Origin of the sequence: Rhizobium sp. Root708, from assembly GCF_001429725.1 — a bacterium.
In the GTDB taxonomy this organism is placed as follows: Bacteria; Pseudomonadota; Alphaproteobacteria; order Rhizobiales; family Rhizobiaceae; genus Rhizobium.
In genome coordinates this window covers 284,735-335,095 of the sequence record NZ_LMHV01000044.1, presented here as the reverse complement: position 1 = coordinate 335,095, position 50,361 = coordinate 284,735, and the positions used below count along the sequence as shown (strand labels likewise).

The 50,361-nt window shown below is 57.8% G+C and carries 48 protein-coding genes and 3 pseudogenes; 22 read left to right on the top strand and 29 right to left on the bottom strand.

The features are described 5' to 3' along the window. Positions 1-127, bottom strand: a 127-nt coding sequence (locus ASE04_RS30545; RefSeq protein ID WP_082597227.1) for a transposase, incomplete at its 3' end; no start/stop codon positions are given. 604 nt (positions 128-731) lie between these two features. On the opposite strand from ASE04_RS30545, the gene ASE04_RS29770 reads away from it, so the two are divergent. Further along, positions 732-1,046, top strand: a complete 315-nt coding sequence (locus tag ASE04_RS29770) for a DUF736 domain-containing protein (protein ID WP_056826428.1) — start codon at positions 732-734, stop codon at positions 1,044-1,046. Positions 1,047-1,163: 117 nt separating this feature from the next. Here the strand turns inward: ASE04_RS29770 and ASE04_RS31345 are convergent, their stop codons facing one another. The 6 genes from ASE04_RS31345 to traC all read right to left on the bottom strand — a co-directional run bounded on the left by ASE04_RS31345 (position 1,164) and on the right by traC (position 5,366). Beyond that, positions 1,164-1,634, bottom strand: coding sequence for a hypothetical protein (locus tag ASE04_RS31345; protein ID WP_210172106.1), 471 nt, complete (start codon positions 1,632-1,634; stop codon positions 1,164-1,166). 568 nt (positions 1,635-2,202) lie between these two features. Continuing rightward, positions 2,203-2,511: a WGR domain-containing protein gene (locus ASE04_RS29760; protein ID WP_056826479.1), complete on the bottom strand. Its 309-nt coding sequence runs from the start codon at positions 2,509-2,511 to the stop codon at positions 2,203-2,205. A gap of 207 nt (positions 2,512-2,718) precedes the next feature. Beyond that, the gene (locus ASE04_RS29755; protein WP_056826424.1) at positions 2,719-2,916 is read right to left on the bottom strand and encodes a hypothetical protein; all 198 of its coding nucleotides are present in this window, start codon (positions 2,914-2,916) and stop codon (positions 2,719-2,721) included. An 18-nt stretch (positions 2,917-2,934) separates the two neighbouring features. Beyond that, positions 2,935-4,887 carry a Ti-type conjugative transfer system protein TraG gene (gene traG / locus ASE04_RS29750; RefSeq protein WP_056826422.1) on the bottom strand — a complete coding sequence of 651 codons (1,953 nt, stop codon included), beginning with the start codon at positions 4,885-4,887 and terminating at the stop codon, positions 2,935-2,937. Then, positions 4,877-5,089 (bottom strand): conjugal transfer protein TraD, encoded by a 213-nt coding sequence (gene traD, locus ASE04_RS29745; RefSeq protein ID WP_056826420.1) that lies wholly within the window; start codon positions 5,087-5,089, stop codon positions 4,877-4,879. Before traD ends, traG begins: the two co-directional genes overlap by 11 nt. A gap of 4 nt (positions 5,090-5,093) precedes the next feature. Next, positions 5,094-5,366 carry a conjugal transfer protein TraC gene (gene traC / locus ASE04_RS29740; protein WP_056826418.1) on the bottom strand — a complete coding sequence of 91 codons (273 nt, stop codon included), beginning with the start codon at positions 5,364-5,366 and terminating at the stop codon, positions 5,094-5,096. A 266-nt stretch (positions 5,367-5,632) separates the two neighbouring features. On the opposite strand from traC, the gene traA reads away from it, so the two are divergent. From traA to ASE04_RS29715, 5 genes are all read left to right on the top strand, one after another. Next, positions 5,633-9,214: a Ti-type conjugative transfer relaxase TraA gene (gene traA / locus ASE04_RS29735; protein ID WP_056826416.1), complete on the top strand. Its 3,582-nt coding sequence runs from the start codon at positions 5,633-5,635 to the stop codon at positions 9,212-9,214. Further along, positions 9,211-9,777 (top strand): conjugative transfer signal peptidase TraF, encoded by a 567-nt coding sequence (gene traF, locus ASE04_RS29730; protein ID WP_056826414.1) that lies wholly within the window; start codon positions 9,211-9,213, stop codon positions 9,775-9,777. Before traA ends, traF begins: the two co-directional genes overlap by 4 nt. Then, positions 9,767-10,933: a conjugal transfer protein TraB gene (locus ASE04_RS29725; RefSeq protein ID WP_056826412.1), complete on the top strand. Its 1,167-nt coding sequence runs from the start codon at positions 9,767-9,769 to the stop codon at positions 10,931-10,933. Before traF ends, ASE04_RS29725 begins: the two co-directional genes overlap by 11 nt. 14 nt (positions 10,934-10,947) lie before the next feature. After that, positions 10,948-11,592 carry a TraH family protein gene (locus ASE04_RS29720; RefSeq protein ID WP_056826409.1) on the top strand — a complete coding sequence of 215 codons (645 nt, stop codon included), beginning with the start codon at positions 10,948-10,950 and terminating at the stop codon, positions 11,590-11,592. Positions 11,593-11,765: 173 nt separating this feature from the next. Next, positions 11,766-12,470, top strand: a complete 705-nt coding sequence (locus tag ASE04_RS29715) for an autoinducer binding domain-containing protein (protein WP_056826407.1) — start codon at positions 11,766-11,768, stop codon at positions 12,468-12,470. On the opposite strand, the gene ASE04_RS29710 is transcribed toward ASE04_RS29715, so the two are convergent. After that, positions 12,471-12,770: a transcriptional repressor TraM gene (locus ASE04_RS29710; protein WP_056826477.1), complete on the bottom strand. Its 300-nt coding sequence runs from the start codon at positions 12,768-12,770 to the stop codon at positions 12,471-12,473. It abuts the gene before it with no gap. Positions 12,771-12,980: 210 nt separating this feature from the next. Between ASE04_RS29710 and tnpA the strand changes: the two genes are divergently transcribed. The 3 genes and pseudogenes from tnpA (at position 12,981) to tnpC (ending at position 15,392) form a co-directional block, all read left to right on the top strand. Next, positions 12,981-13,376, top strand: coding sequence for an IS66-like element accessory protein TnpA (tnpA, locus tag ASE04_RS29705; protein WP_056826404.1), 396 nt, complete (start codon positions 12,981-12,983; stop codon positions 13,374-13,376). Then, positions 13,373-13,726 (top strand): IS66 family insertion sequence element accessory protein TnpB, encoded by a 354-nt coding sequence (tnpB, locus tag ASE04_RS29700; protein ID WP_056826402.1) that lies wholly within the window; start codon positions 13,373-13,375, stop codon positions 13,724-13,726. Before tnpA ends, tnpB begins: the two co-directional genes overlap by 4 nt. A 68-nt stretch (positions 13,727-13,794) precedes the next feature. Continuing rightward, positions 13,795-15,392: pseudogene (gene tnpC / locus ASE04_RS29695) on the top strand (IS66 family transposase). Here tnpC and ASE04_RS29690 read toward each other — a convergent pair. From ASE04_RS29690 to ASE04_RS29675, 4 genes are all read right to left on the bottom strand, one after another. Next, positions 15,382-15,948: a hypothetical protein gene (locus tag ASE04_RS29690; protein ID WP_156408926.1), complete on the bottom strand. Its 567-nt coding sequence runs from the start codon at positions 15,946-15,948 to the stop codon at positions 15,382-15,384. The pseudogene tnpC and the gene ASE04_RS29690 sit on opposite strands and share 11 nt — an antisense overlap. 510 nt (positions 15,949-16,458) lie before the next feature. After that, positions 16,459-17,499, bottom strand: a complete 1,041-nt coding sequence (locus ASE04_RS29685; protein WP_056826398.1) for a glycosyltransferase family 2 protein — start codon at positions 17,497-17,499, stop codon at positions 16,459-16,461. A 132-nt stretch (positions 17,500-17,631) separates the two neighbouring features. After that, positions 17,632-18,711, bottom strand: coding sequence for a glycosyltransferase family 4 protein (locus ASE04_RS29680; RefSeq protein ID WP_056826397.1), 1,080 nt, complete (start codon positions 18,709-18,711; stop codon positions 17,632-17,634). 54 nt (positions 18,712-18,765) lie between these two features. Next, entirely contained in the window at positions 18,766-20,094 is a 1,329-nt protein-coding gene (locus ASE04_RS29675) for an NAD(P)-binding protein (RefSeq protein ID WP_056826395.1), read from the bottom strand. A gap of 712 nt (positions 20,095-20,806) precedes the next feature. Here ASE04_RS29675 and ASE04_RS29670 point away from each other — a divergent pair. Then, positions 20,807-22,246 carry a lipopolysaccharide biosynthesis protein gene (locus ASE04_RS29670; protein ID WP_056826393.1) on the top strand — a complete coding sequence of 480 codons (1,440 nt, stop codon included), beginning with the start codon at positions 20,807-20,809 and terminating at the stop codon, positions 22,244-22,246. Between the two features lie 8 nt (positions 22,247-22,254). Here ASE04_RS29670 and ASE04_RS29665 read toward each other — a convergent pair whose 3' ends face one another. Together ASE04_RS29665 and ASE04_RS29660 are read right to left on the bottom strand one after the other, a co-directional pair. After that, complete coding sequence (locus ASE04_RS29665; protein WP_056826391.1) at positions 22,255-23,262, bottom strand: NAD-dependent epimerase/dehydratase family protein; 1,008 nt, start codon at positions 23,260-23,262, stop codon at positions 22,255-22,257. Next, positions 23,255-24,889: a GMC oxidoreductase gene (locus tag ASE04_RS29660; RefSeq protein ID WP_056826388.1), complete on the bottom strand. Its 1,635-nt coding sequence runs from the start codon at positions 24,887-24,889 to the stop codon at positions 23,255-23,257. Before ASE04_RS29660 ends, ASE04_RS29665 begins: the two co-directional genes overlap by 8 nt. 182 nt (positions 24,890-25,071) lie before the next feature. Here ASE04_RS29660 and ASE04_RS29655 point away from each other — a divergent pair, with 182 nt between their 5' ends. Next, entirely contained in the window at positions 25,072-26,205 is a 1,134-nt protein-coding gene (locus tag ASE04_RS29655; protein ID WP_056826474.1) for a glycosyltransferase, read from the top strand. A 1,654-nt stretch (positions 26,206-27,859) separates the two neighbouring features. Here the strand turns inward: ASE04_RS29655 and ASE04_RS29645 are convergent. From ASE04_RS29645 to ASE04_RS30925, 5 genes are all read right to left on the bottom strand, one after another. Continuing rightward, positions 27,860-31,351: an AAA family ATPase gene (locus ASE04_RS29645; RefSeq protein WP_056826384.1), complete on the bottom strand. Its 3,492-nt coding sequence runs from the start codon at positions 31,349-31,351 to the stop codon at positions 27,860-27,862. Between the two features lie 3 nt (positions 31,352-31,354). Next, complete coding sequence (locus tag ASE04_RS29640) at positions 31,355-32,620, bottom strand: metallophosphoesterase family protein (protein WP_056826382.1); 1,266 nt, start codon at positions 32,618-32,620, stop codon at positions 31,355-31,357. A 348-nt stretch (positions 32,621-32,968) separates the two neighbouring features. Beyond that, positions 32,969-33,559 (bottom strand): phospholipid N-methyltransferase PmtA, encoded by a 591-nt coding sequence (gene pmtA, locus ASE04_RS29635; RefSeq protein ID WP_056826379.1) that lies wholly within the window; start codon positions 33,557-33,559, stop codon positions 32,969-32,971. Between the two features lie 133 nt (positions 33,560-33,692). Continuing rightward, the gene (locus ASE04_RS31385; protein ID WP_210172105.1) at positions 33,693-34,034 is read right to left on the bottom strand and encodes a hypothetical protein; all 342 of its coding nucleotides are present in this window, start codon (positions 34,032-34,034) and stop codon (positions 33,693-33,695) included. Positions 34,035-34,060: 26 nt separating this feature from the next. After that, entirely contained in the window at positions 34,061-34,198 is a 138-nt protein-coding gene (locus ASE04_RS30925; RefSeq protein WP_156408925.1) for a hypothetical protein, read from the bottom strand. A gap of 235 nt (positions 34,199-34,433) precedes the next feature. On the opposite strand from ASE04_RS30925, the gene ASE04_RS29625 reads away from it, so the two are divergent. The 3 genes from ASE04_RS29625 (at position 34,434) to ASE04_RS29615 (ending at position 36,358) form a co-directional block, all read left to right on the top strand. Continuing rightward, a complete protein-coding gene (locus ASE04_RS29625; RefSeq protein ID WP_056826472.1) occupies positions 34,434-34,643 on the top strand; it encodes a cold-shock protein in 210 nt (69 codons plus the stop codon). Positions 34,644-35,416: 773 nt separating this feature from the next. After that, the gene (locus ASE04_RS29620; RefSeq protein WP_056826470.1) at positions 35,417-35,638 is read left to right on the top strand and encodes a hypothetical protein; all 222 of its coding nucleotides are present in this window, start codon (positions 35,417-35,419) and stop codon (positions 35,636-35,638) included. A gap of 486 nt (positions 35,639-36,124) precedes the next feature. Continuing rightward, on the top strand, positions 36,125-36,358 hold the full coding sequence (locus tag ASE04_RS29615; protein WP_056826376.1) for a DUF6894 family protein: 234 nt from the start codon (positions 36,125-36,127) through the stop codon (positions 36,356-36,358). 153 nt (positions 36,359-36,511) lie between these two features. On the opposite strand, the gene ASE04_RS29610 is transcribed toward ASE04_RS29615, so the two are convergent. Continuing rightward, positions 36,512-36,808, bottom strand: coding sequence for a PRC-barrel domain-containing protein (locus tag ASE04_RS29610; protein ID WP_056826373.1), 297 nt, complete (start codon positions 36,806-36,808; stop codon positions 36,512-36,514). A 184-nt stretch (positions 36,809-36,992) separates the two neighbouring features. Here ASE04_RS29610 and ASE04_RS29605 point away from each other — a divergent pair, with 184 nt between their 5' ends. After that, on the top strand, positions 36,993-37,457 hold the full coding sequence (locus ASE04_RS29605; RefSeq protein ID WP_056826371.1) for a cupin: 465 nt from the start codon (positions 36,993-36,995) through the stop codon (positions 37,455-37,457). A 161-nt stretch (positions 37,458-37,618) separates the two neighbouring features. On the opposite strand, the gene ASE04_RS29600 is transcribed toward ASE04_RS29605, so the two are convergent. After that, positions 37,619-37,861, bottom strand: coding sequence for a hypothetical protein (locus ASE04_RS29600; protein ID WP_056826369.1), 243 nt, complete (start codon positions 37,859-37,861; stop codon positions 37,619-37,621). A 398-nt stretch (positions 37,862-38,259) separates the two neighbouring features. On the opposite strand from ASE04_RS29600, the gene ASE04_RS29595 reads away from it, so the two are divergent. Continuing rightward, positions 38,260-39,237 (top strand): L,D-transpeptidase family protein, encoded by a 978-nt coding sequence (locus ASE04_RS29595; protein ID WP_056826367.1) that lies wholly within the window; start codon positions 38,260-38,262, stop codon positions 39,235-39,237. Between the two features lie 213 nt (positions 39,238-39,450). Here the strand turns inward: ASE04_RS29595 and ASE04_RS29590 are convergent, their stop codons facing one another. The 3 genes and pseudogenes from ASE04_RS29590 to ASE04_RS29580 all read right to left on the bottom strand — a co-directional run bounded on the left by ASE04_RS29590 (position 39,451) and on the right by ASE04_RS29580 (position 42,605). Next, the gene (locus tag ASE04_RS29590; protein ID WP_056826469.1) at positions 39,451-39,852 is read right to left on the bottom strand and encodes a low affinity iron permease family protein; all 402 of its coding nucleotides are present in this window, start codon (positions 39,850-39,852) and stop codon (positions 39,451-39,453) included. A gap of 99 nt (positions 39,853-39,951) precedes the next feature. After that, a pseudogene (locus tag ASE04_RS29585) lies at positions 39,952-40,562 on the bottom strand (cysteine hydrolase family protein). 111 nt (positions 40,563-40,673) lie between these two features. After that, positions 40,674-42,605, bottom strand: a complete 1,932-nt coding sequence (locus ASE04_RS29580) for a hybrid sensor histidine kinase/response regulator (RefSeq protein WP_056826365.1) — start codon at positions 42,603-42,605, stop codon at positions 40,674-40,676. 150 nt (positions 42,606-42,755) lie between these two features. On the opposite strand from ASE04_RS29580, the gene ASE04_RS29575 reads away from it, so the two are divergent. Beyond that, positions 42,756-43,859, top strand: coding sequence for a flavodoxin family protein (locus ASE04_RS29575; protein WP_056826363.1), 1,104 nt, complete (start codon positions 42,756-42,758; stop codon positions 43,857-43,859). A gap of 377 nt (positions 43,860-44,236) precedes the next feature. Here the strand turns inward: ASE04_RS29575 and ASE04_RS31880 are convergent, their stop codons facing one another. Together ASE04_RS31880 and ASE04_RS31875 are read right to left on the bottom strand one after the other, a co-directional pair. Continuing rightward, positions 44,237-44,443 carry a hypothetical protein gene (locus ASE04_RS31880; RefSeq protein ID WP_082597566.1) on the bottom strand — a complete coding sequence of 69 codons (207 nt, stop codon included), beginning with the start codon at positions 44,441-44,443 and terminating at the stop codon, positions 44,237-44,239. Position 44,444: 1 nt separating this feature from the next. Next, positions 44,445-44,646 (bottom strand): annotated as a pseudogene (locus tag ASE04_RS31875) (hypothetical protein). Positions 44,647-45,652: 1,006 nt separating this feature from the next. Here ASE04_RS31875 and ASE04_RS29565 point away from each other — a divergent pair. From ASE04_RS29565 to ASE04_RS29555, 5 genes are all read left to right on the top strand, one after another. Continuing rightward, on the top strand, positions 45,653-45,931 hold the full coding sequence (locus tag ASE04_RS29565) for a hypothetical protein (RefSeq protein ID WP_056826359.1): 279 nt from the start codon (positions 45,653-45,655) through the stop codon (positions 45,929-45,931). An 87-nt stretch (positions 45,932-46,018) separates the two neighbouring features. Further along, entirely contained in the window at positions 46,019-46,258 is a 240-nt protein-coding gene (locus ASE04_RS32135) for a hypothetical protein (protein WP_338012510.1), read from the top strand. A gap of 8 nt (positions 46,259-46,266) precedes the next feature. Beyond that, positions 46,267-46,536: a hypothetical protein gene (locus ASE04_RS32130; protein WP_338012509.1), complete on the top strand. Its 270-nt coding sequence runs from the start codon at positions 46,267-46,269 to the stop codon at positions 46,534-46,536. A 44-nt stretch (positions 46,537-46,580) separates the two neighbouring features. Further along, positions 46,581-47,336: a cation:proton antiporter domain-containing protein gene (locus ASE04_RS32125; protein WP_338012508.1), complete on the top strand. Its 756-nt coding sequence runs from the start codon at positions 46,581-46,583 to the stop codon at positions 47,334-47,336. 140 nt (positions 47,337-47,476) lie between these two features. Next, complete coding sequence (locus ASE04_RS29555; protein ID WP_056826357.1) at positions 47,477-47,971, top strand: sigma-70 family RNA polymerase sigma factor; 495 nt, start codon at positions 47,477-47,479, stop codon at positions 47,969-47,971. 230 nt (positions 47,972-48,201) lie between these two features. Here the strand turns inward: ASE04_RS29555 and ASE04_RS29550 are convergent, their stop codons facing one another. The 3 genes from ASE04_RS29550 to ASE04_RS29540 form a co-directional block, all read right to left on the bottom strand. After that, positions 48,202-48,612 carry a DUF4174 domain-containing protein gene (locus ASE04_RS29550; RefSeq protein WP_056826355.1) on the bottom strand — a complete coding sequence of 137 codons (411 nt, stop codon included), beginning with the start codon at positions 48,610-48,612 and terminating at the stop codon, positions 48,202-48,204. A 199-nt stretch (positions 48,613-48,811) separates the two neighbouring features. Next, positions 48,812-48,982 (bottom strand): hypothetical protein, encoded by a 171-nt coding sequence (locus ASE04_RS29545; protein WP_156408924.1) that lies wholly within the window; start codon positions 48,980-48,982, stop codon positions 48,812-48,814. 181 nt (positions 48,983-49,163) lie between these two features. Continuing rightward, on the bottom strand, positions 49,164-50,297 hold the full coding sequence (locus ASE04_RS29540; RefSeq protein WP_056826352.1) for a helix-turn-helix domain-containing protein: 1,134 nt from the start codon (positions 50,295-50,297) through the stop codon (positions 49,164-49,166). Positions 50,298-50,361 lie beyond the last annotated feature (64 nt).

The following is a 50,361-nucleotide window of genomic DNA, read 5'->3' as shown; positions in this document are numbered from 1 at the left end:
TCCACTCGTAGAGCGAATGCGGGCTGACCCCCAGCCGCTGCGAGACCTCCGCTACCGGATAGCCCCGCTCAGTGATCTGACGCACCGCGTCACGTTTGAACTCTTCTGTGAAATTGCCTTTGCCCATATAGGCCTCCTGCCTCAAGTTTAGGGGAGAAGGCGTCTACAAATCTAGGGGCTATTCATCTAGGGGCTATTCACTTTGCCATATAATCCTCAAGGCAACGGCTCACGGGGCAACTCTCTCGCGGCGAGTTTCTCTCGCAAGCGGACCTTGGTCGGATGTTCTGCGAGGCAAGGTGCATGTCTTTGCCGTAGCCATTTCATATTGCTGACCAGCTGTGGCCGTTCACTATGTTTCCCGGTTCGGACCGCCATTGCCATATCCATTTCCCTTGCCGACAGGGCTCCATCCGCGGGCTCGATGAGGCATGTCTGGCCGGAGAGCGGCTACGCCTCGCTCGTATTCCCGCAACGGCGCTTCAAAACTTTCATCCCCTGCCGGAACCCACCCCACTCGGTAAGTCGAGCGGGGACCCCAGGTCGCCGTCATTCCTCGCGAAACAAGAAAGCCTCTCCGCGCCGCCCTTCACGATGTTCCGGCCCTAAGGCCCACCCCATTGCGCAGGCGCAATGGGGACCCCGGGGGGTGCGGTCCGATCGTCCCCGGCCTTTGCGACTGCCATCGAGGCCGCAATGGAGCGGCCCGAAACAGCGAAAGGAATACGACAATGGCTACCATCGGCACCTTCACCTCCACCGAGAACGGCTTCACCGGCACCGTCAAGACACTCAATCTTAACGCCAAGGCTCGCATCGTCCGCGTCGAAAACCCCTCCGAAAAGGGCCCACACTTCCGGATCTACGCAGCGGGAGCCGTTGAGGTCGGCGCCGCCTGGCAGAAGCACTCGGAGCAGACGGGCCGCGATTATCTCTCGGTCAAGCTCGATGACCCGAGCTTCCCGGCTTCCATCTACGCAACGCTGACGGAAGTCGAAGGCGAAACGGAACTCCAGCTGATCTGGTCGCGCCCGAACCGGGACTGAGGAGCCAAGCCCCGCCCGAAAGGGCGGGGCCATAAGCTCTCCGAAGATTTAAAGCCGGATCAGGCTTCGAGCCTGGTCCGGCTTTCTTGGTGGCACACGAGAGGGAGGAATAGCTGCTCAGAAACCGGGAGTTTGCCGCTCGCGCATGCCGGCCTCAAGGATGAGCGGTTCCCCCAATTTTCTCCAGCCACCTGCGGCGCCCTCCGAAAATCGGCTCCCCCACTCCCCGGCCCTGCCGGTCGCTTGCGCGATCCCTGACCCCGCCATCCCCTCCCGGCCGCTGACATCGTCTTTCACACTCAAGGAGATCAGACGATGACCTACGACATTGAAGTCCAAATCGAGGAACTGCGAGCCGAGCTTCGTAACGCGTGCGACGTCGGCGAGCGCCGCCAGATCCGGACAGAGCTGGATGTCGTACAGGCGGAGCTTGCGGCGGCCGTCGCCCTGCAGAACGAGACTTTCGATCGGAAACCTCCTTACTGAGAGGCAACCGATAGCGATGCGCCATGGCCGACTCTCGCGGTTCTCCTGTGACCCCATTTCGCCGGCCACCGTCTGCGCACTATCGGCAAGGTCATCGGTCAATTCTTCCGGAAGGAAAGCTCGGTCTGAAGACGCTATCAAGATCCCTTTCTTCATAGACATCGAGGTTAACTTCGGAACCAGCGCCACTGAGGCGCCCCAAAAAGAGGATCTTGCCCGCTTCGGCGGGCCGGTTCGTCAGCACCAGGGTTCTCGCCGACCCCACCAGGTCCGCGCCAAGCCCTCCTCAACCAGCCTATCGCCGAGGCTTCGTCCGTCTCGGGCGAGAACCCGGAGCTTGCGGCCGTAACCATCCGTATTACTGCCTGGCCAAGCCCGGAGTTGGAATGGCCCCTCATTGACGAGTTCGATCAACCGTTCTGTTGCCTTAGTGCCAAGTGCCAGTTCCGACGCGCTTCCGGCGTGCTAATTTCCGGGGTGTCGATTTCGCAACCCGCACCTTCTGGCCGTTTATCCATAGCGTATCACCGTCGGCAACACAGTTGTAACACACACCGGATGCACATTTGGGGTATCTCACGGTTTGAGCGGATTGCACGACTTCAACGTAGGAAACAGGCGAGATAGCCCCTAGCAGAACAGCGGCGATACGCGCTTTTCAGAATTGATTTTATCGGATTGTCCCAAGCTCGATGACGGTCGATGGAGCGCATCTACCAGATTCCCGGGTTATGGCCGACCTCGTTCGATAGTCTCGCGCGCGCTTTTGCCGGGTCAGTTCCAGGAAGAGGCAAACCGCATCCTGCTCCCGCTCGAAATGGTGGATCAAGGTCTGGCCCTTGCTGCCGATCCTTCCCCATCGACGGGTCAGGCTAGGTTCACCGAACAGGTTGGCGTCGATCGACATCGAATAGTAGCGAGCCATGTTCTTGGCGTGGTCCGTGCGTTCAACATAGAGTTGGTAGGGCTGAGAGATCATGACCGAGAATCGCGCGTGCGGAGTCCTCGGTCCAACGACAAATATGAATCGGTTCTGCGTAATCGATGCAATCTGGTGAAGCGTTCGAAACGTCAGGTCGTGGGCGATCCGCCTTCGGCGTACTGCTCTATTCGCCACGGCGAACGAAGCCCGTAAACGGTCTCCGCCCATTCGGGTCACGATCTTCTCGCGGCGCGGAGGCATTGATCAGTATCCGAGATAGCCGAGGATATCCGCGCCATAATATTCCCTCTCCCCGTCTGCATGCGCGATGACCTCGCCGGTGGCATCATCGACCAATGCCTTGTCATCTTCTCGGACGGTGGCTCTCACTTTGTGGATGCGGCATTCCTCGATCGCGTCTTCAGCCGGCACCTGTGCCTCACACGCTTCCCAATATCGCATCGATGGATCCTCCCACGTTTAGTTCGGTTCGCGCGACGCGGGTACTTCGGCAGGCTCAACCCGCCGTTGAAACCTGTTCTCACCGACGCACGACGTCATGTCCGGTCGGCGGAACCAGATCGCGCGTCCGCATCGCAAAGGCGCATTGCCGGCGGTGAAGACGATCTGCTCGTCAGCACGCATGCGCAGGACCTCGTGCGGCTGGATCAGCTGCCTGGAGGCGAGCTGCTTCGAGCGCGTCCGCGATGATCCGCGCGATTGGAAACTGCGGCTGACCTGGTCAATCTCGACCGTTGTCGTGCCACATCGGCGCGATATGTAGTCGGCGGTTTCAGGATCGTTGATGGCCGCAAATGAAATCCAACTGGCGCTTTCGAACCACTTGCTGGACGCGTCGCGACCGCCGTATGTTTCCCGCAGCTGGCCGATCGACTGATAGATCATCGTCAGCGTGATGCCGTATTTCCGGCCGGCGTCGCGTGCCGTCTCCAGCACCCGCATGTAGCCGAGTCTTGCGACCTCATCGAGGAGAAACAGTGCCCCGCCCTTGATCGCCCCGTCGCGATTATAAATCGCGTTAAGGAAGGCACCGATGATGACCCGCGCCAGACCAGCGTGGGTTTCCAAAGTCTTGAGGTCGATGTTGATGAAGATGTCGGTTTCACCATCGCCTAGCGCCTCGGTGGAGAAGCTGGAACCAGAGACCAAGGCGCCGTAGTTCGCGTAGCTTAGCCAATGCGTTTCCTTGACCACGTTGGCGTAGACGCCAGAAAACGTCTCTGGCGTCATGTTGACGAAGGCCGCGACATTTTCCTTCACGAACTCGGAAGCGGAGTTGTCGTAGATTTCTCGCAGGCGTGCGCGGAGTTTTGGCTCCGGCTCTGAAAGATTGGAGCGAACCTGACGCAATGTCTGGTGCTTCGCGTCCGTATGTCCCGACAGGCATACGTCTGCAATCATCGCGATCAGAAGCTGCAGACCGGACACGCGAAAAAAGTCATCTCGGACACCGGCCGCACGACCGCTATCGCTCATGATCCATGACGCGACGGCCGCGATATCTTCTTCCTTGGTGCCGCCGTGGCGACCGATCCAGTCGAGCGCGTTGAAGCCAGAATTCGCGTCTTTCGGATCGAGGGCGATGACACGCCGGCCTGCCGTTTGCCGATGCTCCATCACCATCGGCGCGACCTCATTGGATGGATCGAGCACGATCAGAGAGCCGCCCCATTTGAGAGCAGTCGGGACCGTCACGGAGGTCGTCTTGAAACCACCTGAGCCAGCGAACACGATCCCGTGCGACGAGCCGAACGAGCCGTCGAAACACAAGAGTGGCGCGGTGCCACCCTTGCCCCAAGTCGTCGGCTCGCCCGGGCGAAACGACGTCGCCGCTGGATCGTCCCGGTCGACACGATAACACTCGCCGATGACGATGCCGCCTGTTTCCGGAAAGAGCTTTGTGGCATCTTGCATCGTCATCCAGTCGGCCTCCCCGTGCAGGGCGCGTTTTCCCCTGATGCGTCTCGGCTCTCTTCGCGAGAACGCCGCATTGCCTATCCTCGCAACGCGCAGCGCGACGAGCGTCACGAGCAGCGCGGTTCCCGCTCCTGCGAGGGTCGAAGGATCGGCATAGGACACAAGGGTCCTTCCCGCGGGGACCTGGCCGGAAAACGCCAGCAGGCGCGATCCCTCCCTGGTCGCTGCGACGACGATCACGCCGAGGCCACCTACGGCGACGCTCCAACCAGACGCCTTGACGTTGATCGATCCCCTCGTTCCAAACAGAAACATCAGCCCGCAGGCCCCGGCGAGCGCAAAGGGCAATGCCAGCCCTGTCCGCCCGAGCATCGGCTTTGCCTGATCGGTCGTCCCGAACGCCGAGAGCCACCGTTCGATGCCGGGGAGCATCAAACAAACGGTGATCATGGCAACGGCCGGAATGCTCGCGACCAGAATCTTCTCAGGCGTCATCGGAAAACGCCTTCGCACCGAGTTCACTCAGGCGGGTTCGCTCCGCCTCGTCAGCCTTAATCCGCTGGGAGGCATCGATCAGCAGCCCCAGCAGCAGCGCACGTTTCTCGAAACGCAGGCCCGCCTTGACGATCAGGCCGCCAAGCTCGATCTTCTCCCGCGCGTCTTTTTTTCGGGCCTCGGTTGCCGTCATCTTCTGCATCCGTTCAAGCCTCAGCAGATTGGCCCGCAGCCTCGCCAGCGCCGTTCGGCGGCATGGCCGCAGGCTTGCGTCCCTGGGTCGGTTTCGTCCCTCCGCGAAACCGGCCGGCGACCTCTTCGAACGCCGACAGAAGATCAGCCTCTTCGATCTCGATCTCCCCGATCCCCGCACGTAACGCAATGCGCCCGATGCGCTCGGCATCACGGGTTTCGGCCTGCTTGAGTTGCTCCTGCAAGCGAGCAATCTCTTCCCGGATTTTGGCGGTTGGCTTCTTCATGGGCGTCGCTTCCTCGTTACATTCAGTCCGATGAAACCAAACCTTGCCCCGAATTTTCTCCCTATGGAAAGGTGCAACGTTGCACCTCGCCAAAGCGCCAGCTTTCGGCGAATGATCCCGCCGTTCCGAAGGAGCGGATCCGAAGGGCGCAATTATACGTCGCTGACGCGACGCTTTGCTTCTAGGCCCTGCCAATGGGGTGGGATGAGCCCTCTGCTCCCGACGAACAGTTTGATTTCGTTCGATCTTAGGAGCTCGTTCTCGTCTTGGCCGTCCCGCATTTCTCAGTCAGCATCGTTGCTCGCGGCTCCGGCCGCAGCGCCGTGCTGTCGGCGGCCTACCGGCATTGCGCCAAGATGGAGTTCGAGCGGGAAGCCCGCACGATCGACTACTCCAGTAAGCAGGGGCTGCTGCGTGAGGAGTTCGTCATTCCAGAGGGCGCACCGGAATGGTTGCAGGAAATGATCGCCGATCGTTCGGTCTCCGGCGCCTCGGAAGCCTTCTGGAACAAGGTTGAGACATTCGAAAAGCGCAGCGATGCGCAGCTTGCCAAGGATGTGACAATTGCCCTTCCGATCGAGCTCACCGCAGATCAAAACATCGCCCTCGTCCGCGACTTCGTCGAGCGGCACATCACCGCCAAGGGCATGGTGGCCGACTGGGTCTTTCACGATTCCCCTGGCAATCCGCACATCCATCTGATGACCACTTTGCGGCCACTGACCGGGGACGGCTTTGGCGCCAAGAAGGTCGCGGTCTTAGGAGCTGACGGCAATCCTGTTCGTAATGATGCCGGCAGAAAAGTCTACGAACTATGGGCCGGCGGAGCCGAGGACTTCAACGCGTTCCGCGACGGATGGTTTGCGATCCAGAACCAGCATCTGGCGCTGGCGGGTCTCGATATTCGTATCGATGGACGGTCATTTGAGAAGCAAGGGATCGAGTTGACGCCGACCCTCCATCTCGGCGTCGGGACGAAGGCGATCGAACGGAAAGGCGACGCCGGGGAAGAGAAGGTCTCGCTTGAGCGGCTGGAGCTGCAGGAGGAACGCCGCACGGAGAATGCCCGGCGGATCCAGCGCGATCCGGAGATCGTGCTCGACCTCATCACCCGCGAGAAAAGCGTCTTCGAGGAACGCGATGTCGCCAAAATCCTCTATCGCTACATCGACGATGCGAGCCTCTTCCAGAACCTGATGGCGCGGATCCTGCAGAGCCCACAAACGCTGCGGCTCGACCTTGAGCGCATGGATCTCGCCACCGGCGTCAGGGCAGCGGCGAAGTACACGACACGGGAGCTGATCCGCGTTGAATCTCAGATGGCCAATCAGGCGATCTGGTTGTCGCAGCGATCCTCTCACGCCATCAAGCCAGCGGTCCTGAACCGCGTATTCTCTCGCGATGACCGCCTGTCGGATGAGCAGAAAACCGCGATCGAACTTGTCACTGGTTCGGAGCGGATCGCTGCCGTGATCGGCCGCGCGGGCGCTGGCAAGACGACGATGATGAAGGCGGCGCGCGAAGCCTGGGAAGCGGCCGGACATCGCGTCGTCGGCGGCGCGCTCGCGGGCAAGGCGGCCGAGGGGCTGGAGAAGGAAGCGGGCATTGCCTCCCGCACGCTCTCCGCCTGGGAGCTGCGATGGGATCAGCAGCGAGACCGGCTCGATGACAAGACCGTCTTCGTTCTCGACGAGGCGGGCATGGTCTCGTCCCGGCAGATGGCACGCTTCGTCGAAGCGGTCACGACATCAGGTGCGAAGCTCGTACTGGTCGGCGATCCCGAGCAGCTTCAGCCGATAGGGGCCGGTGCTGCCTTCCGCGCGATTGCCGAGCGGATCGGCTATGCGGAACTGGGGACGATCTACCGCCAGCGCGAGCAATGGATGCGCGATGCCTCGCTCGATCTGGCGCGAGGAAACGTCTCGGCTGCGCTCGACGCTTATGCGTATCACGATATGGTGCGGACCGCCTGGACTAAGGACGAGGCGATTACCTCCCTGATCGCCGATTGGCACCGCGAACACGATCCGGCCAAGGCAACCCTGATCCTCGCCCATCGCCGTGTCGATGTGCGGGTGTTGAACGAGATGGCGCGCGGCAAACTGGTCGAGCGAGGCGTGATCGAGGTCGGCCATGCGTTCAAGACGGAAGATGGGACGAGGCAGTTTGCGGCTGGCGATCAGATTGTCTTCCTGAAGAATGAGGGATCGCTCGGCGTCAAGAATGGCATGTTGGCGCGTGTGGTCGAGGCGCAGCCAGGACAGATCGTGGCCGAGATCGGCAATGGTGAAGAGCGGCGTCACGTCGTGGTAGAACAACGCTTCTACGCCAATGTCGATCATGGCTACGCCACCACGGTCCACAAGAGCCAGGGCGCCACCGTCGATCGCGTCAAGGTGTTGGCATCGAGCACGCTGGACCGACACCTCTCCTATGTCGCCATGACCCGCCATCGCGAGACAGCCGAGCTCTATGTCGGCCTGGAAGAGTTCGCGCAACGGCGTGGCGGCGTGCTTCTCGCCCATGGCGAAGCACCCTACGGACACAAGCCGGGCAACCGGGACAGCTATTACGTGACGCTCGGTTATTCCGATGGCCAGGAGGGCACCGTCTGGGGTGTCGACCTCTCCCGGGCGATGAATGAATCGAAAGCCGAGATCGGTGATCGGATTGGCTTGAAACACGTCGGATCGCAGCGCGTCAGACTTCCCGATGGCAAGGAGGTCGACCGGAATTCCTGGAAGGTCGTGCCGATCGAGGAGCTGGCGATGGCCCGCCTTCATGAGCGCCTTTCACGCTCTGGAGCGAAGGAAACGACGCTGGATTACCAGGACGCTTCGCATTATCGCGCGGCGCTTCAATTTGCCCAGGCACGTGGCTTCCATCTCATGAATGTCGCCCGCACCGTCGCCGTCGACCGGCTCCAATGGACCGTCCGTCAATCGTCGAAACTCGCCGAGATTGGTGCGCGCCTTGCCGCCATTGCGACAAAGCTCGGCCTTGTCGGAGCGAAGTCGACCGCATCGACAACATCTGCAATCAAGGAGGTAAAACCCATGGTCTCAGGTACGACGACCTTCCCCAGATCGATCGCTCAGGCGGTCGAAGACAGGCTCTCGGCCGACCCCGGCCTGAAGGGCAGCTGGTCGGAGGTCTCTGCTCGCTTCCATTATGTCTTTGCGGATCCGCAGGCCGCCTTCAAGGCGGTCAATGTCGACGCTATGCTGACGGATGGGACGGTTGCCGCAACTACGCTTATGCGGATTGCCGAGCGGCCGGAAAGCTTTGGCGCGCTGAAGGGGAAGACTGGCCTGTTTGCGGGCAGCGCCGAGAGGCAGGCGCGCGGTACAGCAATCCTCAACGTGCCGGCCCTTGCCCGCGATCTGCAGGGTTTCATCGCGCAACGCGTTGAGGCGGCGAGCCGATATGAGGACGAGCAACGCGCGGTCCGCACCAAGCTCTCGCTCGATATCCCTGCCCTTTCCGCATCCGCAAAGCAGGTGCTCGAGCGCGTGCGCGATGCGATCGATCGAAACGATATCCCCGCTGGTCTCGAGTTCGCTCTGTCGGACAAGATCGTGAAGGCCGAGCTCGAAGGTTTTGCCAAGGCTGTGTCGGAGCGCTTCGGGGAAAGAACCTTCCTTCCGCTCGCGGCAAAGACAGCGGACGGCAGGTCGTTCGACGCAGCATCCGCGGATATGCAGCCGGCGCAGAAACAAGAGCTGCGGTCGGCCTGGGACACGATCCGGACTGTTCAGCAAGTGGCTGCGCATGAGCGAACGGCTGTGGCGCTTAAACAGGCGGAAACCATGCGCCAAACCCAGACGAAAGGGTTGTCGCTGAAATGACGTCTCACGAAAAAACCACCCCTGCCATAGCGCGCCAAAGGCGCCCTGCCCTCGCCCTGATCGCTGCCTCATTCGGCGTTGCCCTTGCACTGATTGCTGGCGGCGCCGTCGGTGGCCTGCGGATCAACACAACGCCCAGCGAGCCGCTTGGTCTATGGCGTATCGCACGCCTCGATCGCCCGGTTCACGTCGGCGACATGCTGTTCGTTTGCCCGCCTGAGACCGAAGCTGTCTTTGAGGGATTTGCGAGAGGCTACCTTCGCGCGGGCCTATGCCCGGGCGGGTTTGGTCCGCTCATTAAGACCGTGGCGGCGATTGCCGGTCAGCGGATTGATGTTGCCGGCGACGTCACGATCGATGGGCGGCCGATCGAAAGCTCCAACCTCGTGGCTCGGGACGGAACCGGGCGGCCCTTGCGCCCGTATGCGGGAGGGACGGTTCCAGCCGATTTCCTGTTCCTTCTCTCGCCGTTTCCCGGGTCCTGGGACTCGCGATACTTCGGGCCGGTCCCCGCGTCCGGTGTCCTTGGTTTTGCAAAACAGGTGCTGACCTGTGCGCCCTGACTGGATCAAGCCACTTGCCCTCACGCTGGCTTCTGCCACGGTTGGCTACATAGCCTGGAGCGGACACGCATTGGCGCTTCCGGTAGCAATCGCGTTTCCAGCGTTCTGGTCACTGGCACGCAACCGTCGGACTGCAAGTGCGGTTTCCGCTGCCTATTTTCTGGCGGCGTCGCGTGGTCTTCCGCAGGGCGTGGCTGCCTTCTATCAATCGGACATCTGGCCGGGACTGATACTGTGGCTTGTCGCCTCAAGCGGCTTCGTGTTCGTTCATGTCGCCCTGTGGTCGCGTCGATCCGGCGCCGGGAAAGCCCTGCGATATACGATCGCGATGGTCCTCATGGCCCTTCCGCCATTCGGCATTGTCGGCTGGGCCCATCCGGTCACTGCGGCAGGCGTTCTTTTTCCAGGGTGGGGATGGTCAGGGCTTGCGGCAGTGACAGCCGGTCTCGCGATCATGACGACGCGATATAGACCGGCTGCAGCCATCACCCTCGTAGGTTTCTGGCTCTGGTCCGCCGCATTCTGGACCACTCCCGACATAGGGCGTGGGTGGCAGGGCGTCGACCTGCAGCTCGGTAATAGTCTGGGTCGCGATACAAGTCTTGCTCGCCATAGTGACCTTGTTACAACGCTGCGCCTACAGCGCCGGCCCGACGTCACCACCATGCTCTTGCCTGAAAGTGCTCTTGGGTTTTGGACGCCGTCTGTGGAGCGCTTGTGGCGGCAGCAGCTCGCCGGTGGCGATCTGAGCGTCATCGCCGGCGCAGCTGTGGTCGATGCGCAGGGATACGATAATGTCCTGGTCCGAATCTCGGCCACCGAAAGTGAGATCCTCTATCGGGAACGCATGCCGGTGCCTGGTTCGATGTGGCGGCCGTGGCTGCCACTGATTGGAAAGAGCGGCGGCGCCCGTGCTGATGTCTTCGCAAATCCGATTGTCTCAGTTGGCGGCCAGCGCGTGGCTCCGCTCATTTGCTACGAGCAACTGATCATCTGGCCCGTCCTGCAGTCGATGCTCCATGATCCAGATCTGATGATCGCGGTCGGAAATGACTGGTGGACCAAAGGGACATCCATCGGCGCCATTCAGAACGCCAGCACAGAGGCTTGGGCTCGGCTGTTCGGCAAACCTCTCGTGATGTCCTTCAACACCTGATCTGGAGAAAGACCATGGACGCCGCCCTTATCGCTAAATGCGCCGACCCAAGCCTTGCCCCCGCTATCGTCGAACAGTTCGTTGCGGCCGTCGGTTCTGACGATCCACTGGCCGTAACCGTGAAGGCTGATGGTCGGCTTGTTCTCATTCCCAAGCCTCGCTTGCCCGACGAGGCGATGGGTGTCGTCATGGAGTATGTCGGTCATGCCATCGTTCGCGTCGGCATCACACAGTTTCCGGCGGGCGTTGGCCTTGGCGAGCCGTCACAGCTTCAGCCAGACATGTTCGACGCTTGCGCGAACTTGCGAACGGGGACAGGCATATTCGCAAAGGTCGCCCGCATCGTCACCAAATGGTATGGCCGTCCCACGAACAGTGAGCTCCTTCCGCAGTTGGTCGATGATGCGATCTACGCTTGGAAGACAGGAACCTTCGAAGGCGACAACGTGTTCCGAGCCAACGATCCCGGTGGCCCGACTTTCTTTGAGACACGCTCGGAAAAGGCTGCCGAAAGTACGGATCCGGTGGTCCCTCCTAAGGAGAGACAAGTTGCCTCGCAAGCAGCCGAGCCGGATAAGGCTACGGAGGCAGGAATGAGGATCGATCTTTCGAGGATCGGCGGACATAATTACGAGGCGCTGCAGCTGGGTCACCGCTAGGGCGAAACCCGAGAGGTTGCACTCGCTTTTAATCAACCTACGGCTGAGTTATTGTATGTGCGTGACGCTCGACTACGCTGTCTGAAGAGCTCAGAGAAGCAGGGTCGCGGTCCGCTTTTGTCGTCATGAATCGCTCCGGGACAGAGAAGCAGCACTGGATGGAGGGGATTTGAATGAACCACCTTGTCGCCGGGCTTTTAGAAATCAGCGCTATCGCGCATGACGACGTAACGCTGAAAGCCGCCCTGGCGGATTTGGCTGAACAGTTCGATTTTACAGGCTACGACTATGCCAAGCTATTGCCGGGGGTCGTTCACGTGATCTCGAACCTGCAGCCCGATTGGCTAGAATGTAGCCGAAGGTTGGACCTGGATCGGCGAAATCCAATCATGAAGCGAGCCCAACAAAACCGCCGCGCCTTTGTATGGTCAGGGACGCAAGACAAGGAGACTCTGTCGGAGGAAGACCAGACTTTTTTTGAAACGGCATCACACTTCGGCATCCGTTCAGGCGTCACCATTCCGATTGCGATTTCCAATGGTGCGATTTCGGTACTCAGCTTCGTCTCACCGAAAGTCGTTTTGAGTGCGCGGGACGAAATCGATCCGATCGCCGCTTCCTCTGCCGTTGGGCAATTGCATGCCCGCATCGAACAACTGAACGTAATTCCCTCGATTCACGAACCGTTTTATCTCTCTCCAAAGGAGGCGACCTACACTCGATGGCTTTCACTCGGCAAAACGGTGGAAGACGCGGCCGAAATTGAGCAGGTTAAATATAACACCGTCCGTATCGCACTCGCCGAGGCCCGGAGGCGCTATGACCTTTGCAACAACACGCAGCTCGTGGCTCTGGCGATACGGCGGGGCGTGATTTGATCAAACCTTCGGTGTTCGGCCCAGGATGTTGAGAAGCGCTGTGAGAACCGACATCTGCGCGTGCATTTCGATCGTAGCATCGAGATAGGCTAAGTAAGCCTCACTTGGCTCTTTAGCGTCGTCCCGGCCACCCGCTCGTGTGTTTTGGAACAGTCGCTCTGCGCGGTCGACAAGTGTACGGTGCTTCTTTATCGCGCCTACCGTCAGGATCTCGATAACTTGCTCGGATTCGTTTGAGAGTAGTCCAACAATCGGTCTTAGGTCGATGTCCGCTATAATCCCATCTCTCTCGTGACCCATAACTTCTCCAAACGTCCGCTTATCAACTGCGTTGTACGCCAACAGTTGGCTCGTGTGAGGATCGAGCAACACAGTTTGCACTGTCGTTAGAGTTCTAGCGATTGGCTGGTGATATTTCCACTTGTTACGTAACCGGTGTTGTGCCTCCACGTTGCCCTCCGGCACCTGATCTGTGATCGACATTCCATGGACGAGCGAAGGAGTTTCTCCATGGACACTACACTGGAGGTTCTCACGACACGTCGTGGGCGGCGTGAGACGCATCGCCAATGGTCGGACGAGGTCAAGGCGCGGATCGTTTCGGAGAGCTTGCGACCCGGCGTGACGGTGAACGAAGTCGCGGAACGCCACGGTCTGAAGGCCAACCACCTGTCGTCCTGGCGCACGCTGGCGCGGCAGGGCAAGCTGGTTTTGCCCGAGCCGGAGGACGCAGTCGAATTCGCGGCCATGGTTGTCAAGATGCCAGCGCCGGAGCCAGAGCCGCCGACTGCCAAAGCAGTCTCCCGCGCCGAGATTGTCGTCGGTCCGGTCACGATCCGTCTTGAGGAAGGTGCGTCCGCTGCCCGAATCGCCGCCATCGCGCGTGCCTTGGCGGCGGGGACATGATCTTTCCATCGAACCGCGTGCGGATCATGGTGGCGACCAAACCAGTCGACTTCCGCAAGGGGCATGATGGATTGGCGGCGCTGGTGAAGAACGAGCTGCACAAGGACCCGTTTACCGGAACAGTCTTCGTGCTCCGGTCGCGCAAGGCGGACCGGTTGAAGCTGATCTACTGGGATGGCAGCGGGATTGTGCTGGCCTACAAGCGGTTGGAAGAGCACACCTTCACCTGGCCCGGCATCAAGGATGGCTTGATGACGCTGACCCACGCCCAGTTCGAAGCCCTGTTTGCGGGCCTCGATTGGCGGCGGGTTCATGCCGTCAAAGCGAGAGCGCCGGAGACCATCGGATAGCTGCGGCACGATGACTCAGGACGACTAATTCCGAAGGCAAATCGGCGCGGGATTTGGTAGGTTTGGCCATGCTTGATACCGCCGACCTTCCTGATGATGTTGCCGCCCTGAAGGCGATGCTGATCGCGGCCCAGGCGCGCGAGGCAGGCAAAGATGCCCAGATTGCTCGCAAGGATGAGCGGATCGAACGGCTTGAGAAGCTGGTTGCGGCCTTCAAGCAGGCAGCCTTCGGGAGAAAGTCCGAGAAGGCCGATCCCGACCAATTCGATCTGGCACTGGAAGACCTCGAAATGGCGATGGCTGCCATCCATGCCGAGGATGAGGCGGACGGTCCTCCTGGAAACAGGATCAGCAAGCCCCGCGCGACCAATCGTGGCTCCCTTCCAAGGCATCTTCCCCGTGTGGAAGAGGTCATCGAACCAGCAAGCCTGATCTGCGCCTGTGGCGGTTGCCTGCATTGCATCGGCGAGGATGTCTCCGAACGGCTGGATGTAGTCCCGGCGCAGTTCCGCGTCATTGTCACCCGCCGCCCCAAATATGCGTGCCGTGCCTGCACCGACTGCGTCGTCCAGGCCCCGGCTCCATCGCGGCTGATCCAGGCAGGACTGCCGACGGAAGCGACCGTCGCTCATGTGCTGGTCTCTAAATATGCCGATCACCTGCCGCTGTACCGCCAGGCGCAAATTTACAAGCGTCAGGGCATAGACCTCGACCGTTCGACGCTGGCCGATTGGGTCGGACGCGCAGCCTATGAACTGCGTCCCGTGTTCGATGCGCTGATTGCCGACCTGAAGCGCTCGACCAAACTGTTCATGGACGAGACCCGTGCCCCAGTTCTCGATCCCGGTTCTCGCAAGACCAAGACCGCATAGTTCTGGGCACTTGCGCGGGATGACCGTCCTTGGAACGGAGGCGCTCCGCCGGGCGTCGCCTTCACCTATGCTCCCGGTCGAGGGGGCATTCATGCCGAACGCATATTGCAGGGCTTCTCCGGCATCCTTCAGGTCGATGGCTATGCCGGATACGGCTGATCGCACCAGAGCGCGTTGGCCCGGACATTCGGCTTGCCTATTGTTGGGCACACGCCCGTCGCAAGTTGGTCGAGATCACCCGCAACGGAATAGCACCGATGGCCGAGGACGGCGTCAAACGGATCGGAGAGCTTTATCGGATCGAGGCCGAACTGCGAGGCCTTCATCCGGAGGCTCGCCTCGCCGGGAGACAGGAACGATCAGCGCCGCTGATCGCCGACATGCAGACCTGGCTTGCCCATCACCGTGCCCGTGTCGCGACCAAGTCCCCACTCGGCGAGGCCTTGGCCTACATCGCCAAATACTGGGATGGCCTGAAGCTCTTCCTTACCGACGGCCGTATCGAGATCGACAACAACAGCGTCGAGCGAACCATCCGGCCGATAGCTCTCAATCGCAAGAACGCCCTCTTTGCTGGACATGACGCGGGAGCGGAGAACTGGGCGACCATCGCCTCGCTCATCGAGACGTGCAAACTCAATGCGGTCGATCCGTTGGCCTATCTGACCACCATTCTGACCGCCATCGCGAATGGTCATAAGCAGAGCCGGGTCGAAGAGCTACTGCCTTGGAATTGGCGGTGGGACACATCTGCCCGAACCGATAGAAACGCTGTAACAAATTCTACTCGGTGACACACGAGGCGTTAAATTCGGCGATTGCTGGCCCCGCAACTGCTCCTACCATGAAGACGCCCGTTTCGGCATAGCCGACGATGGACACCTTCAAGGGTGGCGTATCACCGAACCAAGAGCCGATTGTCTTAATTTCATCGGCTTTTATTCGTGTTATGACCAACGTATCCGGCTCACCTTCACCGTCCCGCGATACGGCGGATTCCAGCCATGTGAGGTCTTGCCCCTTCTCGACCAAATCCATGACCACTTTCAATTGCTGCTCAATGCCACCGACAAAAAGCGAGACATTGTCGTCGCGGCCTTTTTCTATCGCCCATCGCGGGCCTGGCAATCTCGTCGATAAAATCAGATGCAATTCTTTGTTCTGCGAGCAAACAACGTACAAAGAAGACGGTGCCTTTCCCCGAGCCTGTCGCGCAATTTCTAAGCCATCTTGCACAATAAACGGCATGGCTTTGACCTGTTGCCAAGGCAGCATTTTTGCATGGGCTTGCCAGGTGGAAAGCAGGACGCAGAGGGGGGCCATACAAGCTCTGAAGATCGAACTATGCATCCAAACGCACCTACTCTGCTGGCTATCAAAATGCCACGTTACGCTGCGCTGCCGGTGACCGCAATTGGCGGCCATTCCTGCCATCCCGTATCGCGGCCTCTCAAAACCACAGACGTCATAAAATCAAGGTGCCAGCGCAACAGCGCTTACCTTGTTACTGGGTGGCCTGATCTTAATTCTGGCGCCCAGGGCACTTGCTTTCGCGGCCCCGGCAGCCGGAACCTTACCACGTCGATCGCATGGCGAATGCTTTCCGTGACATCGCTCTTAATGGAACGGCTGAGCGGGCAGTCCCCGTCCATACGACGAAGCCGGACGAGGCGGTTGGATCAGTGCTTGACAACACCTCCAACACCAATCTTGACCATCGGGTAAAAGGAAGATCCGCGGTCTGCACAGCACGGATCTTCCCTTGTGACACCTGTCCCAGGAGACAAGGCAAGCGTAGGTTACAGCAATTACTAGAATTCTCTAATCACATTGTGCACACAACGTATTGGGCATGACAGGCTAGTAGCTCGCTTGTCGACCAGCAGATAGCATACGCTTTAAACCTCGCCGAACATGTCCGGTTCGCGAAGGATCCACTCTAAAACGGACGAGGTTGCGGCGCCCAGCATCGGGCAAAACCATCAATCCCGCCGCTAGAGCGAGGTATGATGCACGGCGGATGGAATCCGAATTTTCCCGCCATACGGCCCTCAAATATCGCAGTACAAGCGCCGGAGTGGGTCTTTGACCAGAAGTTACTGCTCCAAACAAATTCATCTCAAGCACGTATGCGTACTCACTTCGGATCTCGATTGATTGCTGAACGCCTCTTGCCTCGATCAACTCCTGCAAATGGCGCAGTCGTTCCGTGAAGCGCTTGGCGTCGCCGGTCATGCGCTCAGTGGTCAGCGCTGAGAAACCTGATAAGTTCGTATTATGCATTCGATATTGACCCAAGGCCTTCTCGATCGACACGACGTTTCCCAAAAATGGAGCAAGTAAATATGAGACGCCGTCAATTCCTTTCTCGTAGCTCAAGTCGCCGAGATCATCATAGACGTCGCGACGGTAAATATTTCCGGAGGTTGGTGGTGTGCTATAGTAGCCGCGCTCAGTGATCGATTGAATCAGTGGAAGCGAGTGTTCAGAGGCGAGCAACCTAGGAAATGGCTCCCCTACGACTGTGCCCGCGCGATCGATTGGCGACAGCATGAACTGAATCTTTGACACCTCCGGGCGGAAGTAGGGGGCGAGCTCGTTCAGGGCATTAGGCAATAAAACGTCGTCAGCATCAAGGAAATACACGAAGTCGCCGCGTGCCAGCGATAGGCCCGCGAAGCAGCACCCTATCGATCCCTGGTGATGCGTTCGCTTCGATATGACAAGATCACCGTACTCCAAAATTCGGTCCCAGGATTGGTCTCCCGAACCATCGTCGACAACGATTACTTCCTTCGCCGAATAGGTTTGCGCCAGCGCACTTTCGATGCATTGATTGATGTAGTCTGCGTAATTGAAGCAGGTGATTATAATGCTTACCAGTGGCGTGCTCGAGTACATCGTCTCCGCTCCGCTGTTCTTATATCACGCCGCACACCATAGGGCGCGCTGGGACTTCCGTCTACATATCGGAAATCACCAAATCACGATCGACGCTCAGTGTGCGTTACCTCGTCGGCTCCAAATTGGTCATTAGACGGCCGCTCGCGTGCGCTGCTTCATAGCCATCGCGGATCGGTAGACGTCCAAAGTCTCATGGGCAACGCGATCAATTCTTAAGTTTTCGATCCGGTACTGGCTTTTGGCTTTCCAGTGACGCATGTTTTCCGGGAAGGCCAACAGCTCGTCCAGCGCTGCGGCAAGAGAGGCGGGGTTGTTCGGCGGGACCAAAATACCGGCCGCACCTTCCTCCAGTAATTGCGGGATACCGTCGACATTAGTGCCGATGATGGCACATCCCGCCTCGCGCGCTTCGGAAAGCACAAGCGGCGCCGGGTCGGCGTGGGATGGCAGGACGAAAACGTCCGCGGCCAACATGTACTGATACGGGTCCATCGATGGGCCGATAAATGTGATGCACGAGGCGCTGGATAACGATGCCGCCATCGTCTTATATTCTTCTCTCAGTGGGCCGTCGCCTACAACGTACAGCCGCGCATCGGCCCACCTTTGAGAAATCCTGTCAAAAGCATGCAGCAAATCAGGCAGCCCTTTTCGGGGGTGCAACCCGCCAACGAAAAGTATGCTTGGCGACTGTAGCCGTGCCGGCACCTCGATCCGGCCTTCCAGTCGGGCCGAGCCGATCGTGCCATTCAGCACGGTGTCGATCCGTGATGAGGAGATTCCTCGCCTTTGCATAGATGCATTGACCGCTTCGCTGACCGCTATTACGCGCGTCCCAAGCCCCATCAAGGTCGCACTCTTTTCAAATTCGTTGTGCACGGTGGTGATTAACGGAATTCCGAGAAGTTGACAGATCGGAAACGCCAGGACGGCACTTGTCATCATATGGGCGTGGACGATCGCCGGTCTGAACTCCCGCAAGAGTCGCCGAAGGGCGACTGCGCTTCGAAGTAGCGTCGAGACCGACCTTTCATGATCGACCGTGGCGGTGCGTATCCCCCTTTCCCGCAGAAGTTCGTCGAAGTCGCCTCCTCCACTTGCCACGCAAATCTCATGCCCCATCGCCGCTTCAGCGCAGGCGAGATCAACCATGGCATGAACGTGCCCGTTGAGGTGCCGAGTATGATTGAGAATGTGCACAATGCGCATTTGCAAGCCCTCAATTGCATTCACGATATGAGCTTTGATTAGCTCGCCCGACTGTCAACCGCGCCTGCCCAAAGCGGCCTCGACTTCGATCGTGGAGACCCTCGCAGTCGGTTGATAGGAAAATTTGCCTTGGCGCCCGATCGTCTCGATACCATACGCTTCGAGGCGCCGCACCGCTTCCGCAGCACGTTCTGTCGCGCCCCGGCTGTAGATCGGATAGGCATTCTCTAGGATTTGACTACCCTCTAATTTGAGATCACCCTTGAAAATTCCGCTCTCAGACACGTGACCGCGAAACTCCAATTCAGCCTCGGCCGAGGAATACGCCCCTCCTCCGACAACCTCCACTGCAAAATACTCCCTGCCCGCCACGCTGCCATAGAAATCAGAATAGACGGTAAGACGCTTCCAAGAACCGGTAAGAGAGAAGTTGTAGATGATGGAAGGTGAGAAACCGCGTTCTCCGTCGAAACTGAAATATAGAGTGATGAGCGTAATTGTTCGAAGGTCCGTCTGCGTAGTCATTCCGCTTAGTCCTTCGATAACGGAAATCGGGATAGTGGAAACGACGCGTGCCGCCGTTGCGCGCGTGCTGGAGAATTCAAGTTCGAATCCTGCGGCCGTCTTTCGAATCTGTCTTGTTCCCGCCGCTGTAAGGAATGCCACGCCCGCGCCTTTCAGCTTCTGCGCTGCAGCATTATAAAGAATAGAGAACCCCGATTTTGGTCGCGCCATTTGTCGATTGGAAGGCCGTCCAGTTTGCTTTCCTCGCAGGGCTCGGCGGATAAGATTAGTCACGGAAGCATGTTCACTGATCCAGAGCATCCTCTTGCGGGCAAGTTCGAGGTCGATTTCCTCCGCCGGCAGCCCGTAGAAGCGTCCCATGTAAGCCTCGAGCCCGGACTGGCGGAGCAATTCCGCGCCGATCCAGAACCTCGCGAAGTCGCGTGCATTTTTCAGTTCCCGCCTAAATAGTCGTGCAAACGCCAACGATATCAATATCTTGGTCATGCCAATGAAGCCAGCGCCTAAAACGTCGTCGCGGATGGAAATCGGACAGGTCGTCACTTTCCCCTGAGGACTCAGCCTTCCCCACGACGGTGAGATCGGGACATAATATGCCAAAAGCTCGGGGAAATGACGGAGGAGGGGGGAGTCGTCCTGGAATATCAAGCTCCCGACGTCGAATGTATAACCCTCGGTCGACGTCCAATCCATGTGGTTTCCGCCCACTTGCTTGTAGTCGTCCGCGACGAGTACTCGATTGCCTTGTGACGAAAGGATGGAAGCAGCAACAAGCCCTGAAATACCTGCCCCGAGGACCACGACATCATAATAGTCGTCGGAGGGCGAATTTGTGACCTCAGTAGACGCTTCATCCATCTAACACCAACGAGAGACCGGGAACCCAGCGTACCACCATGATATTGTTAGCACGCCTCCAAGTCTATGCCTGACCTAATACTTACTTTAGCCCGTCTGCAGCAACGCCATTTTAACTCCTCCCAAACGATTGAGCTTTTGACTTGATGACGTCAACAAACTCCTGCTAGATAGCTTTAATCTTTGTTTGCGGAACGCCTTTCTTGCGTTCGCAACGGAGCTGCGTGAACGGCAAAACAGACCTGACGGGCGCGGAGGATAGGGCAGTGCGCCGGCGAGAACTGGATGTTCTTCTCAAACCACTTGATGGGGCATCGACCTCATTTCGACCGACATTTTCGAAACTCTTGTGATGCGATGCACTTTGATCGCAGCACCGGCGGATGCTGAATTTGGAGTTCCAACTTAACCGGGTCCCAGCGCCTGAGAGACGAAGAAATGTTTGTCGGAGATCCGGCCCTAGCCCGGCCGATAAAGTCGCAGGATCGGCGGAAGTGTGCGGTACCTCGTGAGCTCACCCAGGTGAATTCTGTCGTATTTTCAACGCTCGAAGTCGCCCATATTCCGTTGCGTTATTTTTGATCGGCGGGCGTCGTTCCCCGCTTCGTTCGCTTTCTCCACCGGTCGCAGCAATGGGGGAGATATTAAGAAAGAATTGTCGAGTCCCTGACGTCAGTCGTAGTTGCTTAGGCGACGAAATCGGGAGTAAATCGTGCTTGCGCTCAAAGCTTTCCAAGGCGCCGGATGGCTCGTCTTTTCCCGTTTCATTGGGCGGGCCATCGACTTCTTTACACTGCTTATTCTGGCCCGGATGTTGTCTCCCTCGGACTTCGGTATCGCGGCACTCGCAACCTCTCTTGTCGTAATCGTCGACACGGTGCTGGAGGTCCCTGTAACGCAGGCATTGGTGCGTCTTCCCGCGATCGACAAACGTCATCTGGACACGGGCTTCACGCTCAATGTCGTTCGTTGCGGCGTAATGGCTGTGCTCATCTTATGCGCCGCGCTCCCCTTTTCACTACTCAACCACGAACCGCTATTGCCTCCTCTCGTTTGCGTGCTCGCGCTCGGTCCTATTTCGCGGGCTTTTGCCAGCCCTGCCATGGTTGTTTACGCGCGAGAGATGAACTTCAAGCAAACTTTTATTCTCGAGGTGGTCGGTAAGCTTGTCGCCAGTGTTGTTGCGACGGTCATCGTTTTAAAGGGCGGCTCCTATTGGGCCATAGTGGCCAATTATGTAATAGTGTCGGTCGGCTCAAGCATCGTTTCTTATGTATTGGCTCCCTATCGGCCAGCGATTTCTCTTGTCCGGTTTTCCGACTTCGCCGGCTTCATGGGCTGGTTCAGTTCGGCTCAGTTGATCTCTGCGTTGAACTGGCAATTTGACCGCTTCATGATCGGCGTCTTCTCCGATCGCGCGGGTCTTGGCCGCTACGCCGTTGCGAACGATATCTCCGTTATCCCGACCCAAAGTATAATCGGTCCGGCACTTCAGCCGGTCATGGCAGCATTTTCGCAGATCAATTCGGATCCTATTCGGGTCAGAGGGGCTTTTCTTAAGGCCGCGAGGTTTGCGATGATCATCTCGATCCCGGTGTGCGTTGGTATCAGCGTGACGGCCGATCTTGCAACAAGCATTCTTTTAGGGTCGAAGTGGCAGGAGGCTGCTCCTATTCTCAGCATCCTGGCCGTTGCCGTCGTGCCGACCCCGTACTTCCAGACGCTATACTCGGTCAGCGTCGCGATTGACCGACCGATCGTGGTCTTTCGCTTGAACGCGATCGACTTCTGCTTTCGGCTCGTGCTATTGCCGATTGGTTTCTATGCTAATTCGATCTTGGGCGTAAGTTATGCGAGACTCGTCCTATCGTTCATCATGTTCGGTTTCTATCTCAAAACTGCGGAGGCACTGCTAGGCCTCCCAGTCGGAGACCAATTGCGAAATCTCTGGAAGATCGCTTTGGCTGGGATGGTCATGTGGTCTTGGGTCTGGATTCTTCGCCACGAATTGGCGGATTTAAGCCTCAGTAATACAGTTGAGCTTATATCAGTAGCCAGTTCTGGAGCCGCCGCCTATGGTGTAGCGCTTGCCTTACTTGGAATTCGATTGAAAGCTGGCGCAGGTCGTCTGGAGCTAGTTGACAGGCGGTGAACACTTCCTCACAGCGGGTGTCTCGAGCCACCTCGGTTTTCTTGCGACTCTTTGCGCAGTTGCGCGATCGCTTGGTCAACGGCTTTTTCCATTCCGTACCGGAAGCGATAACCCGATGCTTTTAATCGATCATTGGCGAACCGCATCCGCCACAGCGGATTTCGAAGCGGAAGTGTATGAAAGCGGAGAAAGTCGTGCATCCAGTCGGCAAACCAGTGCACCTCCAATGGTCGATATCGTGAGTCTCTGCTCACCGGATACGCCCGGCGCATAAAGTCGATGTGGCGACGCGTCGCACAATCGTCTTCGGCGAGATTGTAGACGGCGACCTCACCCGGTTTATAGGCCCCATCCAGAGCCCGCTGCATGAACCAGATCAACGCGTCGGAGACATCCCCAACGTAGATGTGATGTGCATGCCGGTGCGCGGCCAGGAGACGCTTGACAGGGCTCCAGTCGCGTATACCTATAATTTCGGCGACGCTGACAACGACCGTGGGGCGCAGTATGATGTAGCGGGTTTGCCAAGCAGCATCGCGAAGCCCCATTTCGCCACAAAGCTTCGTCCGTCCGTACTCGCGTACATAGGGCAGTGCCCAGTATTCCGACCGATCGTCGCGATCGTGAGTCAAGACTGCAGAACCCTCGTCGATTTCAACGGTGCGACCACTACCGTAGACCGATACGGAACTGGCATAGCAAAAAGCGCCTATCCCAGCTTTCTCCGCGGCCTTTGCCAAAAGCCGGGTTGCTCCGACATTGACCTGCAACATCCTATATTTGTCTCCTAGTTCCGCTGCTAGGTGAATTATCGCATCGCATCCTTCAACCAAGAGGGGATAGTCGCACAGGCTCGCGAAATTGACCACTCGCCACTCAATTCCTTCCCGGCAGTCTTCAGCGGCTGCTTGTCTAGTAGTAGCCCGGACGCGATATCCACGGTCCAAAAGATCGGCGACGACAACCTTACCAATCCGGCCGGTTGCGCCGGTGACGAGAACCAATGCATCAGGCATGAGCAACTGCCGTCGGTTTGGCTTGCGCATGCGCAAGGGCCTTGATGTGATCGGCAAGACGGATCGCCATCGCGACGATCATTTGCGTCGGATTGCAATGTCCAGCAGTGGGGAACACGGAACTTCCCGCGATAAATACGCCGGTGGTCCCATTCACTTCGCAATTCTCATCAACAACGCCTCGAGTTGGAGAGGCCGACATCCTGGTGGTACCGGTGGGATGAGCGACATCGACGAAATTCGCAGGGATTGGCGCCCGATCGCGAACCCATTCGGCCAGTTTCGGCGTCCGAATGCCTATTCTGGCAAATTCTTCAGTCACGAATTCGGCCATACGCCACATGGTTCGGTCTTCATCGGAATGGCTGCGCCAGTCCACCTTTGGCAAGGGAACTCCCAAATGGTCGCAACGCGCTGACAAAGTAATTCGGCTGTTCGGATCGGGCATCTGCTCGCACATGCACTCAAGCGTCAGCGCCTGCAGCTTGCGGGGAAAGCCATTTCGAGCGCCGAAATAGTCGCTCACGCCGCGAAGGAGAAGATTGGTGTTTCTTACCAAGGTAACGGCATCTCTTGGAAGATTGGGATGCCGGCCTGCAAAACGTCGCAAGGCGTCCCATGGATCGTCGGGCGCGAGCACCTCTCCGAGCCAAACAGCCGAATTAAGAAGGCGCTCACGTCTTTGGAGCTCTGGACTCAATCGCAATCCGGCGCGGAACAAGTGCCCCTTGACGTTGTAGCGACCAAAACGCCGCTGGAGTGACTGCGAACCCGGCACATCGAAGGAGCCTACAGGGCCACGGATATGATCCATTAGATACCGCCCGACCTGGTCGTGATCGTTGCCGAGCCCCTTGCTGCCGTCGGATGTTGAATTCAATAAGAGGCGAGCGTTCTCGATCCCGCCCGCACAAAGGATAATCGTCCGCGCACTCAGGACGTGCCGACGCCCATCCGACGTCGCGATTTCGACAGCGTGCGCCCACCGGTTTTCGTTGACAAGCACCCTCGTCGCGGTCGCACTGGTCAATAGCGTGACATTCTCGCCGAGATTTCGAGTCAAGTGCCGACCGAAGCGCATATATTCGAAGGGGTACGACTCCTCTCGATCCCGACTGAACTGCCAGAAGAAGGGAAGTAGCAAGGATGGGTCGACCTCGCTGGTCGGGGCATTTTTTCCCGCAAACTTCCAGAAACTCTCGCCGCTAAAACCGCTGCCGACGGCTAGCCCAAGATGATCAACGCTCCTATCGAAGTAAGGAGCCAACTCATCCGCCTTGATCGGCCAGCCTGAATGGGAAACCCATGAACGGCGTTCGAAATCAATATCGTCGAAAGTGCCGCACCGCCCCCCCCACGTATGGGAACTCCCTCCGACAATACGATTGCGGACGGACCACTGATCGACCGCCCGGACACGTCCTATGTTTTCGATCTCGTTCAGTGCGTCAGCAATCTCGGTGCGTTCGAAGCCCCCGCTCTCGAGAATGACCACGCGTTGTCTGGTTCCCGAAAGCTCCTTGGCAATGGTGCTTCCTGCAGGTCCGGATCCCACGATGCAGATGTCAAAATTGGGAAAAGGTACGGCATCCTCGTGATTGATCGACTGTAGATCTATAGACTCCATCGTGCAGCGCGCCCTGGTTGTTTAAACTTTTGACGTAAGGGCTAGGCAATCTAACTTGAAATTATTCGAGAAACCCTTTGCGAATATTAGAACGGCTTCTCTTGAGACATTTTCTCAGCATTCGCGATGTGCTTTTATTGTACTATACTACGCTGATCGACCAGATCAAGGGGACGGCTCGTATGGACACCTACCAGGTGAACGCGGGAACCACGCGGCTTTCGCCGGGACGGCGTCGGGTCCTTTACATCCAGCCTGGAACAGCCGTCTTTGCGGGGATCGAGCGCGTCGTGGACACTGTTTGTGCCGGTCTAGCTGAGCGATTCAGCGGCGAGTTTGAGATTGATGTGCTGTACACGACCGGACACGATTATCGACCACCTTGCCCCAAATACAATGTCATCGAAGTTCGGCCACGCGGACGACTTCAATTGATGTTGATGTTTCGCAAAGTAATTAAAAGCAAGGATTACGATCTCGTTGTGGTGCCTCAGATCGAACCTGCGGTCATCGCGATGGCCTCCTGCCTCGGTCTACCGCGCAAATTTGCGATCCACCTTCATGGTAACCCTCGTCGGGAAAAGAGCCATTTGAAAGCGCGGATTCTATTCCTCCTCATGAGGCGTTACTTTCTGCATCGTGCGTCATACGTATTTGGGACTTCGTCCAAGCAACTAGCCTCGTTCCAGGAAATGTTTCCGAGCAAAATACCGCAGAAATGGCTTCCAAATCCCGTGCGACGCTTTGAGGGCGCCGATAACGGGAACCGCGACCCCGAACATGTGACGTTTGTGAATGTAGGGAGGTTCTCCTTCCAAAAGGGGCAAGACATTCTGCTAGAGGCATTCGCCGAGTTGGTGAAACAGCGCCCTCAGGCGCGATTAAAGATGGTGGGACACGGTATTGGCGACCGCGACCTGCGCAAGCAGATCCAGCGTTTGAGCATTGAGGCCGTTGTGCAAGTAGAGCGGCATCCGATCGATCCTCAACCTGCATTAGCCGCAAGTGACGTCTACGTGTCCACCTCACGATGGGAGGGGTGGTCGCTTGCTATTTGCGAAGCGCTTCGGTTCGGATTGCCGGTCATTTCCACAGATTGTGAGTTCGGCCCGAGTGAGATTTTGATCGAGGATCGTTTAGGCAGGCTCGTCTCAAAAACAGGAGGCTCTTCGCTTGTCGACGCAATGATTTACTATTGCGACAATCTCGATGCGGAAAAACAACATGACCACTTCAGGAAGGACTACGTAGATCGGTTCAGTGAGGAAAAAATTGTAAAAATTCACGCAGAAGCCTTGCTGCTCGCCTCGAAATAGATGTTTTCAAATAATGGGCGATGCAGTGTTTCCTTTTGGGGTGTGGCCCCCTCCTGTTAATATCTTTTTATCAGGCGCGGCGTTTGCTTGTTTGACAGGGGGTGAATTTCCGAACTACTGTTCGGCCCGAAGTCGTTCTTGGCAGTTCGGGTTACTGCTCGCCCTATTTACGGAAACTCGACGCTATTGCCGACGCTGTTATCAAGTCGGCATCAGGAGTGTAACGGTGCTTTGGACGTTGATAAGACTAGGCCGTTTTCGGCGTGCCGGTAATTAAGTGTGCGTATAGCGTTAAGAGCACTCATGGTCTTAGGGGCAGCGATGCAGCGTGGGAAGACCGGGTTTCCCACCCGCCCCTCCTCGCAGACATGAGGTCAGGTTAAACCGAATGGGAAATAACCCACCTGAGGCCGTGTTATGGACGATTTATCGGGCACATCATCGACGTTGGGGTCGTTGACAGATCACCAGGTGCGGTCGATTGCGCAACAGATTGATGCCACCGGCATCTTCTGCATGAAATCGTTTCTGTCGGAACTTGGCCTTGCGAAAGCTCGACAATTTGTCAACGCCAAACTGGACCAACGAGAGCATAAGACAGTCTCTCTCGCGCGAGACGAGATGTCGGGCTCGGGCCTGGATGAGCTAGCGCACTCGGAACAGTTTAAGAATTTCTGCGCTCGACTGTACTCGATCGGCTTCCACCACTCCGCCCCTGAGGTGGAGTTTTACCAAATTCTGCGTTGTCTCACGGGTCGAAGTGCAATGGAACATTCGCTCATGTTTCACTACGACTCGTACTTGATCACCTTCCTCATTCCTATCGAGATCCCCACCGAGGGTCCGCGTGGAGATTTCTTGATCATCCCGAACACGAGAGGTGTGCGATCTACCTATGCGATGAACTTGGTCGACAAAGCGCTTGTCGACAATAAACTCACGCAATGGCTGCTGCGGACTCTTCGGCTTCGCGATCCAAAATGGATGAGGCGTGTCCATCTATCGCCTGGAAACCTTTATATATTCTGGGGCTATTGTAGCATACACACCAACGAACCAGTCGACGAGCATGCAGTGAGAGCTACTGCCCTATTTCATTATGTTGACCCTCACGCAGAAAGCCGACTGAAACGGAGCCTAAGAGGGGGCGGGAACCATTAAGGACCAGGTAGCGGCGCAGAAATCAGACAACTGCAAGCTCTCTGAGGGAGTACTATCGTGTCACAGTCGTTTCGATGGCGGAAGAGACCACGCTCTTATCCTGCCTTTCGATCGTGCCGTGCTTCTTCTTATTCAGAAGGCGATACGGATCATTTGCGGTGAGTTGACGCGAGGCGACGGAGATTTGCGACCGTTGGAATTGATAAAGACGCGCTTGTCCAAGCGGGAGTTGTCGCTGCGTTTGCAGGATTTCTCGCGCCCACCACAGTAAGCGGAACCACCCCATTAGGCGGCTGTAGCCAACTGCGTCAGCGGAAAATACGATCGCAAGGCGCCACGATAAGCACGCAGCGCCTCTGGGAACGCTTGTGGTGAAGGAGTGTGTATCGCTCTGCCAGCGGCTGGCCCCGAGCGCTCGCCGTTGACATGTCAAGTGTCTTATAACGCAGATTGTCGACTGCGGGCCGTACTGACAATCAATCTCCTGGCGCCGCTACTCGGCTGCGATAACGTCTAATCCTCTCCTGGAGGCGATCTCTTCCAGATCGTGAACGCGAACGCTCTCGCAGGCTTTTCGAGCAATATCCACGAGGTGTCGATGGTGTGTGAGGTAGACCACCTGCCCGTGCTTCGCCATCTCGGCAAAAAGCCTGAAGGCTTCCTCCGCACGAAAGTCGTCGAAGCTTTCCATGATGTCATCAGCCACGAAGGGAACGGGCGGGCGGTTCGCGACGAACTCATGGTAGCCGGCAACGCGCAGTGCCAGATAAAGCTGGAAACGAGCGCCCTTCGAAAGTTCGTCGGAAAGCTTTGATCCGTCACTTGCGGAACGAGCAATCAGGACCTCCCCGTCCTTGCCGGGCTGTGCGGCCACGCCCTGATAGTTGCCCCGGCTGATCAGTCTGAAAGCGTCGGATGCTCGCGCCATCATTCCGCTGCGATGCCGATCGCGATAAAGCCTAAGGGCATGCTCTGCCGCGGCAATCCCGGTCCGCAGCTCGATGTAACGTCGCGCTCCCTCCTCGATCTCAAGAAGGGTCGTGCGTCGCTCCTCCTCGATCTCGGCGACCTTGGAATCTCCCCCGATGCCGTCCAGCGCCTCCCGTGCCTTCGAGAGCTCGTGGAACAGATCGTTCCAACGTCTTTCACAGGCTTCGAGTACCGGTGATAGCCGAGCCAACTCGGTCTCAAGCGTTTCCTTGTCTGTCTCGGCGGCGCTTGCTTCGACTTCTTGAATGTCCCGGGCACTGTTGATCTCGATGAGTTCCTGCTCCAACTCATCGATCAAGGATGACAACTCGCTGCGGCGAGCCGACACCGCGATGCACGCTTCCACCTCATCGAGACCGCTTGCGCCGAAGAAGTCGACCATGATCCCGATGCGTTTCTCGAGTATCTCCTCCGCCATGTTCAGTTCGCGCTGGACACTACGGAGAGCTTCCATATCGCCGTTTCGTTTCTCGAGGCGCTCCTGGTGCCTCCCCGCCACCTTGACTGCATCGAAGATGGATTGAGCAAGCTCGATCGTCGATGCAACGCTTGGAAGGGCGAGCCTCTCGCCGAACTCTGCGACCAGGGCTTCGAAATGCGCGACGTCCTTTTCCATCTTCTGCACGCGATCGATCAAGCTTTCCCTGCTTTCGACCGCGGAGGCCAGCTTTTCGAGAGTGGTCAGGATCTCGCTAACGGCTCCGACGCTCGGCAGCGTTTCAAATTCAGCGAGCCAGCAGTTCTCGCACGCAGCCTGCCATCGCCTGTTCCACTCGTCGGCAAGCCGCGTGGCGTTGACGAGTGTTTGTTCGCGCTCATTTCTTTGGTTTCTTAATCGCTCCACTGTCTCGACACGGTTCATCGCGTTGTGAAAATTGTCCAATCCCTCTTCGGCGCACGCGACAAGAGTTGCGATGTCCGCACTCGCATCGAAACGCAGGCCGGCATTGGTCATCGCGCTCGCCAAAAGCTTGCTTGACTTAGCAAGCCGGTCGCGGAGATCGGCTATCTCCTGTTCGGCGTCGTTGACCTCGTTGCGCACCTTGAGTGCTAAGTCTCTCTTGCGGAGCCACTCCTCGAACTCCAGAGGATGCGAGCTCAACCCAGAGCAGGACGCAGCCTGGCCGCAAAAGCCGGCGACATCTGTTCGAACCTTGTTGCCGGACGCGAGCGCACGTTCGCGCACGGTGCGAGCGGTGTCGATGTCGGCGGTCACCGCTGCCCGGCGTTGCAACAACTGGTTCAGCCTTCCGGTCTCGGAAAAATGCAAAAGGCGCTGGGCGATCACTTGATCGTTGGCCCTCATTGCAGCCTCGAACGCATCGGCAGAATGGACGTCCAGGGCCTGCCGATGCTGCAGCCAGGCCTCGTTCCGTGAGGTCAAGGCAGCAGCCGCGCTTGCCTCATCGATGTCGCCAATCCCTCTCTGCACGACCGCGATCTCCGCGTCGAGACGACGAAACTCCGGCTCCAGGCGATCCAGTTCAATCTGCGCAGCTCTCGTGCCTTCCTCGGCATCGCGCAGTTCGATTTTCCAGGCCTGAAGTTTCGCGGCCGACGGAACAGGCATCGATGCGAGTTCCGATGCTGTGGCGTTCCATGGCAACAGCGCCGCCAGCGCCTCCGAAAGTGCCGCTTCCGAGGCACCTCGTCGGCGTACCAGGGACCCGAGGGCGATTTCATGGTCGGATTGAGGAATCGACTTCAGGGTTGCGGACAATAGGCCGAACGCTTTGACCTGGTTGGCAGACAGATCGCTTGCCGCCTCCCCATGCTGAGCAAGCGCCTGCTCAATCCTGGCCAGTTCATCTGACGCCACCGACCTGCGCATATCAATGCCGGATTTGGCGCCGATCAACTCACGAAGCGTGCCGACGGTTGCCGCATCAAGTACCAACCGCGAGGGGGAGCGCTCCTCGGGCTTGCCGAGTTGCAGGAGGATGTTCTCGATCGCGAGCTCCGCGGCACGGGCCGACAGCTTTGGAATATCCTTTTCGGCGGTGAGATACCTAGCTTTACGCTCAGACAGTTCGTCCAGACGTGGCGCGAGGCCCAAGGCGGCCGGATCGGGCGCAATCTCCGCCAGTTCCTTGTTGAGCGTTTCCAGCGAGCGCAGAATATCCTGCTGCTTGACCCGGTATTCGATCTCAAGCCGTCTGAGATCCGGCAATTCCTTCTGCCAGGATGGAGGCGGCTGCGGAACGACAGCCAAGTCGTCCAGTCGTTCCTTAAAAGCGCCGAGACGCGAAAGCGACGGCAAGGTGCGCAGGATCCGGCCAATCTCGTCATGGCGACGCTGCGCGCCGGCTCGTTCGGTGACGACCTCCCCATAGGCACGATTGAGCCTGTTCCTTTCGCCTACCAGGCGCTGGTAGTCGCTAGCCTGGAGGTCGAGGGCCTCTTTATCCTGTTTGAGTTCTGCCAGCCTTGCCTTCAGTTCCCCGAGGGCGCCGCTGCGTGAACGGTACCTGTAGAAGCTGTCGGCATCACTGCGGATCGCGAGCAACTGACGACTAAGATCGGACAGGCCGGCGCTGGCCGAAAAGAGCAGCTCTCCAAGGTTTCCCTTGCTCGCCAGAATACTTTCCCCGCCCTTGACGAGCGTTTCTTCGTCCAGCGAAAACATCGTGGCGAAAGCGTCGCGATCAATACCGCCAAGATCAGCCCGGATCTCGGCATCGGCGAGTGATTTATCATGATGATCGAGCAGGCTGTTCTGCTGTTTCTTTACCCGAACGAATTCGCGATCATGGCCCGCAACGTGAATGTTCGCGCCTATCCGCATGGTCGCGTAAGGATGCAGGAATCCGTATTTGGTGGAGTTACTAATTCCAAAAATCAGGTCGAGGATTGCGTCGAGCGTGGTCGACTTGCCTGCTTCGTTCGGGCCGTAGATGAGATGAAGATCCGGGGACCCGTTCGGCGCCGATCCAAAATCGATCGAGGCGTCCGTGAACTTGCCGTAGCGGGTAAGGTCAAGGCGATTGATGCGCAAGTCTTACTCCCCCTCCCCGCGGCGAAGGCGCGCAAGCACGTCGGCCGAGCCGTTAGCGATTGACGATGCGAGAAACCGCTTGAACGAAACGTCGTCCGCCCCAAGGACGTCGCGCAGTTCTGGCGGAAGTTGACCTCTGAGCTCATCCGCGATCGCGCGAACTTCCTGTTCGAAGTCTGCCGATCCCTTGACCTCGTTGTCGATGAGCGTCGCCAACTCGTCCAGCGCACCCTTATCGGTGGCTCCGTTCACAGGCGGGACGCAGGAGGTCACCACCTTGTCTATCCAGACATTGCCGATCGAAGATCCCCGCATCTCGAGATCCGTGCGTAGAAGGTCGGCATCGCGACGAATTCGCCAGGCCAATTCGCTTGCCCCAGTTACCTCAACGCGGACGACCAGATGATCGGCCGCAACGGCATCGCGGAGCGCTCCCAAATGCGCAGTTGCACCGGCAACCAGGGCCGCCCAGTCGGAAGTATGCGAGACATCGACCGTCAGTCGTTCGAATTGCGCGACACTCGTTTGTCGCTCTTCGACGTGGATCGACCGATCGTCGCCAATAGTGACAAGCGAAACGGTCTTGGCTCCATCCTCATTGATGTCGCGCCCCTGCGGCATTCCCGGCATGACGATGACAGACGAAGAATTCTCGATGACCGACCGCTTGTGGATATGGCCAAGTGCCCAGTACCGAAAGCCGCTACCTTGAAGGTCTGATATGCTGCACGGCGCGTAAAGATCGTGCCTGGCTGCACCGCCAAGGCTCGTGTGCATGATGCCGATATTGACCGCATCGACTGCGGGAACGGCGTAACGCGGCAAAAGGCTTTCGGGCGCGTGAGGTTTTGCAAAGCTGATCCCATGCACGGCAACAGGGAAGTGGCCGGGATTGCGATCGATCTGGACAAACTCCGCATTGGCTCCGAAGACCTTGACGCTGTCGGGCATCACCAGTTCGGCTGTGATCTTTGAAAGGGCGTCGTGATTGCCGCGGACGATAAACGTATTGATGCCCGCCGCGTCGAGGCGATGTAGCTGTTCGGCGAGAAACCTTGCCGTCTTCATGGAGGTCTGTTCGCCATCGTAAAGGTCGCCGGCGAGAACCAGCGCGTTAACGTCCTCTTCGAGACAGAGGTCGATGATTCTCACGAAGGCGCGACGCGTCGCAAGCCCGATCAACTTGGAGAGTTCGCTGCTGCGCAGGGCAAGCGTCCTCAAGGGTGAGTCCAGGTGAATATCGGCGGTATGCAGGAATCGGTAAGCCAAGCCACAGCCTCAACGAAAACGCCGCATTGATAGGCTGCATCACGGGCGAAATCCACCCTTTATTCTTGATTTGTTCTCTTTTCCACAGCGAACACCCGTCGTCACCGCTTGGGGCGGCAGCTGCTCGACATCCTCTGTCTTCAACCTTCTTTCACCATTTGCTGGCATCAGGCTATTCAACGGATTGGTATTGCGTTCCGCGTCCTACAGTCCATTCGTTGAAGATGCTTTTGGTCCATGTCTGGTCAACCGCATTCATTCTGGCGGTTCTGGTCGCAAGGAGCCCCTTCGGAACCACGAAATTGACCGCGTAGTAACGGGTTCCATCCCGAGCCGGCACGACCGGCGTTACCAAGTCTTCCTGTAGATCCACAATTGCGCTGGCGGAATGTTTCGCATCATGAAGGCCAGATGACGGGCCTCGTATCCTGCGGGAAGCGCGACGACGGGAGACAGTAGCCCATAGGTGATCTGGACGACGGGCCGGCCTACAGGGACGCGCTCAAGGAGATCGATGACCAGAGTTCGTCGCCTTTCGGAAGGGAGATGGAGTAGCGGGATGGCCGAGATCACGCAATCGAACTTTGCATCCCTCTGCGCGCCGAGGGCGAGATCAAGGGCAAAAGCGTCGCCGCATCTGATGTCTACACCAGGAAATTCCTGGCGAAGATGCCGACAGAAGTCTGAAGAGTACTCGATCGAGATAAGGTCCTGTGGCCGGATACCTCGTGCCAGAATGCCTTTGGTGATAACGCCGGTACCGGGACCAAGCTCGAGAACTGGAAGACCAGACTCGGGCGTAACGACACTCGCCATCTTCCTGGCAGTGGCATTGGACGTGGGGGTGATCGCTCCAACGGCCGTTCGATCACGCTTCCACCCTTTCAAGAACGCGATTTCATCCTTGAACTTCAAACCCATCCGCTTTCGCACGCCCATTCTTCATCTCCCGGGACACTTGTTAAGCGCGACAGAAATAGTCCAGAAGCGACATTTACAAGTGCATTAACGCCTGATTTGGTTCGATCAAGATCTTCAGCTGTAAAAAATCGACAGCGGCACGACCGGACGGTTAGTGAAGCGAACGGCGCGGCAAGATGGCCCGGACGGAACTGACCAACCGCGCTGATGATTTCAGGATCTCCATTGCGACATCACTGTCCGCTCGGGCAATGTCGGGCGCCAAGTGAAGCATCGCCCTAGACGCTTCGAGTGTCGCTTTCGCAAGACCGGGGCGTTCCGCCTCAAGAACACGTGCGGCGACTGCCAGCGTCTCCGCAAAATGGCTGAGCGCGGTCGCGATCTGGTCTTGGCTTAGTTCCGGATTCAATTCATCGTGGCGATTTGTCATCGAGCGTAAACTTTGGCGGCGCCGCGGCAAATTCAAGCCCTGGGGTCTTGATGCCCACCACATGGTTTCCCTCCCCCGACGCGGAACTGTCAGCTTGAGTTGCGCAGGCGTGCGTCGAGTTCGGCAATCCAGGCCCGGTATCGCTCGCACAGCGGATTGTCCTCATTCAGCTGTGCGAGCTTCATGACTGCCAGCCGCCGTTGGTCCTGTAGAAGCTTCACGTTCATTTGCGATCCCCGGTTTTCAATCCCACAATCTCCAGCTCCGATCAGGTGTTTGTTTCCTGTTTGTTCCGAAAGGGATACTAGACCAAGATCTCTTTGTGAAGCGAGTGCGGTAGAAATCGCGGTGCGACCATTGTGACACAAAAGTGAAGTTGATTTATTTGTGGTCGATGTACTTGCCAGTGGAGTGCCGGCGCATATCTTGCTGACCTGCAAATCAACGCTCGAGGACGTGAAATTGGCTACTGGCACTGTAAAATGGTTCAACACCGAAAAAGGTTACGGCTTTATCGCACCTGATAATGGCACCCCGGACGTCTTCGTCCACATCTCCGCGGTCGAACGCTCTGGCCTTTCAAGCCTCAAGGATGGCCAGAAGGTGAGTTTCGAGCCGACGCAGGATCGTCGGACCGGCAAGACCGCTGCCGAGGATCTGCGCGCCCTTTGAACTGGCATACCTGCCGCCCTGAACAGGCGGCAGGCTCTAGGTTTGCTCCCTCATGCTTGCGCCCGAAGGTATCGCGGTTGTCCTTTCCGCGAGGTGACGAGACGCCACGAATTGGTTTAATGATCGCTGCGGTGCATTTTTCAGCACATAAACGTTTTCTTGTATTGTCGCGCTATGAATGCCCTTCTGCGCGTCGGGTTTCCGACAAGCAGATTGGCGCTCTCCGTTGTTTGGATCGTGGGAGAAAAACCATATGGTGTTGCAAGCGACCGGTCAAAACCTGGCGTCGAACTGGTTATAGCTTCTTGGCCAGTCAAAATTTCAAGCGGAAGAAAATTGGCACCTCACCCTAGCCGGCCCGAGAACGAGCTCGTTCTACGAGGACTAAGTCCGACCGTCTTGCGAGGCTGCGACGAACACTGGGCGTCCGATGCAAGCACCCAGTGATGGCGAAGCTTCGGATTGAAGTGATCACCGATCGATTATCGAGCGTCGGACGCTCCGGGTGGCGCGCTCAACGATCTCCGGTTGATGCCGGATATAGGAGTTGGCGTCGCGGACGCTAGGACGCGCGCAGCCCACTCATGCTGCTGTTTGCATGACGACATGTATCTGCTGTGGAAACCATGGCGCTCACAGAAACATTGCAGCGGAGATGCCAGGAGGCTTCGTCTAATAGCGTACAGACCGCTCCCACGGGATTTGAATGGGACGCAACGGCTGGTGATCTGTGGAAGTTCTGATATCGTCGCGCGTTTATGGGAGTGGGCGTCATGACGGTTTTGGTTCCTTACGCTTTTTATTGGGCGATCTCCGGCAAGCATTTCGCGGGGCAGACAACTGTTGTTCAGGTTTCCACGATCTTCGGCGACGACCCCGACTACTGGACATTGGCAATCGTCGGTTCCGACCAGCACCATATGATCGACGAATTCGACATTATCGCTCGAGTAGATCCCCCCGAATGTAACCCACTTCGCCAGGCGGCTGAATAACGCGCTCCGCGGTCAACCTTGGCCCGGTCGACGTTCGCGAAAGCGCGGCCTAAGTTGCCAAATCTGGATGTGCATGGAAACCGAAAGGTGGCGTTTAACGACGTCTTCGACTGAGCCCGCAACGCCGCTGCGACCTCAGAAAAATTGGGAGCAGTCCCCTGAGGACGAAATACGAGATCGTGCCGTCGGCCAGGTTTGCCATGTGCACATGGGGTGCGGGTTCAAATCGGAGACCCTTTCGCGACAGGATGCTGCCGCTAACCAACAATCCGAGCCCTCAGGCCAAAACGGTGGGAACTATCAAAGCTTTTGGAAGCATTGATGATCCCAGACCCTGTAGAGGTTAAATCAACAACCGGGCGTTTCATTCTGGAACCGGTAGAAGGCGGCCGACGTTTCTGGGTTTTACTGAGGCGGACGCCAAGCGCGACGGCGATAGGTCGCGGTTAAGGTCCGAACTCACAACGCAGTGCCGAGGAAAGACGCATGCAGTTTTACTTTGACCTGGTGTCCGAACAGGAGCGCGACGTCGACCACGAGGGAATGGACCTTCCATCGGTCGCCGCGGCGAAGACAGAGGCCGAGCAGTCGGCAAGGGAAATGGTCGCGGAGATCATTCTCCACGAGGACAGAGTGGATGGCATGAGGTTCGAAATTCGCAACGCGGGTGGGCGCATCGTCGAGACGGTCAGGTTTCGTGACGTGATCAGGCTCGACTGACGTCGAAGCGGTAAACCCTTCTCGCGTCTATGGTGGTTAATCGGGAAAGGCAATCCCATCAAAGGCGAGGAACGGGCCAAAACCGGTAGATAGTCGGTGTAGTATCGATCCAAAGGAAGCCCGCGCTCCGGGCTTCCTGATCTTGCATCCACCTTAGTCGCGGTGTTCGGGCATTGCTTTCAACTGATCCTTGGTCCAGGCCGTAACAGCATGGATGTCGCCATCCTCGTCTCGCATGAAGTCAAGGTCGGCAACCGGCACTGAGACCGGCTTCGCCCCAATTCCCAGGAAGCCACCGACATCAATGACGATAGCTGCGGCGGAGCCGACCCCATGCACGTGGTCGACGCTTCCGACCTTGTCGTCGTCCGCACCGTACACCGTCGCACCCTCGAGGTTCGACGGCGTCAGTTCGTCCGAGCGGAGCCTTATATGATTGCTATGATCCATCGTTGATCTCCTTTCATTCAACGATGAGTAAAAGACGATGCGAGGTGCATTGTTCCTGAGGTCGGCGCAGCGGCGTCCTTTTCACAATTCAGCCTTATTGATGGAACTGGAGATAGCCTGCAACGGTTAGGCCGTAGGCTACGGCGCTTCAGACAAAAACGTCCGGCGAAAAGGAGCATCGCCAATGAAAATCGAACGAATGATTTTGCCGCCGAGCGGCTTCGTGCCAAACAATCAGAACCTGCCGGTTGTTCTCTATATCGGAGCTCTCCCCGGCGGCGGATCGGATCAATTCGAGGCTCTTTTCGAAAAGAACGGATGGACCGGCATATGGACAAATGGCGTCTTCACCTATCAGCACTATCATTCGGGTGCCCATGAAGTGCTAGGGGTTTCGCGCGGAGCGGCCACTCTCATCATCGGGGGACCTGATGGACGGGCCATAGCAGTGAATGAGGGAGACGGTTTGCTGCTACCGGCTGGAACAGGTCATATGAACGTGCAATCGTCTTCGGATTTCGAAGTGGTTGGTGCTTATCCAAAAGGGCAACATGCCGATATAGAAACCTTATCGCCGTCGCACGCCATGCTGGCTTTGATTAACTCATTGCCTTTGCCGGCTACTGATCCAATTCAAGGCGCGTGGTAATAGTCGCCAACCAAAATATCGTCGCGAGGATGTCATGTCGATCAGGAAATCGCCCGTCGCTGCGCTTGTGGTCCTCGCGACCGTTCTCGCCTTGCTGGTCTTGGTAAACCCGTTCGGACGAAACCTCGCGCCGCAACCATCCGATGAAGCCGCGGTGAAGGTCAAAGCGGCTTTATGAGATTACAGTAGCGCGACCCAACAAAGGCGGCGGCAATGTCACTTGCAAAGGCAAGCGCGGTGGGCGACGCTTGTCCTTCCAGAACTAGAACCCCGCAATCGTCCGTCACCGTTATCGACGCTCCTCCCATCTTCTGTTCGTATGCAATTGCCGTCGCGACCATTGACGCCACTTCGGCAATTTGACCTTTCATGCAGATCGTATCCGCGGAATGAATGCCAAACATTGCTGTCTCCTATCGAAAGGGTCAACGCTTGAAGCGAGATTCTGTTCATCTGGCGTTCATCTTTCAATGGTGGCAGCAGTGTTGGGATCCAGGCGCGCAACCAATGCTCTTGGAATCTAAAAGGCGATGAGGGGCGGCGCTTCGGGGATTGCCACACCCAAACTCCGGCGGGTGATTGGCGTAGAGGCATTGGCGCATACTCGATAAGAGAATCTTGAATTCGACGACGGAACCAATCGCGACTTTTGAGCTTTCAATCCGCAATCAAGGGTTCGGAGGCGATCATGGATACAGGCTGTGCGGCTCAGGGGAAGTCGAGTACCTTTGACTCGGCAGCCTGGGGATGTCGTTTTTCGCTCCGCGCGTATCGACTTCAATACGAATGAGAAGGGCTCCCCGTGAAAAACTCCATCGCCATCGTCTCGTTGATTTCCTTGCTCTGGACGACCTCGGCCGAAGCTGGCGACCTGTCGGCCGAAACCGTCAATAGTGCCGATATCGGGTCGCTTGGCGGTGATCTGGATCAGGTGACACAGACCACACCCGATCCTGCCGTCGTCCATCTTCAGGTCCTCCTGGATCGTGCCGGCGTCTCGCCGGGTGTGATCGACGGGTTGGATGGTGACAATCTCCGCAAGGCGGTCGCTGGTTTTGAAGCAATGCAACGGCTTGCTCCTGATGGCAAGCCGGATGCCGACGTGATCGCCGGCCTTCAGGATGCCAAGCCGGTCATCGAGCACTACATCATCGCTCCTGATGACGGCGCTCACCTCGTGAGGGAAATTCCCAAGGATTATGCGGAGCAGGCTAAAATGGAGCATCTCGGCTACACAAGTATCGCCGAGAAATTGTCCGAACGGTTTCACATGGACTTGGACCTGCTTCAGGCGCTGAACCCCGGAGCGTCGTTCGCGGTGGGGGAAACCATTTCCGTGGCAGATATCGGATCCCCGGTCACCGGCAAGGTTGTCCGGATCGAAGCCCATCGGAAAAAGGGCCAGTTGGTCGCGTTAGGGCAAGACGGGACGATCCTCGCCGTTTATCCAGCCACGATCGGAAGCAGCGACAACCCGTCTCCCACCGGGAAGCACAAGGTGAACGGCGTCGCGCGAGAGCCCACCTACGAGTACAATCCGAAAATCAATTTCCAGCAGGGTAAGAACACCAGAAAGCTCCGGCTGCCGAGCGGGCCGAACAATCCAGTCGGATCTGTCTGGATTGATCTTTCCGAACCAACCTACGGCATCCATGGCACGCCTGAACCATCCCTCATCGACAAAGCCGGTTCGCATGGATGCGTGCGCCTCACGAACTGGGACGCCGAGGAACTCGCCGCCATGGTGAAGCCCGGCGTCATTGTCGTTTTTGACGACTGACAACCCAATCGGCAGCGTAGGTTGCTCGACTAAACCGCACCGGAAGCCGCAGCCTGGCTGAAGTCGGTTGCACCAAACGCGGCGCCGAAGCATCCCGTAATCACGTCCGACTAAATTGCGGTGGTGTGCGAGAGGCGATCCACCGGCCGCCCCGCCGGCGACATGCAAGGCGGGGATGTGCATACCCCGTTTTTGACTAAAAGGCTGAAGAGGTTATCCCGCGTCGGCTTTGTCGTTGGCGACATCCTCGACGCACTCGGCCTTCTCTGCGAGACTTTTGCTCATTTCCCTCAGTTGGCGTTCGTCAAGCTTCTCGATGCCTACGAACTTGTTTTGGGCCTGCGAGGTCAAGATCAATTCATCGAGTTTCGCCTGAAGTGCCCTCCCGTCGCGGTTCTGCGAGTTTTGGAGCACGAAAACCATCAGGAATGTTATGATGGTCGTGCTCGTATTGATCACGAGCTGCCATGTTTCCGAAAAGTCGAATAGGGGGCCGCTGACGGCCCAAACCAATACCAGGGCAACCGCCAATGCAAATGTTGCTGGGCGTCCTGACCACTCGGCGATCGTGGTCGCAAACTTGGAGAAAAAGTTGGATTTCGTGTTGTCGCTCATGTGTGTCTTCATTTCCCGGCGGAAGCCAACGCGCTCCTTCATTCAGACGTTCCCAAGCCACCGTGCTTGGTACTCTGGTGTACAAAACGAGCCACAAGCCTAGGTGAGTGCGACCAGTATTTCCTCTGTCGTGTTGAGTGTCGCCTGAACGGAAAACCTGTTGGCCAAGAGCTCGAGAGAGGCATCGTGGGTATCATCGTCGGCGCTGCAGACGGCGTCCTTGGCGACAATGACCCGGTAGCCGAGATCTATCGCGCCCAGGACCGCAGCCAGAACGCAGACATCCGTCTCCCCACCGGTGACCACTAATGTGTCGACAGCTTCGTTCTGCAGATTCCGATGAAGGCGACCGTCGACCCAGGGCGAATAGGTCATCTTGTCGAATATCCTTCCGGGGGAACGAAAACCGCCAGCTCGGGGACCACTCCGAAAAGCTCATGCGGCATGCGTTCCCGCGTCATGTCGCGCCATTTTTCATAATAGGGCTTCCACATGCCCGGCATCACTTCCGGCGAGAAAGGCGTCACGAAGCGGGTAAATATGGTGCGGGCCGGAAACCGGCCGGCCAGTTCCACAATCTCTGGCGAGATCCGCGCCATCCAAGGAACGTGCCATGGCGTCGGTTCGGCAAACACCCTTTGCATGTCCACGCAAAGATGTATCCAATTCCCTGGGTTTCCGAGACTTGCTTCCAGTTCCAATGAGCGCATGTCTGCCTAGACTGGTACCGTGAGATCCAGCATAGCCAAACAACCGCTCGCAGCCGAAGTTCCCGACCGAATGAGACTGTTGCCGCGCGTAGTTCCCGCGCCTCGGCGGCTCTAACCGAGTTCGCGGGCCGCGACGTTCAAAAGCATCTCGCTCAAGTCGGCCTGGGTGAATGGCTTCGAGAGGCGCGGAAGGTCACCTCCATGATCCGATGGAAGCTCAGCGTACCCGGTCGCGAGAACCAGTGAAACTTCAGGAAAGCGGTGCGAAACTTCTCGGGCAAGTTCTGCTCCCGTCATTCGCGGCATGGCATGGTCGGTGATGACGATGTCCGGCAATGGACCCTGCTCCAGTATCTGTAGCGCCTCCGCACCCGACCCCGCCTGCATGGTCGAGTGCCCGAGATCCTCGAGCATCAAAACGGTATTCATCAAGACCAGGCTGTCGTCGTCGACAACGAGAACGGCCAAAGAAGGATGATCGGCGGGGGGCGGCGTCGACGGGGCGACGTCGGCAGCTGTCGGGATTGCTGGTTCCATCGTATCGGCGACGGGCAGCCAAAGTTCCGCCGTGGTTCCAGCGCCAGGTGAGGAGATCAGTGCGAGCTTGCCGCCTGCCTGTTCCATCAATCCCTGAACCATAGAAAGCCCAAGACCGGTACCCTTGCCAACGCCCTTGGTGGTGAAAAACGGATCCGTTGCCTTGCTGAGCGTCGCTTGGTCCATCCCCTCCCCGCTATCTTCGACCGAGAGACAGACGTAATGAGCTTGGTCCGTTAGACTGCCAGGCAGCGCGGCCTGGCGCGCCGCAATGGTGATGGTGCCGCCGGCCGGCATCGCGTCGCGGGCGTTGACAACAAGGTTGAGTACAGCTGTTTCCAGCTGATTGATGTCGGCACGAACAAGCGGAAGAACAAGCGGAAACCGGGTTGCGATCTCAAGCGACGGTCCAATTGCTCGTTGAAGCAATTCGGCCATTCCCCGTACCAGGTCCGATACCTCGACACTTTCGAGCTTGAGAGCCTGCTTACGTGAAAACGCCAGCAGTCTTTGTGTCAGGACCGCACCGCGCTTTGCTCCTTGTATGGCGTTATCGATGAGCTCGACGACGGCGTGGTCCTCGCCTGCGCGCTTCCGCGCAATCTCGAGACTTCCCAGAACCGCCATCAGCAAATTGTTAAAATCATGCGCCATGCCTCCCGTCAGCTGGCCGACGGCTTCCATCTTCTGGATCTGGAAGAGCTCCTGCTGGGCGCGGTCCAGCGCCTCCTGTGCATTCCTTTTCTCGGTGATGTCCCGCGTTATCTTTGCAAATCCAAGCAGCCCACCGTCATCGGCATGGATCGCATCGATGATGACATTGGCGAAGAACCGAGTTCCGTCCTTGCGCAGCCGCCAACCCTCCCGCTCAAACCGTCCTTCCCTGGCGGCGGTTTCAAGCGCCAAGGCTGGCAGTCCGTCGGCGCGATCTTCCGCGGTATAGAACTCTGAAAAATGCCGGCCGATGATCTCATCGGGCTCGTAGCCCTTGATGCGTCGAGCGCCAGCGTTCCAAGTCGTCACGTGTCCTTTCGGATCCAGCATGAAGATTGCGTAGTCCGTGACCCCCTGCACGAGGAGCCGCAGCTGCTCCTCGCTTTTTTGCAGATTATCTTCGGCGTTCTTTCGCTCGGAGAGGTCACGTGTGATCTTGGCGTAGCCGATGAGCGCTCCGGTGCTGTCGCGGATGGGATCGATGACTACATGCGCCCAGAATTGCCGTCCATCCTTGCGAACCCGCCATCCTTCGGCCTCGAAGCGGCCTTGCGCGGCCGCGGTTGCTAAGGCCCGTTCCGGCAAGCCAGAGGCCCTGTCCTTAGGGGTATAGAAGCGGGAGAAATGTTTGCCGAGGATTTCCGATTCCGGGTAGCCCTTGAAGCGGTTGGCGCCCGGGTTCCAGCTACTGACGTAGCCGTCAACGTCGAGCATGTAGACCGCGTAATCGGTAATGTTATCGATCAGGAGCCGGTACCGGTCTTCGATCGAGATTCTCGTGGTTTCGGTCATCGGGGCGGCAATTCGCTCGTTCTGTTTTTTGCGGAAAAGATAGGTTCCGCCCGCGAGGAGGCAAGGCCCTCCGACAAACGTCGTTATGCCACGTACCCACGGGAAGGCGAGAGCGGGCCCGGCGTTAGGTCGGGCACGAAAGGAGTTCCTATGACCCAGGTAGAGGCCGCATCACCCGCCGATCTAGAACCACGCAAGGGTAGTCCAAGCCCGCGCCTCGACGAGACCGAATTCAAGAGACGCATTCTCAACCAGTTCTCCGACCCTGCCTACGGGGAACTCGACGGAGAGCTTGCGAAGGTTGCCGCAGCTGCCTGGGACGCGTACGAAAACTCCCGAAAGAGCCCAAGGACAAGGGTCGCCGGCCCGGAGTTCGCAGATCCGGGCTATGAGCTCTCTGTTGATTGGCTCACTGCGCGCGACGCAATCGACCAGGCGAGACAGCGGTATGAGAAATCCGATGACCCGCATCGCATTCTGCTCGTCAACGGCTCGTCGCGAAGCGAGCATACCTGTCCGGGCGAACTGTCGAAGAGCTATCGCATGGTCGAGCTTGCGCGGTCGCTGCTCGATCAGCAACCCGGCGTGGAGACAAAGGTCCTCGACCTCAGTCGCGTAGCTTCCGAGTACGGCCGCCATATACATCCCTGCAAAGCATGCTTCTCGACATCGGCCGCTTTGTGTCACTGGCCGTGCTCGTGCTACCCGAACTACTCGCTCGGCCAGGTCCACGACTGGATGAACGATATCTATCCCCTATGGGTCGAGGCTCATGGCATCATGATCATCACTCCGGTGAACTGGTACCAGACGTCGTCGCCGCTCAAGCTGATGATGGACAGGCTCGTCTGCGCCGATGGCGGCAATCCCGATCCGACGTCCACACATGGCAAGCACGCCGTAGAAGCAAAGATGCTCGAGATGAATGGGTGGGATTATCCGCGCCATCTTGCGGGGCGCCTGTTCTCAGTCATCGTTCACGGAGATACCGAGGGCGCGGAAAACGTTCGACGTAGCCTTTCGGACTGGCTGAAATCGATGGAGCTTATCCCCGCCGGCACAGCGGCCGAACTGGACAGATATATCGGCTATTGGGAGCCTTACGCCACGAACCATGTTTCCTATGAAAACGACCTGGCGTTCCAAGGAGAAGTGCGAAACGCCGCCCGAACATTGCTCGAAGCAGTTTCGGCGGCGCGATCGGGAACGCAGATTTCAGCAGGCCGACAGCTCGAACAACCTCGGAAGAAATGACTGAGCGTAGGCGCTAGCCGGTGTGTTTGTCAGAAAACGCTCGGGCACCAGCGGTACTTGGCGCTTCCGGCTGCCCTGCTAGCGCTTTAGATGCGGCTTCCTTCGTCCCTCGCCGTTCTTCGCACTCTTTCACCAAGACGCTCGATACAAATCATACCTTGTCGGATTTGGACTCAACCCCTGTGAGGATCGTTTCCACGTGAAAAGCGCCCCCGGCTTGGGAGGGAAACCGGAGGGCGCCTGCTGACAAGACACGACAAACGCAGGCACTGCCATGTCCCGCCGCTTAACCTTGCTGCCACCGAGGTTCCCAGAGGCCTTCAAAAAGCTCTGGAGATCGCGACTTTTTAAACGGGAGGCCCGAAATCTCCCGCCGACTACCGTGACCGGCCCTCGTTCATGTCGGACGGATCGTAATTTATATCCCAATCCTTCGCAGGCTTCTTTCCGGGGGGCGTTTTATGGACGGTAGCATCTTCAGATCCCGTGACCACCGTCGGTTTCGCACTGCTCACACCGGAGGACTTTCGGTCAGCGACGGATTTCGCAAACTGGCCCGTTGCATCCTTTTCGACATTCGTCATTTCACTCGCCTTTCTGCTTAAGGCCGTCGGAAACGTCCTTGACGCGAGGATCCCGATTGGTCTCGTCATTGCCATCATGCACTTCGTCGGGATTGTCCTTTGCAGGAAGGTAGCCGCGGGGGCTTATTTTCTTGCGGCCCTTCCCATCGTGGGGACTGATCGGTGGTACCCGGGGCACCGTTGCTTGATTGGTTCATAGCCATATCGGAGTCTCCTTTCTCGGGCATGTAACCCCAAGATACGTCGCGAGTTCCCGCTATGGCGATCGAAAATAAGGAGATGCGACCAAGCTATCTATCAAGGGTATTGTGGTCGCGCAGGCGACACTCGCGTTCTTTCCCGAAAAGCCGCGTTAGACAACCGGGAACCTCTTCGGCTTTGTTAAAGATGGATCCAGCTAGCGCTTGGCTGATATCGATCGTCTATCCGAGCAGTTTCATTGGCTGACTGTGGACCGATTGCCTCGCCCACCTGCGGCGCACGACCGTTGTTATTCCTACGTCGCGTTGCGAAAGGCCTTAAACCGACCAAACTTTGCTACCCATGCCTTTCGTTGCAGCGCGTCTCGACGGGCTTGTTGCTTTTTTTCGCATCCGTTTTTCGAATGTTCTTATATCTCGGTTGGTATATTAGCGAGTCCTGCTATGCGTGGTTCGTTTTCCAGATAATGCTACAATCGATGCGAGCGTGTTAGGCAGGGAGAATATCGTTCGCAAAGATCGCCTCAGATATTCAATCCGGGCTTTGTAGCTTACGCGCCTGCAGGCGCGCCGCCCTAAGCCGGGTTGTCTTTTCCTCTCGCCTTCGTTTTTCCTCTTCCACCGCCTTGCGAACGAACTTCTCGGTCGCCTCGCGCGCTTCCGATCGTTGCGCTGCCGTCGAGCGGGAGCCTGGTCCCCGTTGAATGGGTTCTGTCATTGTTCGTCTCACATTCGGATGCACGGGCAACATAGCCCACCAGAAAGGGCCGGCCGCCCCAAGTTTTTGGAATGGTCTTGCAGCGCAAGAAACGCCTCGACGCTGGAAGAGTTCAAGTCGGTACGCTAGCGGACAGGACCAGTTGGATGACCATGGGTACGACGCCGTACGCATAAAACAGCGATCGAAAACTCGTGCTATCGGCGGTCGCGAAACGACAGCGACGAGAGCGACGGCAATGGACGAGGTTCAAATGAAGGAGCGGCGGTCTTGCCGGTCGAGGGATGCATCATGAGCATCGACTTTGTCGAATGGAAAGGGAGGGCCTGGCTTGCCCCTGTCTGGCGCGAAAACGAGCGGACGCGGAGTCCGACCCGCCTCATCGCACCGCGATTTGCTCCGGGCATGCCTCCCCTTGCCGGGTCGAACATTCTTCAGATCTTTCTCGAGATGCCGTTGACGAAAACGCTTTTGATCGATGGATTGGTTCCAGAACATCTACGTGACCTCATCGAGGTGATTGAGTCTCCTGATGTCGTCTTGCCGATGGGCACTGAACCCTGGTTGTAAGACCAGATGAGCGCCCACGATCGATCGTAATTCCAAACGACCCTGATAAACGGGCCGAACATAGTCGTCCCAGTCCTGGAACGTGTCATGCGCTCCCGCGTTCGCTCTCACTCCACATGGAGCACGTCGGTGAACAGCTACATCGTCACTCTTTTTGTTTTCGGCTTCGTCGTCCTCATGACGACGTGGCTGCCGCTCGTTGTCAGGCACATGCCGCTGTCGCTGCCGATTTGCTGCATTCTCATCGGTTTTGGTCTCGCGTGGTCCCCCGTTGACCTGATCCCACAGACCAACCCTCTCGAAAACGTTACCCTTGCGGAGACCTGACGGAACTCGTGGTCATTGTCGCACTGATGGGAGCAGGGCTGAAAATCGACCGCCCGATCAGTTGGCAGCGTTGGCAAATCACCTGGCGTCTGCTTGGAATAGCCATGCCGATCTCGATCACGGCTATCACGTTGCTTGGGTGGACGGTTCTCGGGCTTGGCATATCGTCGGCGCTTCTCCTGGGTGCAGCTCTTGCCCCGACGGACCCGATCCTCGCCGGCGACGTCCAGGTCGGCCCCCCCAGACAGGCGAGGAGGACGACATCCGCTTCGCCCTGACGTCGGAAGCGGGACTGAACGACGGCCTCAGTTTTCCTTTCGTCATGGCTGCGATTGCAATTGCTACCAGCGGCGCATCGGGCGAGCCCTGGATATGGCAATGGTTGGTGATAGACGTTGTGTGGAAGCTCGCGGCAGGTATTGCGATGGGCTGGCTCGTTGGACGCATTCTTGGATTTTTCACGTTCAAGGTGCCGGCTGGAGGCCAGATTGCGAGGACAGGTGATGGATTGGCGGCGCTTGGTTTCACATTCATCTCCTATAGCCTGACCGAGATCGTTCACGGCTATGGCTTCGTCGCCGTCTTCGTCACGGCGCTGACGCTACGTTCCGTCGAGCGGCACAATGACTTCCACGGCGAGCTTCACGATTTTGGCGAGAAGATCGAGCGGCTGCTGATGATGGTCTTGCTGGTGTGTTTCGGAGCCGTTCTCGCGGAAAAAACCCTCTTCCAGCTCGTCGACGCGAAAGTCATCCTGGTCGCAGTTTTGGTTATTGCGGTCGTCAGGCCGCTGGCCGGCTGGGTCAGTCTGCTCGGTTGCCCGCAGCCACGGGTTGAAAAGGTGATCGTATCGGTCTTCGGCATTCGTGGACTGGGCTCGATCTATTACCTTGCCTATGCATCGGGACGGGCATCGTTCAAAGGGATCGAAACCGTCTGGGCAACCATCTTTCTGATCATTCTGATATCGATCATTGTACACGGCGTTGCGCTTACGCCGGTTATGCGCTGGATCGATCGTCGCCGTGGCGTCGATCCAATGAAGCCGATGCACGCGCCGGTCGGCAAGGAACACTGATCGCTCAGGTCTGGCGCCAGTCCCACCTTCAATACGGTGAATGTCCTTCACATCGTACGCTGGCAGACCCCACGGTAAAGGCCAGGAACGGTTTGTCACGGCGTCCATTGTTTCGTTGCGTCAACGATGGAGCGTGCCTGTTGGAACCTGAACTCGTTACACTGCTTCCCACACTTCGTGCCTTTGCCTTGCGGCTGACAAGAACCTCCTGCGATGCAGACGACCTAGTGCAAGAAATGCTTGTCAAGGCACTCGCGAACAAGGAGCGCTTTGCGCCGGGCACCAACCTCAAATCATGGACATTCACGATCATGCGAAACACGTTCCTGACCAGTTCTCGCATGTCAAAGCGCAGTCCGCTAGGTGCTGCTGAGGACGCCGCCTTGTTGGAACTAGCGGTATTGGCGTCGCAGGATCTCTCGCTCCATTGCCGCGACGTTGAAAAAGCAATCGCCCAACTCTTACCGCTTTACCGGGAAACGCTTCTTCATGTCGCATCGGGCATGTCCTGTGAAGAAACTGCGCACCGCGAACGCTGTGAAGTCGGCACCGTAAAAAGCCGGGTCGGACGGGCACGCGCGCATCTTCTTTCTTCGCTCGGGGCCCGAACCTATGGCGAGGCCGTGACAATCTAGTTTCGGCGGTCGGCTGGAAACACTTCGCAGAGGGTACAATATCCTGCTGTTGACGCTAACCCACCCTGGTTTTTCCGATCCGTGAAATCGGAGTTTTCACCCGGCGCCGACGCAGAGTAAATAGGTTGAGGCGCTGCGCAAGAACCAAACGGTAGTACTGACCTACCGTCTGAGCCCATTGCGAGATTCCAGGCAGGGTCGCGGATCTTCCTGCGCTTGCAGGCCGAGCTTCAGTTACTCCGGTTTGAAACACTGTCGAGCGCCGACAGGATCGCGGACAACTGAACAGGTGCCTTAGAACGGAAAACGACAGCTCCGTCACGATCGACCAAAACGGCCTCGAAGTCCTCCGGCGATGGGCCGTTCAAGTCAGCCCGCAGATCGTCGACGCTGATATCGACCGGGGTTTCGAGGCTTGAGAAGACGCCTCCCCCGGCAACTCGCAGCAACGCTATATCATTCGACGCCAAGACCTCCTGCTGGTCCGTGAGATAACCTTCCTGGATCTCCGGTCTGTCGTCAGAAGCCCCTTCGAATAGAACGAGTACGCGGCATTTGCCGCGAAAAGCCTGGAGGCATTCGGCACGCTCCGAACTATTGGGCACAGCGCCAATGATCTCCTTCAGAAGCGATTTCAGCATGATCATCTCCTATGTCGATGGACGACGTCGTTTTAACCAACCGGTTCAACAAGGTTCCGCATCTCAGGGCAAATGGGCCCGCCGGTGCGGCAAATGACCTGGAACGTGTTCACAGGGGGGCCGGGCTGCGCCTTCCGGCGGTTTGACGGGACTTCGCCTCAACGAAAGGAGGCGGCGTCCCCGTGCGCGTTGCTCTTATCTAGTGAGATCCGAAGGCCGCCCACACAATAATGCAAAGATAGAGGAAGAAAAATGCGAGGGCGACACCGGCAATCAAGATGATGACAAACTTTGCCGCCTTCCTCTTGGTTTTCCTCTCCCCGGGGGAGCGTGCCGTTGCTTCAACAGGATCATCAGCAATCTTTGCCATGTCGGTCCACAACCAATCTTCGTTGGTTTAAAAACCGCGCTGTCGGACAAAAGTTCCCCTGGGCTAAGCAGGGTGTTCCATTGTCACGGTTCTCTGCGAGCCAAACGAGACGATCGATCGTGTCTGAATGGTGTGGTATCGCAAACACGGATCCACTCGCGGCATCAACAGCACTGGGCAACTATCCGATCGCTTGAGCCAAGGCTCTAGAACGAGCATTTGTCGAGACCACGGGAAGGGACATCAATCGCCGATGTTCCGCCTCGGGTGTTCCGTAGGCCTCGCCGGCGAACTCTATCAACCGAGGACGATCTCTAATCTCCAGATTGCTTCTGGATGACCGGATCAGATGCTCGCCTTCAAGGATGTGGATTGCCTCCGTCACGGAGGAACGCCTTGCACCGAGCATGATCGACAGGTACTCGTGGGTCAGCCCGAAGGCGCTCGTGCCAGCACGATCATCTACCATCAGCAGCCACCTGGCCAATCGCGTACGAATGTCGAACTTTCCGTTGGCAAGCGCCGTATGACTGACCTGGATGCCGAGTGAGCGGGCAAAGCGGCCGGCCAGAACGTCTAGTGCCTGATATTTCCTCAACATGAGCCTGAAATCGTGAGCCGCCATAGCCAACGTCGCGCCCTCAATCTGATTGATAAGCTCGTGCGGTGTGCGCTCGTCGCCAAGTGCGATCCCGGTGCCGGTCATGCCTTCCCTTCCAATGAGGCCCGTCTCGATCCTCGACCCGGCGGAGCCGACGGCGACGAGCGAGGCGATGCAATCAAGCGGAAAATACACCCGGCTGATGGACTGGCCGGCAACCTCGAGGACTGCGCCCCTTGGCACCTGAACGTGACGAAGGACCGGGAGGAGCTCTGAGAGAATATGCTCTGGAAGGAGGGCCAGGATCTGGTTGCCTGACGCCTCCTCGATTGACACCGGCCTTGGCTTGGATGACCTCGAAAGTCCGAGCGCCAGACCTTCGTCGTCTAAAGGCTTGCGCAGCACGATCTTGTCGGCGTGGCGCGCCGGTACGATTTCCGGGGCATAAGCCGTCGCGAATACGAATGGTAGTCCTTGTCGCTCAAGCTCGTCCGCGACCGGAAACACCATTTCGCCACCGAGGTTGATATCGAGGATCGCACCGTCAAGGTCAGGCGTGGAAGCGATCATCTCCAACGCTTGCGCTACCGTAGGCGACATGCCCACGACGACGACCTCCATCTCGGCTAGCCGCGAGGATAGCTCGGTAACGGTGAAGTAATCGTCTTCGACCAGAAGAATGCGTTTCCCGGCAAGGGCCTCTCGCGCAATCATGCGGCACCTCAGCTCTGTCCGTGCTCTTATCCGGGATAGATGGGGCAACACCTTCGCACGACAA

Coding starts and splice junctions, on each gene's coding strand:
- ASE04_RS29770 (WP_056826428.1), top strand. CDS start 732: ATGGCTACCATCGGCACCTTCACCTCCACCGAGAACGGCTTCACCGGC.
- ASE04_RS29760 (WP_056826479.1), bottom strand. CDS start 2,511: ATGATCTCTCAGCCCTACCAACTCTATGTTGAACGCACGGACCACGCC.
- ASE04_RS29755 (WP_056826424.1), bottom strand. CDS start 2,916: ATGCGATATTGGGAAGCGTGTGAGGCACAGGTGCCGGCTGAAGACGCG.
- traG (WP_056826422.1), bottom strand. CDS start 4,887: ATGACGCCTGAGAAGATTCTGGTCGCGAGCATTCCGGCCGTTGCCATG.
- traD (WP_056826420.1), bottom strand. CDS start 5,089: ATGCAGAAGATGACGGCAACCGAGGCCCGAAAAAAAGACGCGCGGGAG.
- traC (WP_056826418.1), bottom strand. CDS start 5,366: ATGAAGAAGCCAACCGCCAAAATCCGGGAAGAGATTGCTCGCTTGCAG.
- traF (WP_056826414.1), top strand. CDS start 9,211: ATGACGTCTCACGAAAAAACCACCCCTGCCATAGCGCGCCAAAGGCGC.
- ASE04_RS29720 (WP_056826409.1), top strand. CDS start 10,948: ATGGACGCCGCCCTTATCGCTAAATGCGCCGACCCAAGCCTTGCCCCC.
- ASE04_RS29715 (WP_056826407.1), top strand. CDS start 11,766: ATGAACCACCTTGTCGCCGGGCTTTTAGAAATCAGCGCTATCGCGCAT.
- ASE04_RS29710 (WP_056826477.1), bottom strand. CDS start 12,770: ATGGGTCACGAGAGAGATGGGATTATAGCGGACATCGACCTAAGACCG.
- tnpA (WP_056826404.1), top strand. CDS start 12,981: ATGGACACTACACTGGAGGTTCTCACGACACGTCGTGGGCGGCGTGAG.
- tnpB (WP_056826402.1), top strand. CDS start 13,373: ATGATCTTTCCATCGAACCGCGTGCGGATCATGGTGGCGACCAAACCA.
- ASE04_RS29690 (WP_156408926.1), bottom strand. CDS start 15,948: ATGCATAGTTCGATCTTCAGAGCTTGTATGGCCCCCCTCTGCGTCCTG.
- ASE04_RS29685 (WP_056826398.1), bottom strand. CDS start 17,499: ATGTACTCGAGCACGCCACTGGTAAGCATTATAATCACCTGCTTCAAT.
- ASE04_RS29680 (WP_056826397.1), bottom strand. CDS start 18,711: ATGCGCATTGTGCACATTCTCAATCATACTCGGCACCTCAACGGGCAC.
- ASE04_RS29675 (WP_056826395.1), bottom strand. CDS start 20,094: ATGGATGAAGCGTCTACTGAGGTCACAAATTCGCCCTCCGACGACTAT.
- ASE04_RS29665 (WP_056826391.1), bottom strand. CDS start 23,262: ATGCCTGATGCATTGGTTCTCGTCACCGGCGCAACCGGCCGGATTGGT.
- ASE04_RS29660 (WP_056826388.1), bottom strand. CDS start 24,889: ATGGAGTCTATAGATCTACAGTCGATCAATCACGAGGATGCCGTACCT.
- ASE04_RS29655 (WP_056826474.1), top strand. CDS start 25,072: ATGGACACCTACCAGGTGAACGCGGGAACCACGCGGCTTTCGCCGGGA.
- pmtA (WP_056826379.1), bottom strand. CDS start 33,559: ATGGGCGTGCGAAAGCGGATGGGTTTGAAGTTCAAGGATGAAATCGCG.
- ASE04_RS31385 (WP_210172105.1), bottom strand. CDS start 34,034: ATGTGGTGGGCATCAAGACCCCAGGGCTTGAATTTGCCGCGGCGCCGC.
- ASE04_RS30925 (WP_156408925.1), bottom strand. CDS start 34,198: ATGAACGTGAAGCTTCTACAGGACCAACGGCGGCTGGCAGTCATGAAG.
- ASE04_RS29620 (WP_056826470.1), top strand. CDS start 35,417: ATGACGGTTTTGGTTCCTTACGCTTTTTATTGGGCGATCTCCGGCAAG.
- ASE04_RS29615 (WP_056826376.1), top strand. CDS start 36,125: ATGCAGTTTTACTTTGACCTGGTGTCCGAACAGGAGCGCGACGTCGAC.
- ASE04_RS29610 (WP_056826373.1), bottom strand. CDS start 36,808: ATGGATCATAGCAATCATATAAGGCTCCGCTCGGACGAACTGACGCCG.
- ASE04_RS29605 (WP_056826371.1), top strand. CDS start 36,993: ATGAAAATCGAACGAATGATTTTGCCGCCGAGCGGCTTCGTGCCAAAC.
- ASE04_RS29600 (WP_056826369.1), bottom strand. CDS start 37,861: ATGTTTGGCATTCATTCCGCGGATACGATCTGCATGAAAGGTCAAATT.
- ASE04_RS29590 (WP_056826469.1), bottom strand. CDS start 39,852: ATGAGCGACAACACGAAATCCAACTTTTTCTCCAAGTTTGCGACCACG.
- ASE04_RS29580 (WP_056826365.1), bottom strand. CDS start 42,605: ATGACCGAAACCACGAGAATCTCGATCGAAGACCGGTACCGGCTCCTG.
- ASE04_RS29575 (WP_056826363.1), top strand. CDS start 42,756: ATGACCCAGGTAGAGGCCGCATCACCCGCCGATCTAGAACCACGCAAG.
- ASE04_RS31880 (WP_082597566.1), bottom strand. CDS start 44,443: ATGACGAATGTCGAAAAGGATGCAACGGGCCAGTTTGCGAAATCCGTC.
- ASE04_RS29565 (WP_056826359.1), top strand. CDS start 45,653: ATGAGCATCGACTTTGTCGAATGGAAAGGGAGGGCCTGGCTTGCCCCT.
- ASE04_RS32135 (WP_338012510.1), top strand. CDS start 46,019: ATGCGCTCCCGCGTTCGCTCTCACTCCACATGGAGCACGTCGGTGAAC.
- ASE04_RS32125 (WP_338012508.1), top strand. CDS start 46,581: ATGGCTGCGATTGCAATTGCTACCAGCGGCGCATCGGGCGAGCCCTGG.
- ASE04_RS29550 (WP_056826355.1), bottom strand. CDS start 48,612: ATGCTGAAATCGCTTCTGAAGGAGATCATTGGCGCTGTGCCCAATAGT.
- ASE04_RS29545 (WP_156408924.1), bottom strand. CDS start 48,982: ATGGCAAAGATTGCTGATGATCCTGTTGAAGCAACGGCACGCTCCCCC.
- ASE04_RS29540 (WP_056826352.1), bottom strand. CDS start 50,297: ATGATTGCGCGAGAGGCCCTTGCCGGGAAACGCATTCTTCTGGTCGAA.